The following is a 57,671-nucleotide window of genomic DNA, read 5'->3' on the forward strand; positions in this document are numbered from 1 at the left end:
CCCGGCAGCGCCGTCGCCAGGACCTCATGCCGCCTCCAGGGGGTCCGCCGGCCGGCCTCAGAACTTGACGTTGACGGTGGCGTAGGCGGCCCGGCCGTCGCCCCGGGAATGCAGGTCGCGCACCGTGTTGTCGTACCACCAGACGTACTCGTAGTAGCGGTCGGCCAGGTTCTTGATCTGGAATTCCAGGGTGGTATCGCGCCGCAGCTGGTAGGCGGCGGAAACGTTGAGCAGGTTGTAGCCGCCGAACTTGGCGGTGCTGTTGGTGCGCTCCAGGTAGTAGCTGCTCTGGCCGTTGGCCCACAGGGACAGCTTCAGGTCCGGCGTCGCCTGGTAATCCGCCCCCAGGGAGTAGATGCGGTGCGGCACGTGGTCCACTTCCTTGCCCTGGGAGGCCGGATTGGCGGCCTCGGCCTGGGTGATGATGGCCCGCTGGAAGGCGACGCCGCCCCACAGGCGCCACTGGCTGCCGAGTTTGGCGGACAGTTGCAGGTCCAGGCCGCGGCGGCGGGTGTCGCCGATGTATTCGGAGTCGTTGGAAGCGCCGTTGAGCACCCGGCGGGCCTCGTTGCTGGCCTTCTGCTGCCACAGGGCCACCCGCCCTTCGACCCCAGCGACGGGTGCCAGCTTCAGCCCCAGTTCCCAGCCGTCGTTGAGGGAGGGTTCCATGTTGTCGCTGCGGCCCACCTTGTAGGAGCCGGTGCCGACACCCACCTGGAAGGTGCGACCGGCGTTGCCGTAGAGGCTGTAGCGGGGGTCCGGGGTATAGACGACGCTGAACTTGGGCTGGTTGATGAGACCGTAGTCGTTGATGTCGTAGGTGCGGCCGTTCAGGTTATTGGTGTAGCTGCCGCGGATGGCGTCCACCCGGTAGCCGGGAATCAGCTTCCACTGGGGCGTCGGCTGAATCACCGCCTGCACATAGGCGCCATAGATGTCGAAATCGAAGGCCTGGTTCCAGCGGGTGGTGGTGCGTACCCGGTTGGCGGTCAGGTAGCGTTCGCTGTGGTTCTCCTGCCACTGGGCGTCGACGCCGCCTTCGATGGCCACCGCATGGGCCCAGCTGACCTCGGGACGATAGGTGAGGTTGGAGAGGAAGCCGTAGTGGTTTTCCTCGGTCAGGCGTTCCTGCTGGGAGGCCGCGGCGGAGAAGCGCACCCAGCGCTTGTCCGTGTATTCGTTGGCATAGACCCGGGTGGTCCAGTAGAGGCGGTCGTTGATGGCCGTCTCCAGGTGGCCGCTGACCTGGTTCATGCGGCGAATGCCACCGTCAGTGGCATTGCGGGCCAGGGACTGGTCCGGGTTGTTGCTGTTCTCTCCCGCCGTCAGATAGCCCGGCTCCTGGGCCTCGCTCTCGTAGTGGCGGGCAATCAGGCCGACCCGGGTGGAACCGCTGTCGGGGGTGTAGAACCACTTGCCGGCGAAGGTGGAGCGGTCGGCCTGGCTGTGGTCCCGCTGGCCGTTGCTGTGCTGGGTGGCGACGAAGTAGTTCTGGGACAGGCCGTCCTGCTCGATGGCCTTGGACAGCTGCAGCTCGTTGCTGCCGAAGCTGCCGGCCCCCAGGCGCAGGCGGGTGTCGTTGCCGCCGATGCGGGTGATCACGTTGGCGTTGCCGGCAATGCTGTGCAGGCCGTTGCGCGAGTCGTTGGTGCCGCGCACCACTTCGATGGCGTCGATGTCCTGGGCGAAGACCATGTCCAGGTAGGGCATGTTGCCGTCGTTGCTGTTGCTGGGGATGCCGTCGATGAGCAGCTTCACCGCGTTGATCTCGCCCTCGCCGTTGAAGCCGCGGATGGAGAACTTGCCGCCCCAGTTGCCCTGGCCGAAGCTGGTGACCTGGGCCCCAGGCACCAGATTGAACAGTTCCCAGGCGAACTTGGCGTTGCGCGATTCCAGGTTCTCGCCCGCCAGCACGTCCACCGAACTGAGGATGCGGCGGGTCGGCAGGGGACCTTCTTCCTGGCCCCGCACCGTCACCTCGCCCAGGACCAGGGAAGCATCGCCGGATTGGGCCAGGGCGGTCAGGGTGAAGGAACCGAGGCAGCAGAGGGAAACGGCGCGGGCGATCTGGGTCAGCATGGGGCCACCGGGGCAAAAAAGGAGGGGCGATTATAGGAGCCGCCCCTGCCCTGGCCCTGCGACAAAAAGTCGCATTTCCGTACGGTGTTGTACGGGGTTATGCCTCCTTCATTGAGGCTGCCGGCGGCCCCGCCTCCTGCAGACGGGGTTCGGCGTCGATCAGGGCCTGCAGGGTATGCAGGGCCTCTTCCAGGTTGAAGTCGTCGATCTGGGCGGCCAGGGTGCGCACCTCCGCCCCCAGGGCGGCCTCCAGCGTGGGGCGCAGACTCTGGAAGGTGCGGGAGGCGTCCAGGTCGTCCACCGCCAGCTGGCGCTGCAGGACCTCCACCTCCCGGCCCAGCTGTGCCCAGTCGATGCCCGGGGCCGCTGCCTCAACCGCTCCCTCCAGACCTGCGAGGGCCGCATTGAATTCGGCCAGGGCCCCTTCCAGCCGGGCCAGGCGCGCATCCACCTCGGCCTGGGGCAGGCTGCCGCGCAGGGCCTCTTCCAGGGCCAGGGTGTGGGCCTGGATGGCAGCGAGTCCGAGGGAGCCGGCCAGGCCCTTGAGGGTATGCACCACCCGGGCGGCCTCGGCCGTTTCGCCGAAACCGAGACAGGCTTCGATGCGGCGGCCGTCGCCGCCGTGGTCGACGGAAAACTTGCGCAGGAACTGGGCCAGCCGGGTCCGGTTGCCCCGCACCACCCGCAGGGCCTGGGCCAGCTCCAGGCCGGGAACGGCCTCCAGGGCGGCTGCCAGGGCATCGGCCGTCGCCGCCGGCGCCTCGGCGGCAGGCAGCGGCGGCCGCACCACCACGTCCCGGCCGGGTTCGGGCAGCCAGCGCAGCAGGGTGCCGTAGAGCTGGTCCGGGTCCACCGGCTTGGCCACATGGTCGTTCATGCCGGCGGCGATGCACAGGTCCCGGTCTTCGCTGAAGGCGTTGGCGGTCATGGCCAGGATCGGGGTGCCGGCATAGCCCGGCAGGGCCCGGATCTGGCGGGAGGCCTCCAGGCCGTCCATCACCGGCATCTGGATGTCCATCAGGATCAGGGCGTAGGCCTTGCCCCGGGCCAGTTCCAGGGCCTCCTTGCCGTTCTCCGCCAGGTCCACCGCCAGGCCCACGTGGCGCAGCAGTTCCAGGGCCACCTCCTGGTTGAGGGGATTGTCCTCCGCCAGGAGGATGCGCTGGTTGCGGTAGCGGGCCAGGCTGCGCTCCATCTCGTCCCCCGGGCTGCGGGACAGGGGCGGGGTGTCGCCGAAGGCCCCTTCCAGGGCCACCAGGACGCTGGCCGGCGTCACCGGCTTGGCGATGAAGGCGGCAAAGCCTGCTTCACTCAGGGCCGTGGCGGGGATGTCCTTGGCGGCGCTGACCAGCAGCTGCTGGGGCTGCACGTTGAGGGGCAGGGTCCGGATGCACCGCCCTGTCTCCAGCCCGTCGGGCGGCGGCATCAGCCAGTCCAGCAGCACCAGCTGGTAGGGGTCCCCCAGCCGGTCCGCGGCCAGGACCGCATCCAGGGCCGCCTCGCCGGAAGCCGCCGTATCCACCCGGGTGCCCAGGGCCGCCAGGGTGTGGGCCAGGGATTCCCGCGCGTCCTCGCTGTCGTCCACCGCCAGGGCCCGCAGATTGCGGGGCAGGCAGGGCGGCAGCTCCAGATGGTCGTGGGCGGCGACGCTGCCGAAGGGGGCCTCGATCCAGAAGGTGCTGCCCTTGCCCGATTCGCTGTCCACCCCGACCCGGCCGCCCATCATCTCCGCCAGACGCCGGGAAATGGCCAGGCCCAGGCCGGTGCCGCCGTACTGCCGGGTGGTGGAGACGTCGGCCTGGGTAAAGGCCTGGAACAGGCATTGCTGCTGCTCCCGGCTGAGGCCGATGCCCGTGTCCGCCACCTCCAGTCGCACCCACAGGCTGTCGGCCTCCTGGCGGGCGACGTAGCCGCGCACGACGACGCTGCCCCGCTCGGTGAACTTCACCGCATTGCCGACGAAGTTGAGCAGCACCTGGCCCAGGCGCAGGCCGTCGCCGTGCAGGGCGGGAGGCAGGCGGGCGATGTCCACCACCACCTCCAGGCCCTTGGCCTCGGCCTTCTCGGCCACCAGGGTGCACACGTTGTGGATGACCCGGTCCACCTCGAAATCCGTCGGCTCCAGGCTCATCTTGCCGGCCTCGATCTTGGAGAAGTCCAGGATGTCGTTGATGATGCCCAGCAGGTGGTGGGCGGCGTTGCTGACCTTGTCCAGCTGCTGGCGCTGGCGCTCGGTGGCGATGTCGCGGCGGATCAGGTGGGTGAGGCCGATGATGGCGTTCATCGGGGTGCGGATCTCGTGGCTCATGTTGGCCAGGAAGGAACTCTTGGAACGGTTGGCCGCCTCCGCCGCCTCCTTGGCCGCCGCCAGCTCGGCGGTGCGGGCCGCCACCAGTTCCTCCAGCTGGTTCTGGTAGCGCAGCAGGGCCCGCTCGTTTTCCTTGGCCTCGGTGATGTCGGTCCACACCGAGGAGAGATAGTCCCGCCCGTTCAGGCGCAGCACCTTCACCGTCACCCAGAAATCCCGCAGGCTGCCGTCCTTGTGGCGGCGCTGGTTCTCGAAGGCCGCCTCGCGCTGGGCCAGGATCTGGGCCCGGCGCGCATCCACCCCGGCCCGGTCGTGCACGCCCTGGATGTCGTAGACGCTGAGCTTGGCGAACTCCTCCCGGGTGTAGCCGAGACACTCGCAGGCGGCATCGTTGAACTCGGCGAAGGTCATGGTTTCGGCGTCGATCAGCACGATGCCGATGGCGGCCTGGTTGGTGATGGAGCGGAAGATCTTCTCCCGCTGCTTGAGGGTCTCCGAGGCGTCCTTGATGGCGGTGATGTCCTGCACCATGCCGATGCCGCGCAGGGGCTTGCCCGCCTCGTCGAATTCCAGTTCGGCCCGCTGCCGCACCCACTTAACCGTACCGTCCACCACCATGCGGTGCTCGATGTCGAACTCGGCCCCCTCCAGGGCTGCCAGCCAGGCGGAGCGCACCCAGGCCCGGTCGTCCCCATGCACCTGGGCGAGGAATTCATCGAAGCCGACGCCGTGGTCCCAGGGCACGCCCAGCAGGTGGTGGGCCTCTTCGGACCAGTGCAGCAGGTTGGCGGGAATGTCGATTTTCCAGCTGCCGATGCGGGCCACCGTCTGGGTCCGCTTCAGGGCCGCCTCGCTCTGCCGCAGGGTTTCCTGGGACTGGTGCAGGGGAGTGATGTCCCGGGCCACCCCGAGCACCCCCAGCACCACCCCGTCCCGGTCATAGATGGGCGTCTTGATGGTTTCCACCAGCTCCCGGTGTCCGTCGGCGGCGAACACCAGCCATTCCTCGTTGCGGCTGGCATGGCCGAGGGCCATGGCGCGGCGGTCGTTGTCGCGGAAGAAGTCCGCCAGCTCCCGGCCGACGAAGTCATAGTCGGTGCGGCCGACGATTTCCGCCTCCCGGTGCCCGAAGAGGCTCTCGAAACGGGAGTTGCAGGCCAGATAGATGCCGGCGGGGTCCTTCAGCCAGACCAGGTCGGGCATGCCCTGGATGAGGGACTTGAGATGCTGGCGCTCGGCCTCCAGGGCGGCCTGCATGTGGCCCCGGGCCACCACCGCCTCGCGGAAGGCCAGCACGGCCTTGGCCATGTCGGTCAACAGGCCGCCGCCGGGCATCCGGCTCAGGTGCTCCACCTCCCGCAGGCTGAGCCCCCCGTCCTCGCTCAGGCTCAGCTGTTGCAGGGAATCGACGATAAGGGACATCTGGCGGGTGACGAAATAGGTGACGAAGAACCACAGCAGCCCCATCACCGTGATGCCGAGCACGCCGATGAGCAGGGTGCGCTGGACGTAGTCGTCCATGTTGCGCTCGGCGGCGTCGATGCGGGCGTGGGTGCGCTGGGTCAGCAGGGCCGATACGTTCTGCGCATGTTCGGCAAAGGCCAGGTAACGGGCCGTGGCCTGGGCCACGTGGCTGTCCGCCACCCGCAGATCCACGGCGATGATGTCCGTGGCCATGATGCTGTAGTGCTGGTAGTCCTTGAAATCCACCAGGATCTGCTTCAGTTCCCCATCCACCTCCGGCCCCAGGCCGGGGACGTTGGATAGCCGCTGCAGCAGGGATTCCATGTCCTTCAGGCGGTCTACCACCTGCACGTGCACCTGGTAGGCGGCAGCCTCCTCCACGGTGCCGGCCTTGGCCTGGCGCAGGGTGGCGTTGATCAGCTGCTGCACCGCCAGCATGTCGTGCCCCAGGCGGGAGGCATCCGCCACCATCTGCAGGTCGTTGACCTGCTGCAGGTTGGACAGCTGCTGCTCGTCCCGCAGGGAGGAAAGGGACCAGTAACTGTAGGCCGCCGCCATGACCACCACCAGGATCACCGGCAGGAAGAAGATGAGGAAGAAGGTGAAACGACGTTTCATGGCTTGTGCAGCAGTTCAGGCCAGCGCCGGGGGGGGATGCTGGCAACGTAGATGAAACCCTTGTCTCCCAGGGGCCGGATGATGACTGCCGTGCCTTCCGGCTTGACGAAATAGCCCATGAGGTCCGCCAGGTTCGGCGCATGGGCCAGCACCACCCGGTTGGTGCCGGCCGGCACCGGCAGGGAGAGCAGGCGGCGGGTGTTTTCCAGGATCGGCCGCTTTTCCTCCGTCGTCAGGTTGGCGGTATACATGAGCAGGGGATCCACCGTGTAGCGCTTGCCGAAGGCCGCCTCGGCCGACTCCTTGGCCCGGCACAGGGGGCTGACAAAAATGTCGCCCAGCGGAATGCGGGCCTCCCGCATGGCCTGCCCCACCTCCGTCATCAGCTGGCGCCCGGCTTCGGTCAAAGGCCGCTGGGTGGCACAGTCGTTGAGGTCCACGGCCGGCACCCGGTCGGGCCGGGTGCTGTCGGTGATGCCATGGCGCAGGTAGATGACGTAGCCGCCCTCGCGCAGTTGCTGCAACTGCTCCCGGGTGGCCAGCTTCTCGACAAAGGCCGGCAGGGGCTCGGCCAGGGCACGGCCCCAGGGCACGAGCGCAGCCGCCAGGCAGAGCAGCAGGCGCAGCCGGGCAGCCAGGGCGGAATGGGATGAACGGCGCGTCATGAGGCGCCGTCCGCGTAGCGCTGGGCGATGTCGGCAAAGCGGTCCTGGATGGCCAGGAAGGCATCGACCACATCCGGATCGAAATGGGTGCCCCGCCCTTCCACCAGCAGGGCCACGGCCTGTTCCAGGGGAAAGGCCTTCTTGTAGTGGCGCTTGCAGGTGAGGGCGTCGAAGACATCGGCCAGGGCCATGAGGCGGGCCGGGATGGGGATGGCATCGCCCCGCAGACCCTGGGGGTAACCGGAGCCGTCCCACTTCTCGTGATGGCCCAGGGCGATGTGGCGGGCCACCACGAGAAAGTCCAGGGGCGTACTGCCCTGCAGCTCGTCCAGGCGCGCCCGGTCGCCCCCCACCACCCGTTCGATGGCCGCCTCGATGGCTTCGGCGCCGATCAGGCTGTGGGTCTTCATGATCTCGAATTCCTCCGGCGTCAGCCGGGCCGGCTTGAGCAGGATCTGGTCGGGAATGCCCACCTTGCCGATATCGTGCAGGGGGGCCGCCTTGGCGATGAGCTGGCGCTGGGCGGCGGAAAGGGCGTGGCGGAAGCGGGGATGGTCCTGCAGCTGCTGCATCAGGGCCTCCACATAGGCCTGGGTGCGGTAGAGGTGGTTGCCGGTCTCGTTGTCCCGCTTTTCCGCCAGCAGGGCCAGGGCATTCAGGCTGACGTCCTTGATCAGGTCGTTCTCCCGCATGCGGCGGCTGACCTCGCCCTCCAGGTAGCCGTTCTGGTCCCGCAGCCAGTCCCGGGCGTCCTTCAGTTCCAGGTGGGTGCGCACCCGGGCCAGGAGGATGGCGGGGCGGATCGGCTTGGTGATGTAATCCACGGCCCCCAGGGAAAGGCGGTATTCCTCGTCCTGGTCGCCGTCCATGGCGGTGACGAACATCACCGGAATGTCCCGGGTGTAAGGGTCCTGGCGCAGTTCGGCGAGCACGGCGTAGCCGTCCATCTCCGGCATCATCACATCCAGCAGGATCAGGTCCGGACGGGGATCGCTGCGCGCCACCTTGAGGGCCCGCATGCCGGAATTGGCCACGCGCACGCGGAAAAAGGGCTGCAGCAGGCCGCCGATGACCGTCAGGTTCTCCCCGGTATCGTCCACCACCAGGATGGTCTTGTCGCTGCGCCCGGCGGCGCCGTTTTCCCCCATGTCCCTATCCTTGTTCTGGTCTTTTTCGTGACGCCTGCAGCATCTGCCCAGTATGCCGCCAAAACGGCGGGAAGAAACCCGGGGCGATGCCTAGGCCGGCAAAAAAATGCCAGGGCCATGGGGAACATAGCAAACAAAAATGCCGGGCCACAAGGCACCGGCGTTTCCAGGCGGGGTTCGGGGAGCGGCGGCTGCCGTCAGACCACGTGTAAGTGACATCGTTTTCCTGGACAGAATACAAGGGCTACCGCTGTTCTACCATCACTGCAAAAGAACTCCACATCGGATATTCGGATTGGATTAGCATATGACATGGATATTTTGGACAGTCTCAAATGCCAGTCCGGAAAATCAAGAAAAACTATCGCAACGTCACCGGGGTTTCCTCAGCGACTAAGGCCATCGGTGACGCACAGTTCGAATCAACCCTGGAACGGGACTTCATCCGGCTAGCAGAGTTCTCGCCGGATATCGCGAAGTTCGAAGTCCAGCCAGTCAAGATCAGTTGGGTGCATGCAACCGGTACTGAGCGTACCTACACCCCTGATGTCCTGGTTACCTTCAGTGACCCCGAAATATCCAAACCATGGCTCTGTGAAGTTAAATATAGAGCAGATTTGAAAAAGTACTGGCCTGATCTGCACCCTAAATTCATTCAGGGGATCAGGTATGCAAAGCAACGTGGTTGGCGGTTCCGCCTCATCACGGAAGTTGAGATTCGTGGCCCAGAACTAGAAGCGGCCAAGTTTCTTCTCCCATTCCGTCACAAGAACATTCCCCCTAACAAAGTCCATCAGGTCCTCAACCTAGTTGAAGAACTGAAAGTCACCACACCCGCGGCTCTTCTGGCCAACATTTCGCCAGACCCTTATACCCAGGCGGAGTGGATCCCAGCCCTTTGGCTCCTTGTCGCTCAGTTTCGAGTTGGAATCAATTTGCAGGAGCCTCTTTCCATGACATCCAGAATCTGGAGTCTCGAATGAAAGACCTCTCCCCTCGATTGATCTTGGAGTACGGATCCGACGTGGCATATCGGGGACGTCGGTATGTCATCTGCCAACAACCTTCTGACTTCAGCGCCATATCGATCAAAGATCCGGAGTCAGGCGCTATCTTTCAGGCGGCAGTAGCGGAGCTGTCTCCCTATGTCGAAAAGTCCAAAGCATCCCCTGGGGACTTAGCCACGATCTCGGAAAGGCGAGCAGCTGAGGCCAACTATAAGTACGAGGTGATCAAGCCACTACTCAATATGGCCAAGCGCACCTCTGCCGACGTCGTTGCTCAAGCTACCAAGTACGGTCTAAGCCGATCAGCAGTGTACCAGTGGCTCCAGGAATTTGACCGGATTGGGAAGGTCTCCGTCTTTGTGCGCAAAACCCGTAAGGATGCCGGCAAGAAGAAAATTCCCAAGCAGCTTGAAGACATCATCTCCGACGCAATCAAGACCCAATACCTGACCAAACAGAAGAAGAAACCTTCTGCCGTCATTATTGAGATAGAGCGCATCTGCAAGAAGCTTGAGATTGATCCCCCTCATCCAAATACGGTCAGAAGCCGCATCCGGCAAATAAATGCCTACGAGAAGAAGAAAAGCCGCGAGGGGAACAAGGCGGCACGCGATGCCTATGCGCCGCATAAAAGTGAATTTCCGGGAGCCGACTTCCCTCTTTCGGTTGTGCAGGTCGATCACACTCCTCTCGACATCATTTTGGTTGATGATGCCCACAGACAGCCAATAGGCCGGCCATGGCTCACGCTATTGATCGATGTCTATTCAAGGATGATCCTCGGCTTCTATATCTCATTTGACCCGCCTGGAAACCTCTCCCTTGGCCTGTGTCTTACACACGCATTCCTTCCCAAGGAAAACTGGCTGGCCAAACACAATATCAATACGCCATGGCCTTGCTGGGGCACCCCTCGAACAGTCCATGCCGACAATGCCAAGGAGTTCCGCGGCAACATGCTCCAGCAGGCCTGCAAGGAATATGGAATCGACCTGGAATGGCGTCCGGTGGCTACTCCCCACTACGGGGCTCATATCGAACGCCTTCTAGGCACGCTGAACCGCGAGATTCACAACGCCCCTGGGACCACCTTTTCTAATCCGAAGCAGAGAGGTGAGTACGACTCTGACAAAGAGTCGGCAATGACTCTGACGGAGTTTGAACGGTGGTTCGCCATCCTATGTGTTGAGGTGTACCACCAACGGCCTCACTCCCAACTCGGGATGCCACCTATCGCCAAGTGGCAAGAAGGAATCCTGGGGACTAAGACCTCACCAGGAACCGGTCTTCCTCCGCGGATTACCGACGAGCTTCGACTCAAGCTTGATCTGATGCCGTTCGACACGAGGACCGTACAACATTACGGAATAGTCTGGGACCATATTCAATATCAACACGATGTTCTCAGACGTTGGGTGAACGCAAAGGACCCCAATAGCCCCAAGAACAAGCGGCAGTTTCTTTGCCGTAGGGATCCTCGAGACATCAGTGTTATCTGGTTCTACGACCCGGAGCTTGAAGACTATTTTGCGATTCCATATCGCAATACGTCGCGCCCAGCAATCAGCCTATGGGAGTTAAGAGCGGCCGAACATCGGGCCAAACAAGAGCGTCCTGATTTTCCAATCGAAGAGGACTTGATCTTCCAGGCCTACGACAAGTTGCGAGAAATCGAAGACAACGCCAAAACAATAACCAAGAAGGTCCGTAGAAGCCGGGAGCGTTCACGTGTCGGTATTACCAACGCCCGCGCTCACATACCCCCAGTCTCTCCTAAATCAGCACCTCCCCCTTCCCGAGACAAGGCGCCACCAACCAGAGTCATCAAGCCCTTCGAAGACATAGACGACATGCAGGGGGAAGATGACGATGACTGAGCCTCGCTCCCATCTTCTGAAGAAGGCGGCTGCTTATCTGGATCGCCCCGATGATGAGCGGATTGCCTACATTCGTTCCCCACGGTGGATCGGCTACCCCAGAGCCCAGGAGGCCCTGAACAAGCTGGAAGAGCTCCTCAATTACCCGCAATCCCACCGAATGCCCAATCTGCTGATTATTGGCGACACCAATAACGGCAAGACCATGTTGGTCCAGCGCTTCTGCAAACAGCACAAGCCGTCGGACAACCCAGAGGGCGAAGCCGCCATCGTTCCTGTCCTCTATGTACAGGCTCCGCCAGTTCCCGATGAGGGCAGGTTCTATAACGCGATCCTGGAACTCCTGTTCGCCCCTTACAAACCCGGTGACCGGGCCGACCGGAAGCAGTTCCAGGCCATCAAGGTGATGAAGGCAGTAGGCCTGAAGATGCTGCTCATTGATGAAATCCACCACATCCTAGCGGGATCAATGACCAAGCAGAAGGCTTTCCTTAACGTGATCAAATATCTCGGCAATGAGCTGGAGATACCGATTGTGGGAATCGGCACCAAGGATGCCTTTCGGGCGATTCAGACTGACCTTCAGCTATCCAACCGGTTCGATCACATCAACATTCCCCGATGGCACAACGACGATGACTTTCTCCGGCTGTTAGCCTCGTTTGAGCAAGCCATTCCGCTCCGGCATCCATCCAGCCTGATAAATGGCCCTCTGGCCGATAAGATCTACTCCATGACTGAAGGCTATCTGGGAGAGCTATCGCGTCTCCTGGTTAAGGCAGCGGTTCAAGCAGTCGGAAACGGAAAGGAGCTTATCGACAAGCGGATTCTGGATGGACTGGGTTGGACACCGCCCTCAGAGCGTCGCAAGGAACCCAGGGGCTGAGATGGCCTACGGCAAGGTGTGGCCAGCCCATCCCAAGCCGTTTCCGGACGAACTGTTGTCCTCCTGGATCGTTCGCGTTGCCCAGGCCAATGCGATCAAGCTGCAAACCCTCTCCTGGATGCTTTTTGGGAATGAACGCTCCCCCTGGAATCGGGACATAGACCGTTCTGCCCCACCCTGGCTCATCAAAGAGCTAGCTCACCACACCGGTGCTAACTACTGGGATGTGTTCCACACCACGCTGGCCACTTACCGTCAGCGTCTTTATCCCCGGCGGCGCCTATCTGGCCAGTTGCCCTGGATTTTGACGATACATAGCTATGGGATGCGGCGGCGGGGACATGGGCAACTGTTATGCCCTCAATGCCTGGCAACAGACCAGGTTCCCTACTTCCGGAAACAGTGGAGACTGGCTCTATTCACTTACTGCCCAATCCATCAGGTCAGGATGGTGGATTCGTGCCCGAATTGCGGTGCTTCAGTGATGCACTACCGAGGAGATTTTGGGCGAACGATTCAGGAGGCTAAGCCCATGCATGTCTGTCATGGTTGTGGCTATGACTACGCTGGAATGGAGGGTGAAAAGGCCGAGTTCTTTTCGGAAGAGATTCACCAGCTGTTTGACGACATGGTGATCTCACTATCAGGTCCGATGAACCGGGCAGAGAAGTTCGATCTAGGGTTTTTCTCGGTACTGCATCAGCTGTGCTCAATTCTGGTCAGTCTGAACAATAGGGGGCGGCTTGAGCAATTCATCTGCCGTCGCCTGGGGACACAGTTCGAGCCTAGGCTGCGAGTACGACTGCCAATTGAGGGATATGCCCTCGATGACCGTCATCACCTTCTCCAGTATGGGCTCTGGTTGATGGGAAGCCTCGCATCCCGTATAGGCGAAGCTTGGGCTAGCAAGGCTGTTCGGTATCACCATCTGCTGAAGGACTTTGAGGGGGCGCCTACTGATTATCGGACCCTAGTACAAAAATTTTCAAACTGGCGAAAGGCGTGTGCTCACTGAGTATTCTCATCAAAACTACCTCCCAGTGGCGTACTTGGCTGCCAACTTACTCCCCCAGGCAATAGGTGGTATGGATTCGTCTGCTCTCAGCCAGAAGCGGGAGTTCCCGTAGTCTCCCCAATAGCGGACGGCTTCCAATAACGGGGCTACATATGGGCGGGCGTGGAGCCCAGTCAGAGGTACTGAGGCAGCTGAGCGTTTGTCAGATAATCAATCATGTCCGGGTTGTCGCAAACCGCAGAATAAAACACATAATCCCATGCATTCAGCGAAGGCTCGACAGCCGCTTGCCTGATCGTCATTAACATCTGCGGGACATCTTGGCTCGCTGCTCTCATCGCACCGACGAGGCGCAGCAGCCGGCGATGTTGGTTGCGGAAGAAACTTGCATACCTCCGTTCGATCGCGAGTTCCCGCATATGGCTTCGAATCAACCGGGCGTGCGACGGATCTAGCCCGTTTACGATCCCGAGGGTAAATGCCGGGGCGTCGAATGGGGCATTAATCTCAAGACATAGCACCTGTTCGCCGACAAAAGTATCGAAGTACGGGTGGATGAAAAAGCGTGGGGACTGAGCATCGCCGACCTTTGTACCTTTTGCAAGTTGGCACGCGTCGCACATCGGGAAGAGGTTGACTGGCGTGATACAGAAGTGTGGATAAAGGTTCTTAGGTAGATAGTGGTCTAGAGTGTTTGGACGCCCTAATTCGCCACACGCGGGACATATAGTCAATTCGTGTTGCCGCATGGTTTCAAGCATTTGCCCCTGAGCGGAGTTTTCTGCGGGCGACAAGTAGAGGTTTAGGAACGTATTCGTTCTGGGCTGGATGGCGGTCCAATTGGTAACTAGGGGTGGAGAGCCACCATGGTCAATATATTGCTGGACACGCTGGGACCATTCCTGCTGGATACCGTTAAAGAAAGCAGCATTCCTGCCATTGGTCCGTTCTGCAACCACGTCCACAACAAGCTGAACGCTGTCGACTGTTGGCATTGGGAGGCTCATAACCACTGGTTCCGATCTCCTATTGCCTTAATCTGAACAAGCAGTTCTTCATTTAGGCTGTCGCCGAGCGCCTCAATCAAAGCGTTTGCGGAGCCGAATTCCTCGAGCTTTTGTACCAGCCATTTTTCAAACGGCTTGGACACAACGTTGTCTCCGAAAACATAGGAGGAAATCCTCTGGATATCGCCACCAAATGTTTGGAAGGGCGGATGAGAGATTATGAGCCCGTCTTCGGTGCGTTGAAAAACGTGAACGCAGTCCGCTGGGACCTCTCGGACGACGACCTCAGAATGGGTGGCCAGCAAGGCCTTCGAGTTGAAGCTGACTAAAATTTCCTTGAGCATCTCAACGAACTGAATCTCCAGCGTCGGGTGAAGAAACAACTCTGGCTCGTCAATGAGTACTAGGCTGTTGCGGCGAATGACCCCAAGTAGATTGATAACGATATAGGCGAAGAGGCGTTGCCCAGAACTCAGTTCTATTGGGAGACCATCTCGGAAGAAAGTTACGCCCGACTTGGTGATACAGGAATCAAGCAGGCGCGCCGAATCCAAGTGATTAATGTTGTGCGACGCGACCGGGACGTAACGGCTATCACCTATGTCAACGGATGTAGGCCCCTCAACCTCGTTGAAGTCCGAGTACAAATTCCGCACCCGCCTATTAGACTTTATCTCGACGGCCGCGAAGTCAAACTGGAATGCATTACGGAGCACCTCCTCCATTGTGCTGACTTTCCTCGCCCAGTCGGTAATGACTCTGAACTTTTGATCGTCCGCCATGCAAGCGATCAGTGACTGCGCAGCATTTGCCTTTGGGAATTCGTGCGAAAGCCGTATCCTCCGTGGCCTACCATCCGTGCCATCGCCCGTGCGGCCTCTGAAACCAAAGTATTGATAGACGTCCTTGTCTTGAACCATCACGCCTTCCATGTCGACTGGGAAGCGCTCGAAGGGGCTGTAAGAAACAACCACGACCTGGCTTAGATTGGGTTGTTCAGCGAAACCACATTCTCCATCCCGTGGCTTGATCCAAGCGTCCACCATTTGGTGCAGAACACGGGACTTTCCTGCGCCATTGGGGCCAATCAAAACGTTAATGTCATGCGGAAGAAGGCTGTCGGACGCGAAATTAAGCGCGAGCGTGGATGTCTCCCGAAAGACGTTTTGAAAACGAAACTCGAAGTTCTGAACGGCAATCGCGAGGTTTTCAAGAATCTTCCAACCGTCCAGGTAGGCCGCTACACTCCCGCGCTCGCGTTGTAGTGAGTCTCTGAAACCCTCAGTATCTACGAGACCCAAGGCCACCTGATCCAGATTGCGTACCAGGAAGCTGGCATCTCGAAGCTCCCTAGCGATCTCGATAGCTCGCTCTCCACCTAGATGCGCCGTCAGCTGTTGGTAGAAGGTAATTTCCGACGGTACCGAAATGTAGTCAATACCTGGCGGAGGAAAGGTGCCATCCCAGCCAGAAGCACGTAATTGGTCCAGTGCGCTTTGTGATCTGGAGTGATTTGCAATCAGAAGTCGTATCGCACCGAGGTCCACGAGTCGACCATCAATCCGACAGGAGACTGCAAAAATGGTCTTGTAGCCGTAGTCATCCCAGTTGTCCCATAGCAGTTCCAGAACGTCATCAGTGCCCTGGGGCGCTGAATTTCTGCGTGCGCTACGCCGACCCAAATAGCAAACCTTCACCGCTCACTCCCTAATGCATTTGTAATGAAAACTTATTTTTCGGATGTTATACGGAGTTGGAATTCTCAGCGAGACTGACGATACCCGGATACGTTGTATGTTTGCCTTCTTACCTTTAAGGCGAATGACAGTTCAAGGTGGGAAGCTGACATAGCCAGGTAGTTACCTTGCTCGAAATGCAAATGGCCGGTCTGCAATCAGTGGCCTGCCATTTGTGCGGAACTCTGTAGAGAGTCCTAGTCACTACCTTCATGCCATTGGGTGGCAACGTTGGGATGACCGCCTTTCGATGCGATTGAGAGGCAACATTCGTGCGAATACTCATGCTCACGCAGATAAATTGACCGAGCACCTTTATAAAGACCGTTATTGATAGACGCTTTCTGCATCTAACGCAGACCCAGCATTCAAAACATTTAGTGCCACCACCAAATCAATCTTTTTCACTCGATAAATCTCTGGGTGTTCAGAGTTGCTAACAGGCTCGGCAACAAGGAATCTCTTTAGAGGTTGGTCACATCGATAGATTTCGATAAAGCAAACTTGCCGTGTACGCGTCCTCCCATCAGGCATTTCGTGCAGGCAAGCGTCCACCACTCCATCTTCATCAACCACCATTGGTAGTTGGATTACCGGGCTGTGTTCTCCGGGAGGCAGGAGAAACCTATGGGTTAATCTCTCAGGACCCTTCTGTACTTTTATACATAGTAGCTCGACCCCTGCTCTTACCCATCTGGGAAGTTGAAGGAAATCACCGGCTTCCTCGCACGGTTTCTCCCCTCTCTCTACGTCACATCCTCTAGCTCCTAATGAGTCCTGTGCTTCTCCCAAAGCAACCTGTTCAAGTCCACCATCTTTGTAACGAATAACCACACTAGGCGAGCTACAGGAGGCAATCTGTTCTCGCCATACCTGCTTCCTCTTTAAATCAGGAAACCGGATGGAGCCATCAAAAATCGACGACCTCGATGACTTTGTCTTTCCAGGGTCACCATCTGATAGCACAGCCCTCTTCTCCCGATCTACAACCCTGCTTCCATTTTGTGAATTGGATTGCACTCCTCTCTGAGGCGCCCTTACTTTCCGATCCTCCGCCTCATAGGTCAGAGAGCGAAATGGAAATGGATGGGAGCAGCTATCGATATGGAATGCCAAGAAGATCGACTTCTCCTGCCCATTGAACGATAGCCACATTCCTGAAGCAGTCAGAGTTGTTGATCCATGGAATGGGAAGCCCATGTATGGAAAGGCAGGCTGTCGCTGGGAGAAGGCAGAAGCACAGTGCTGATAGACATAGCTTGCAGCCCTGTACGCCGTATCAGACAGTGCAATCCTTCCAATATCCGGCGCAGACACACCCGAAAGACGATCCGCAAGCTTTAAGTGAAGGTGGCCCGTCTCGTGGTTGTAGTGCTTGGCCTGCCATAGGCGCTCTGGCGACATGGCTCCAGTGAATAGCCGCAAAATAAACTGGCTAGTTGACCCATAGTAGAAGCGGATCATCTCTGTCCCTGGAACCACGAGGCTCACATCACCCGCATCAATCAGAACACAGTAGGAGTGGGTATGGCGGTGGTGCCATGGATGCTCACCGAACGGGAGCAGGAAATGCTCATCCACTGATACTCCGGCCTTGAGATAGGTAACGGTCTGAGGATGAATATGTAGCTCATCAAAGGTGTAGCTCTCATACACCGGCTTTACCGAGACAACCCCTTCTTTCCAAATATCCCCAATCCTCAACAGCGGAAGCAAACCAACCGGTATCCAAACATCTCTCTGCTGCTCCACAGCAGTCTCAATCCGGCTAAACAGATTTAGGGAATGCTCAGGATCCTTCAGAGGGGATATCGCCACCTTAATACTTGGCTGGCGAAAGCGCTGAACTACGACTGGATAGGCTACCTCTCCGAACCAATCAATCCGCCACGGCCTTTCATCTGGCGTCAGTTGGGGAATGAGAGGCGGCTGGTACATCGAGGCTATTGTGCTTGGGCTCTGGCCGCTAACCAATCCGCCCGAAGCTCCCGGGCATCATGAAGGGCATGGTGCGCATCAGGAGACTCAATCAGACCTGCCCTGGCCCAACTGAAGGGATTGACCTTATCAGCCACATTGGCCCCCTCTATCCAGGGGGATATCGGGTCTGTCAGCGCCTGGCGAAATAGCTCGAAGTCTGTGTCGTAGTCGTACAGCACAAGAACAGGGCTTTGGTTATCGACGGCATGTATGCCCTCAAGCCAGGTTCTTAGCGTCCTGGCCAAGGTAGTGCGATCCACGCCACTTTGGCTCTGCCCCAGCTTAGGAAGCACCGTTGATTGGACAAAGTCACTGCACCGAGCTAGATCGAAGTCGTTCCGCTCAGCGTAAAATTCGTGGCAGCCGCACTCACTCACCAGTCCAAGAGATATCAGATCAGGCTGCTGAAAGTCAGTGAATTCTGTATCTAGAAACAGGATCATGGCTAAGCTTGGAATAGCAACGTTTCTATCTGGAACTGCCCTTATCTCATGATGACGCAGAAGGCCGCACTCAAGTGCGGTGAACTCTCTGACACAAGCTTCACGGCTGCGATCTCATCAACCTGCATGTCCGCGATGTCACGCATGGAAATGAGGCTATCCTCGAACCATGGTTGTCCAGAGGAAGACGCAGTGGCCAGTGCGGTTGAACTGACGGAGCCAACCAGGGGCACCGTCACCGCGAGGCTCGACAAGTTGCAGCGACGAAGTGACCAGTTCCACTTCCCGAGCAAGGTGACCCGCTTATCACATGTCTTAACCCGGCAGTACGCAAGGAATCGTCCATCACATTGCTTCCCCGCGTGCTATCTGCGTTGTTATTATGACACCGACGATCCATGTACCTTAGCAGCTTTCAGAGCCCATGCCGGCAGCGCCTGTCGGTGCTGGCTTGAGCCATTGAATATCAGCTGTTTCTGAGGGGCTGTTACAGCAAGGATGTAGCGCGGACACCCCGTTTCTTTGAACAGGGAATGCAACGTAAAGTAGCTTCAAGACTACAACAATGACACGCTTATTTGACGAGTGGCAGCAATTTCAGGAACGGGAACGTGAATGTTCTGACCTGATGGGGAAATTGGACTTGTACGCAGCTAGGCTTTTTGGCGACTACGAGCCACTGATTACTCCTTTGGAGGAGATTCCCAGAGATTTTTTCGAGCGCCTTGACCGTTGGCTTCGGAATTTCAAAGGAGATACTGACCGCTGGAATGCATTCAAGCTTGTCGACGATATTTTCTTTGTCGGCAGACATGAACTAAACGAACTATATCGGCTGGCATTCGATCACATTGCCTGTGACTGGCTAGTGGCTCAGAAAAATTTACACTTGGACGATCCTAAATTTGAAGAAAAACTGGAAACGGCTCGAAATAGAACTTGGTTTTGCCCTATCACTGATAGCTTGAGAATAAATGCATTCCGGCATATTAACCATATTTCGTCACCGGATTATTTTCCAGACTGGCGATCACTCGCACTTTTCGGCGATATAAAAAAGATCAATAATTACATAGAAAATAGGATTGATCATCTCGTTTTAATTGAGGACTTTATTGGGACGGGCACGCAGGTTGAGCCGGCTATTAAGTTTGTAAAAGATCACTTGAAGATACCAACCCTAGTCGTGCCTTTAATAATCTGCCCGACAGGCGACTTAATGCTTCGGAAAGTCGCAACCCAAGAGTCTCGCATTCACTATCGTCCAGTGCTGCAGTTGCCTCCGGCGTGCGTGATTGCGGAGACCCCTGCACAAAATGAACCTGATAACGTTGTCAGGAATCGAAACACAGTTGAATCGTATCGGGCCATAACTGCTGACGCAGATCCTTACGGATTCGAGTCAGGCTATGGCAGCCTTGTGGTAATGCATACCAACTGTCCCAACAATACCATTCGCCCCATACATTCACAAAAACGTGGCTGGCTACCTCTGTTCCCGCGTTCTACGCGGAGGAAGGCCAAATAGTATGGAAAAGATATTAAATCCATTCGCTGAATCAAACCTAACGGAACATATTGCCGCAGATGATTTCGTCAATATATTTAGTCCAACAATAATTGAACAAGCCACATCGCTGTTCAGGCACGGTAACGTTGTACTGACAGGAAGCCCCGGATCAGGGAAAAGCATGTTGCTCGCCTTGCTTAAGCCGGAAACTCGAATTGCCTACTTTAGAGCAGACCAAGACTTTCCCGTCGAAGAGGAATTCAGAAAATTCATTTCTGCTGGCATCAACCTCACGAGGGTCGGGGCACAAGACTTTGGTCATCGGTTAGCCGTCGGTGAGATTGCAGGTGAAAAGACGATTGATTTGGCTCTCTTTTTTGCCGATTTCTTCAATTACTACGTTGTTTATGATCTTCTAAAAACGCTTGAAACTTTTCTGGCCAACGACCTTGCTCCTCTCCAAAAAGAAAAGGGCTTGCGTGTCACGGAAGCAACTTTGGAGAAAGCTGCTTCCGAAATAAGAAATGCGTCTTGCTGGTTTGGGTACTTGGCAAAGACAAACGACTACCGGTCACTGGTCCAAGCACTAGAGGATCGGATGACGGCCTATAGAAGTTACTTCAATTTCAATACTGACGAATTGCCAGAAGAAATTCGAAGTAGCAAGACTGCAGTTGGCGAGCCAGTGGCCCAAGTGGCGGCAATCCTCCGCTCTACGGGAGTGCTATCGGCTGCTACATCGGTCTTCATACGTATCGACCAAGTGGAAGAGCTATATCACTTGGAATCACGTTATGGCTTGGGCTCAAGTTATCGGCAGATGATCAATAAGGCCTTGGCCATGCGCGATCACCGTGTCTCGTACCGTCTCGGAATGAGACGATATGCGTTAGAACATGAGATGGCAGTCTTTGGAACTGGGTCAAAGCTCGAAGAAGAGCGTGACTTTTCGATAGTTGACCTAGACTTTGCCCTAAAGAAGCGAGAATACGAAAAGCACTGGCGCTTTCAAGCTTTTGCCATTGATGTTTTTGAGCGGCGACTTAAATCCGCAGGGTATGTTATCCCCAAGCGTAAGACCACGACTTCCATAGTTCGCGAGGTTTTCGGTGCCCCCATCGACAGGCGAGAGTTAGCCAAGCTGTACGCCGGGAAATCTCCCGAAAGAGTATTGGACTTTGACGCAGAATGGCCGGAGGAATGGAACAACTACTTGTCAGAGCTTGCCCGTAATGACGTACTGTCTGCAAAATTCGGCGAAGCATGGGCAAGGCAACGTGGCAAGGAAGAGGTAACTAGACAAATTCCTGTTGGGCTCCCTCCATGGGAGGCTGCTGACAAGCGGTGGTGGAGAAAGGAGCGTAATGAGCATGCGCTCATGTTAATTGCCTCTAAAGCCGGACAGCGCTTCGTTTGGTCAGGCGATATGGACTTGATTGAACTGAGCGGCAACAACATCTTGGTCTTTATCACCATTTGCAGGCATATCTGGCAGGCATGGTTACGCTCAGACACAAAATCTACAGGTACAAAGCAGCTGCCTAGCATTGACTGGATACAGCAAGCATCTGGGGTATATGACGCTAGTCGATCTTGGTTCGAGAAGGTTTTGCCACAGGGCTTCAACGGCAACTCCCGGCAAAAAATTGTTAGGGAACTCGGAAACTGGTTTGGAAGAAAGATGGTGGCCGACAAAGCCATGTCAAACCCAGGGCATAACGGTTTCTCTCTTGCTGATGACGAGTTGGCCAATGACAAAGAACTTGGCAGCTGGCTCCGGCTTGCAACGGGGTTTGGTGACTTGGTATCGATGCCACATACCACGAAGCTACAAAACCGGAAAATCCGCCAGAAGTGGTATCTAGCACCTGTCCTGTCGGCCTATTTCAGAATCCCACATGTCCATACAAAGGAACCCATCTATACGTCTCTAGAGGAAATTCGAAAGCTCCTTCTATTGGGACCACCGCCTGGAGATGTTGGGACACAGCGGGAATCATTGATGAGCGGCACTAAACCGAGGCGCAAGGCTAACGACGCGCAGCTATCGCTGTTTTCCGACGAAGAAAACTGAGAATGGAGTCATTGTGAAACGCCCATGGGGTTTATTACATAACGTTGTTGCCAGAATTAACGGGGCGGAGTTGTGGGACTTAATTGGGGCTATCTCTTTCGAGGAGCGTTGTACCGGTGCCCTTGAGACCCTACATTCTGAGGGCAAACTACGATACAAAAAGCTGTTCAAAATTAATGACCCTGAGTCTGGCTATAGCAATCTAGTGCGTCAGAAGACTAAACAACATCTACTTGTTAGCCAAACCTTCGGTGTTACAACCGAAGATATTGTTGAGGTAGAGCTATTCTCCCCAGCAAACATCATTGTGTCGTCTATTCATGATTTTCTTACCAAGACCAACGGGAACGTTATTCTCGACATATCGAGCCTCCCGAAACGGATATTCTTTCCGTGTCTAAAGCTCATACTCAATAGCGACCGCGTCCGTAATTTGATCGTCACATACTCCATCCCCGAGGACTATACGAGGGAACCGCTTGGGGCCGATACCGATCCCCTAGGTTATTTTCCTCTTTTCTCCCCGCAGCAAGTTAAGCCACATGAGCCTGAGGTAATCATTATTGGGGTCGGATATCTGCCATTCGACCTTGGTGATCTTTACCAGCACTTTGCCGAAGATGTTCCAGTTAAAGTGCTATTCCCCTTCCCACCAGGTCCTCCGTCATTTCAACGGAATTGGCAGTTCCTACTGGATATATTTGGCGAAGCAGAATCTGACAGTATCCCGGAACCGATCAGGGCTGATGCACGAGATGTTTCTTATGTCTTTGACGTCATTGGGGACTTGACCTCTGACGGTACTAAAACCGCATGTTTATTGCCGTTTGGACCAAAGCCACATTCACTAGCAATGGCGTTGCATAGCCTTAAGGGAAAAAGTAAGGATATCGTGCTCTATACACAACCGAAGGCTTACCACTTCGACTACTCCATCGGCTTGCGCCGGTCCGAGGGCATCCCAGAAGCTTACGGATATTGCATTAAGCTATCGGGGAATAATCTCTACTTCTAAGTACGATCATTGGTAGTTGGTAGCGCCGTTACCCGGAAATTCCTTCGCCCTCCCTTCCAATCCCAACGACAATCATAAATTTGGCTTAGTAAGCGGAAGTTTGGTTCTCGGCATCAAGAGGAATTGTTTGCTCGTATGCATGGATTTAAGCCAGCAAGCCATCCTTTATCACTTGAGCCAACCCGCGAGCGACTAATGGGGAAACAGCATTACCAATCATCTGGAAATTTTGCTGCTCACTGCCCAGAAACTTGAAATCATCGGGAAACCCTTGGATTCTGGCAGCCTCACGTACAGAAAACCCCCTATGCTCGGTGGGGTGAAGGAAATATCTCGGATTCCCAAAGTAGGTATCAACGGTGTAACTCGGCCGTTCCCATGCGAGACGCCGATATTTACCATTGAATGTATTTCTCAAATCTACACAGTCGTCGACTTGCTTCAAATATCCCTTTTGCAGCAGACTGAAAACCAAGTGGTCAACTCGAGGACCAAACTCCTTATGCAACGTAGTAAGTGGTACTGGGTCTGCATCTCCAACTTCACGCACCCTAATTTGTCTCCGCAATTTAATCATGCGTGTCAGTAAAGCGCGTTCCGGTAGAGTGGTATGGCCAAAGACTTCTGGTATCTCCCACGTATGAACAGCCCGCTCACCATCCCTTACGTTGCTTAGTTTCATCCCTACTCCGATCTTTCGTGAGATCAGGTAGTCAGCTGACTTTTTTTTCAGGGGTGCAATATCATGGTTGTGCGCGGTAGCACTTAGGTTACCAATCGCATCGAAGAGTGAGCGATGTGGAGCCTTAGTGAAAGTAAGGTCAATCGGGGCCTTTGACTTCCAACCGATCATAAATATACGGTTTCTCTGCTGCGCAGCGCCAAAATCTAGTGCGCTTACCTTGATGGTAGTTGTGCTATAGCCGTCGCCACGCAACAGCTCTTCAAGTGCTGTCCAGTAGGTTTTGTGCCCTCCACTTAGGACCCCTGGAACATTTTCTGCCAAGAAAATCTTTGGCTGGAGTTGCAATGCATATCTTCCCGCCCGTAGAAGAAGGGAGTTGCGGGGATCTTCCAAATCCCGCTTTCCCGCCACGGAGAAACCTTGGCACGGAGAACCCGCAAGCAGCACATCAACCTTTCCCTTGTAAGGTAACGGCTCCTCGCTACTCAGATCGTGAATCCTAGCTGTCGGCTCAATATTGTGGTTGTAACTAGTTACGGCGGCCGGATTTATGTCAAAAGCTGCCTCAATCGTGAAACCAACTTGGTGAAACCCGAGGTCAAGGCCCCCGCAGCCACTGAATAGGCTGATAGCTCTCAGCTTCCGTTGTTTTGTCATCATCTCTTCAAATAGTTGCTGTTCCGGAGAAAACAAAGAGCCAAAAGTCCTCGATTCTATCGTATTGCTCGGATTTTGAGCTCTCACCATGCCGTCAGAGCCAACCGCCATGCCGTTTGGGTTGGCAGGGAGGTGGGCTTATCTGTAGCCCCATTCCCTGATATGGCGAGGAAAAAAGTTGCACCGTCCTACCCAGACAGCTTTCAGGGTCACCATTAGCTACAGGCATGACCTCATTCAATTAGCCCCTCACTTTCTTACTTTACGGGTACGTTTCCTGAAATTTACAAAAAAAGGCCACTCCCCTCGGAGTGGCCTTGTCAGAAATGGCTTCTGTAGTCGGTAACGTTTGACTGCGCAGTCCTAAATATCTCAAGAGAATCCAGATTATCAATATTCAGTCCATAATATTGATGGAATTTACACCACGCCGGCAGTGTGGGCCTGCTGGTCCGCCCAGTAGGAGCTGCGCACCATGGCGCCGCAGGCGGCCCCGGAAAAGCCCATTTCCTTGGCTTTTTCCTCGTACATCTTGAACACGTCGGGGTGGACGTAGCGCTGCACCGGCAGGTGGTGGTTGGAGGGGGCCAGATACTGGCCGATGGTCAGCAGTTCCACGTCGTGGGCCCGCAGGTCGCGCATGACTTCGAGGATTTCCTCATCGGTCTCGCCCAGGCCCACCATCAGGCCGGACTTGGTCGGCACCTGGGGATAGCGGGCCTTGAACTGCTTGAGGAACTGCAGGGAGTGTTCGTAATCGGCGCCGGGACGGGCCTGCTTGTAGAGGCGGGGCACGGTTTCCAGGTTGTGGTTGAGCACGTCGGGCAGGCCCTGGCCGAGCACGTCCACCGCCACTTCCAGGCGGCCGCGGAAGTCGGGCACCAGGGTCTCGATGGTGGTCTTGGGGGAGGATTCTCGCACCGCCTTGATGACATCCACGAAGTGCTGGGCGCCGCCGTCCCGCAGGTCGTCCCGGTCCACACTGGTGATGACCACGTACTTGAGCTTGAGCTTGGAGACGGATTCGGCCAGGTGGGCCGGCTCCAGGGGATCGGGGGGCAGGGGCTTGCCGTGGCCCACGTCGCAGAAGGGGCAACGGCGGGTGCAGATGTCGCCCAGGATCATGAAGGTGGCGGTGCCGCGGCCGAAGCATTCGCCGATGTTGGGGCAGGCGGCCTCTTCGCACACGGTGTGCAGCTTCTGTTCCCGCAGCAGCTGCTTGATCTCGCCGAAGCGGCCGGCGTCGTTGCCGGCCTTGACGCGGATCCAGCTGGGCTTTTTCAGCGTCTCTTCGACCGGCACGATCTTGATGGGAATCCGGGCGGTCTTCAGTTCGCCTTTTTGCTTGACGCCGCGTTCGCTGCTCATTGAGTCTTCTCCAGTTGTGCCACGAGATGCCGGGTAAGGTCCGCCGTTGCTTGTGGCAGGGTCCGGGCCACGCCCAGGTCCTTCAGTTGGGTCACCGGCATGCCGGCATACCCGCAGGGGTTGATGGCCTGGAAGGGCGACAGGTCCATGTCCACATTGAGGCTGACGCCGTGGTAGCTGCGGCCGTTGCGGATGCGCAGGCCCAGGGCCGCCACCTTGGCCGGGCCCACGTACACGCCGGGGGCACCGTCGTGGCGCTCGGCATTGACGCCGTATTCGCCCAGCAGGTCGATCACCGCCTGCTCGATGCGGCTCACCAGCTCCCGCACCTTGAGGTTGCGCCGGGGCAGGTCCAGCAGCAGGTACACCACCGCCTGGCCGGGGCCGTGGTAGGTGACCTGGCCGCCCCGGTCGATCTTCACCAGGGGAATGCCGATGTCCCGCAGCACGTGTTCCGGCTTGCCCGCCTGACCCAGGGTGTAGACCGGCGGATGTTCCACCTGCCACAGCTCGTCCGGGGTTTCCGGGGTGCGGGCGGCGGTGAAGGCCTGCATCGCCTCCCAGGTGGGCACGTAGTCTGCCCGACCCAGTTCGCGGATGACCAGCGGGGAAATCACTTAGGTCCGTCCGCCGCCGCTTACAGCACCACCTTCACCAGGGGGTGGCCGGACAATTCCCGATACAGGTTGTCCAGCTGCTCCTTGGAGGTGGCGGTGACGGTGCAGGTCAGGGAGATGTAGGTGCCCTTGCTGGAGGGACGCATTTCCATGGAGGCGCCGTCGAATTCCGGATCGTGCTTCTGCACCACGGTGAGGATGGTCTGGGCGAAATCCACTTCCATCTTGCCCATGATCTTGAGGGGGAAGGCGCAGGGGAATTCGAGCAGGGTTTCCTGCCGGCTTTGGGGATTGTCGGGATTGGCTGGGGTCTGGCTCATGGTGTTCTCTTGCTCGATTCGGCTCAGGCGTCGGCGCGGCGCATCACCTGATTCTTGAAGTCCTGGTACAGCGCATTCATGCGGGCGGCCAGGGGGCCGGGCCTGCCGTCGGCCACGGGGGCGTCGTCGATGCGGGTGATGGGCAGCACTTCCTTGGTGGAGGATGTGACCCAGACCTCGTCGGCGCTGCGGAGTTCCGCTTCTGCCACCGGACGTACCTGGGTTGGAATGCCGTTGGCCGCCGCCAGTTCCAGCACCACGTCGTAGGTGACGCCGGGCAGGATCAGATTGCTCTTGGGCGGCGCCAGGATCACCCCGTCCTGCACCACCAGCACGTTGGAGGCGGAGCCTTCCATGACCAGGCCGTCCCGCAGCAGGATGGTCTCCGTGCAGCCGGCGGCGGCGGAAAGCTGGCGCAGCAGCACGTTGGCCACCAGGGAGACGGTCTTCAGGTCGCAGCGCAGCCAGCGGAAATCCTCGGCGGTGAGGGCGGTGCCCCCTACGGCCAGCAGTTCGGCGGATGGCGTCGGCAGGCGGTCGGCGTAGGCGAAAACGGTGGGGGTCACGGCCGGCCTGGGGAAGGCCTGGTCCCGCACCGGAGCGGCACCCCGGGTCACCTGCAGGTAGACGCCCTGGTCCTCGCTGCCGTGGTCATCGACCAGACGCTGCACCACCTCCGCCCATTGCTCCTTGGAGAGGGGATTAGCCAGCTGCAGGGCAGCCAGAGTGCGCTCCAGGCGCTCCAGGTGCTGCTGCAGGCGGAAGGGACGGCGGGAATAGACCGGGATCACCTCGTAGGCGCCGTCGCCGAAGAGGAAGCCCCGGTCCATGGGGGAAATGCGGGCCTCGTCCAGAGGCAGGTAGTTACCGTTGAGGTAGGCCAGCATGTTCCCTCCGTCAGCTAGGGGAGCGGTTTATTTGAACCACAGCTTGATGCTGTCGATGCCGCGCCCCAGGATGCCGGCCACGGGCACGGCGTCCAGGGCCACCACCGGGTATTCGCCGTAGGGCTTGCCGTCCAGGCTGACCTTCATGGTGCCGATGACCTGGCCCTGGCTCACCGGGGCCACCAGGGGCTGCTTCGATTCCAGCTGGGCCTGGATCCGGCTCGAGTAGCCCTTGGGCACGGCCAGGATGAAGTCGTTCTGGAAGCCGGCGCGGACGGTGTTGTCCTTGCCCTTGAACACCTTCAGCTCGGACACGGTCTGGTTCTTGGTGTACAGGGAGACGGCGTCGTAATACTGGAAGCCGTGGTTGAGCAGCTTGAGGGATTCCTGGGCGCGCATGCCGTCGCTCTCGGCGCCGAGCAGGACGGAGAGCAGGCGCCGGGGCCCGCGCTTGGAGGAGGAGATGAGGCAGTAGCCGGCGGATTCGGTGTGGCCGGTCTTCACCCCGTCCACCGTGGGATCGGCCCACAGCAGGCGGTTGCGGTTGGGCTGGGTGATGTTGTTGTAGCGGAATTCCTTCATGGAGTAGTACTTGGCGTACTCCGTGGGGAAGTCGCGGATGATGGCGGTGGTCAGGGTGGCCAGGTCCCGGGCGGTGGCGTAGTGCTCCGGATCGGGCAGGCCGGTGGCGTTCATGTAGTGGGTGTTCTTCATCCCCAGGCGGGCCGCCTCCTGGTTCATCATCTGGGCGAAGCGCTCCTCGGAGCCGGCGATGGCCTCGGCCAGGGCGACGCAGGCGTCGTTGCCGGACTGCACGATCATGCCCTTGATCAGGTCTTCCACCGGCACCTGGGTGCCCACCTTGATGAACATCTTGGAGCCGCCGGTGCGCCAGGCCTTCTCGGTGACGGGCACGCCCTGGTCCAGCTTCAGCACGCCCTGCTTGAGGGCGGAGAAGGTCAGGTAGGCCGTCATCAGCTTGGTCAGGGAGGCGGGATCGACGCGCTGGTCGGCGTTTTCGGCCACCAGGGTCTGGCCGGAGCCGAATTCCACCAACAGCCAGGCCTTGGCGGCGATGCCGGGGGCCGGAGGCATCTGCTGGGCGCCGGCGGGGCCGGCCAGCAGCAGGGAAGCGCAGCCGGCAAGGACGGATGCACGGAAAACGGAAGAGAAGCGGCGGGAAATTCGGTCAGACATGCCGGTCAGGCTCCAGCGGGAGAAAAGCGCTTGATTATAGCGCAGCCGGGCTGGCCCTTCCGGCCGGGACCGGCCGTAACCTGCCGATCTTAGGGACTTGCCGCAGTAAGTGAACTCACTGACACGATGCACCTGGGCGGTGCGTTATACTCGCCCGTGTCAGTTTTCGGTCAGGTTTCTGACCCTGGCGTGACACCCCGGCGGATTCGCCCCCCATCGCCGCATCCTGACGGCATTCCCTGAGAAGTCCTGGATCGGTTACGCTCCTCATGGAGCGCGCCCGGGGCATGGTTGTGCCCTGTGGCATGGCCTTTGCTGAGACAACCCCATGAAAACCAAGATCGCTCTCCTCTCCCTGCTGGGACTGCTGCTGTGCGGCAGCGCGCTGGCCGATGTCTATTCCCTCGACCAGTTGCTGGAACTGGCCCGCTCCGGCAACCGGGGCCTGCAGGCCTCCCGCGACGCGGTGGAGGCGGCCCGCTCCGGCGTCACCACCGCCGGCGCCTTCCCCAACCCGGAGATCGAATACCAGAGCGGCGACGCCAAGGCCCGGGTAGCGGGCGCCAATCCCGGCAACGTCAAGACCATGACCTTCACCCAGCGCCTGGACCTGCCCTGGGTGCGTTCGGCCCGCATCGACGCCGCCAGCGCCAATCTGGAAGCCACCAGCGCCGCCGGCCGGGGCTACGAGCATGAAGTGCTGGCCAGCGTGAAGCTGGGCTACTACGAGGTGCTGCGGCGCCAGGCCGAGCTGAAGGCGGCCCAGGAAGACCAGGCCCTCATGGAAGCCATCCGCACCCGGGTCAGCGTACGGGTCGGCGTCGGCGAGGCGCCCCGCTACGAGCTGATCAAGGCCGATGCGGAACTGCTCAATGCCCAGAAGGTGACCCAGAGCACCCTGCTGCGCCTGACCCAGGCCAAGGCCGCCCTGCGCCGCAATGTTGGCACCGGCCTGCCGGCGGACTTCGAAGTACCGGCCACCACCCAGCTGCCCCTCAACGTGGGCAGCCTGCCCGAACTGCGCCAGACCCTGCTGCAGCGCAGCCCGGACCTGGCCCAGGCCCGGGCCCAGCTGACCCAGGCCGAACACCAGCTGGACCTGCAGCGCCGCATGCGCACCCCGGAAGTGGCGCTCAAGGCCAGCAGCGACGAAGAGCCGGACCTGAAGACCTCCCGCGTCGGCATCGCCGTCACCATTCCCCTGTGGGACCGCCGCTCCGGCCCCGTGGGCGAGGCCAGCGCCAATCTTTCCCGGGCCCGCAACCTGCTCGAGCAGATGGAATTCGGTCTCGGCCAGGCCCTGGAAAACGCCTACCAGCAGCACCAGATCGCCGCCGCCCAGGTCAATGCCCTGGAGCAGGGCATCGTGCGCCAGGCCGAAGCCGCCCTCAAGGTGGCCGAATCGGCCTACCGCTTCGGCGAGCGCGGCATTCTCGACTACCTGGACGCCCAGCGGGTGTACCGGGCCGCCCGCAACGAACTGATCGCCGCCCGCTATGAACTGCGGGCCGCCGCCGTGGACATCGAACGTCTCACCGGCGCCCTGACCGCTCCCGCCCAAGAGGAAAAGCACTGATGTCCGCCCCCGCCCCCCAGTCCCCGCGTAGCGCGCGCCGCCTCGCCCCCGCCTTCACCGCCCTGCTCCTGGCCGCCGGCGTCAGCCTGCTGACGGCCTGCGGCAAGGAGCCGGCCCCGGTCGCCGCCGCCCCCACCGACCCCAATCTGGTGACCGCGCCGGAAGCCCTGCAGGCCCAGCTGAAGCTGGCGCCGGTGGGCAGCGTGCCGGTCAGCGAGACCCTGCGCGTGGCCGGCCGCCTGGACTTCGACGAGCAGCGTATCGCCCGCATCGGCGCCACCGTCACCGGCCGCGTCACCCAGATCAGCGGCCAGCTCGGCCATGAGGTGAAGGCCGGCGAGCCCCTGGCCATCATCAACTCCACCGTCCTCGGCGAAGCCCAGCTGACCTTCCTCAAGGCCAACGCCCGGGCCAGCCTGGAACGGAACAACGTGGAGCGGGCCCAGCACCTCTTCGCCGCCGACGTCATCGGCAAGGCCGAACTGCAGCGCCGGGAAAGCGAAGCCGCCGTGACCCAGGCCGAACGCCAGGCGGCGGAAGACCAGCTGCGGGTGCTGGGCATGGCGCCCCGGGACATCGCCTCCCTCGCCAGCCGCGGCACCATCAACTCCCTCACCCCGGTGGTGGCCAGCATTCCCGGCACCCTGGTGGAACGCAAGGTGACCCAGGGCCAGGTGGTGGAACCGGCCGACGCCCTGTTCACCGTGGCCGACCTTTCCCGCCTGTGGGCCGTGGCCGACGTGCCGGAACAGCAGGCCGCCCTGGTGCGCACCGGCCAGTCGGTGGAACTGGACATTCCCTCCCTGGCCGGCGAAAAGCTCACCGGCCGGCTGATCTACATCAGCGACACCCTAAACCCGGAAACCCGCACCGTTCTGGTGCGCACCGAAGTGGAAAACCCGGACCGCCGCCTCAAGCCGGCCATGCTGGCCACCATGCTCATCGCCGGCAAGGCCATGCCCAAGCTGGCCGTGCCCGCCGCCGCCGTGGTGCGGGAGGACAACAACGAGCACGTCTTCGTCCAGGTCGCTCCCGGCCAGTACCGCCTGACCCCGGTCATCCTCGGCGCCGAAGCCGGCGGCGTGCGGCCGGTGCAGTCCGGCCTCAAGGAAGGCGAAGTGGTGGTGGTGGAAGGCGCCTTCCACCTCAACAACGAACGCAAGCGCAAGGAGCTGGAGGGCAGCTGAGCCCCGGCCCCGGTTTTCACAGGCTGCATCGCCACAACGCAGTAAAGACGCCACTCTTCACATACACATGCTGGAGAGTGGCTTGCTGATTGCCTTTCCGGGCATCGAAGGAATGTCATGATCGAATCCCTGATTCGCGCCGCCCTCAAACAACGCCTGATCGTCGTCGTCATCGCCGTCGCCCTGCTGGTGTTCGGCCTCAACGCTGCGCGCAAGCTGTCGGTGGATGCCTTCCCCGACGTCACCAACATCCAGGTGCAGATCGCCACCGAGGCCCCCGGCCGCTCGCCGGAGGAGGTGGAGCGCTTCGCCACGGTGCCCCTGGAAATCGCCATGACCGGCCTGCCCGGCCTGACGGAGATGCGTTCCCTGAACAAGCCGGGCCTCTCCCTCATCACCCTGGTGTTCACCGACAGCACCAACGTCTACTTCGCCCGCCAGCTGGTCATGGAACGCCTGCTGGAAGTGGGTTCGCGCCTGCCCGAGGGCATCACCCCGGTGCTCGGCCCCGTCTCCACCGGCCTCGGCGAGATCTACCAGTACACCCTGGAGCGGGGCGACGACGGCGAGCGGGCCCTGACGCCGGAGGAGCTGACCCAGCGCCGCGTCGCCCAGGACTGGGTGGTGCGCCCCCTGCTGCGCTCCATTTCCGGCGTCGCCGAAATCAACTCCCAGGGCGGCTTCGTCAAGCAGTACCAGGTGCTGGTGAACCCGGACAAGCTGCGGCACTTCAAGCTCACCGTGGCCGACGTGTACCAGGCCGTGGGCCGCAACAACGCCAACTCCGGCGGCGGCGTGCTGCCCCACTACGCCGAGCAGTACCTGATCCGCGGCGTGGGCCTGGTGCGGGACCTGGACGACATCCGCTCCATCGTGCTGAAGGAGCGGGACGGGGTGCCGGTGTACATCCGCGACGTGGCCACGGTGGACCTGGGCCACGCGGTGCGCGAGGGCGCCCTGGTGAAGAACGGCGTCACCGAATCCGTGGGCGGCGTGGTGATGATGCTGGCCGGCGGCAACGCCAAGCAGATCGTCGGCCGCATCCAGGAGCGGGTGAAGGAGATCAACGACAAGGACATGCTGCCCGGCGGCCTCAAGATCGTGCCCTACTACGACCGCTCCGAGCTGGTGGATGCGGCCCTGTGGACCGTGACCAAGGTGCTGATCGAAGGCGTCTTCCTGGTGGTGGTGGTGCTACTGCTGTTCCTCGGCGACCTGCGCTCCTCCATCATCGTCGTCGCCACCCTGGTGCTGACGCCCCTGCTCACCTTCATGGCCATGAACCAGATCAACCTCTCGGCCAACCTGATGTCCCTGGGAGGCCTGGCCATCGCCATCGGCCTCATGGTGGACGGCTCGGTGGTGGTGGTGGAAAACGCCTTCGCCTACCTGGGGCGCAAGGCGGAGACGGGGGAATCGCGTATCCGCATCATCTTCAACGCGGTCAAGGAAGTGGCGACGCCGGTGATCTTCGGCGTCGGCATCATCATCCTGGTGTTCCTGCCCCTGATGACCCTGCAGGGCATGGAGGGCAAGATGTTCGCCCCCCTCGCCTACACCATCGCCATCGCCCTGGCCGTCTCCCTGGTGCTGTCCCTGACCCTGTCGCCGGTGCTCTGCTCCTACCTCTTGAAGGTGCCGCCGGGCCAGGGCGACCACGACACCCGGGCCATCGCCGCCATGAAGAAGCCCTACCTGAAGATGCTCAACTGGTCCCTGGCCAACGGCAGGAAGACGGTGACCCTGTGCGTCGGCGTCTTCGTCGCCACCCTGGCCATCCTGCCCTTCCTTGGCACCGCCTTCATCCCGGAGATGAAGGAAGGCTCCGTGGTGCCGGGCATCAACCGGGTGCCCAACATTTCCCTGGATGAATCCATCAAGATGGAAATGCAGGCCATGAAGCTGGTGATGGAAGTGCCGGGGGTCAAATCCGCCGTCTCCGGCGTCGGCCGCGGCGAATCCCCGGCCGACCCCCAGGGCCCCAACGAATCCACCCCCATCGTCAGCCTCAAGCCCCGCAGCGAATGGCCCTCCGGCTGGAACCAGGACGACATCGCCGAGGCCATGCGCGACAAGCTGAAGGCCCTGCCCGGGGTGCAGATCGTCATGGCCCAGCCCATCTCCGACCGGGTGGACGAAATGGTCACCGGGGTCCGTTCCGACATCGCCGTCAAGGTTTTCGGCGACGATCTGGACACCCTGAAGAAGAAGGCCGAGGAAATCGCCAAGGTGGCCCAGTCCATCCAGGGCGCCCAGGACATGCGGGTGGAGCGCATCTCCGGCCAGCAGTACCTGATCATCGAGATCGACCGCCAGGCCATCGCCCGCCTCGGCCTCAACGCCGCCGACGTGCACGACGTGATCGAGACCGCCATCGGCGGCAAGGTGGCCACCGACGTCTATGAGGGCGAACGCCGCTTCTCCGCCACCGTGCGCCTGCCCAAGGAATTCCGCAACGACGTGGAGGCCATCCGCCACATCCTGGTCAGCGCCCCCGGCGGCGCCCAGGTGCCCCTGGAAGCCCTGGCGGAGATCCGCCTGGCCGACGGTCCGGCCCAGATCAGCCGGGAGACGGCCAAGCGCCGCATCGTGGTCGGCGTGAACGTGAAGGACCGGGACCTGGGCAGCTTCGTCGCCGAACTGCAGCAGAAGGTGGCGGAGAAGATCAAGCTGCCGGAAGGCTACTACCTGGAGTGGGGGGGCCAGTTCCAGAACATGGAGCGGGCCCTGGGGCACCTCACCATCATCATCCCCATCACCATCGGCGCCATCTTCTTCCTGCTGTTCCTGCTCTTCAATTCGCTGCGCATGGCCAGCCTCATCATCCTGGTGCTGCCCTTCGCCTCCATCGGCGGCATCATCGGCCTGGCGGTGACCGGCGAGTACCTCTCGGTGCCGGCCTCGGTGGGCTTCATCGCCCTGTGGGGCATCGCCGTGCTCAACGGGGTGGTGCTGGTATCCTATATCCGCAGCCTGCGCCAGGAAGGCGCCAGCCTGGACGAAGCGGTGACCAAGGGCGCCATCCTGCGCTTCCGCCCGGTGATGATGACGGCGACGGTGGCCATGCTCGGCCTCATTCCCTTCCTCTTCGCCACCGGCCCCGGTTCCGAAGTGCAGCGCCCCCTGGCCATCGTGGTCATCGGCGGCCTCATCACCTGCACCCTGCTGACCCTGGTGGTGTTGCCCACCCTCTACCGCTGGTTCGACGAAGAACCGGTGGAAGCCTAACTGTAAGGAGACGCACCGATGAAGGAAATCAAGGCCGTAGTGCGCCCCAACAAGCTGCCCGCCCTGCGCGAGGCCCTGCGGGACATCCCGGGCTTTCCCGGCATGACGGTGAGCAAAGCGGAGGGCTGCAGCGCGCCCTCCCGCCACGTGCCGCACAACATCAAGGAAGAGCTGACCGACTACACCCCCAAGGTGCGCATCGAGATCATCGCCGACGACGACCTGGCCACGGTGATCGTGGACCGCATCATCGCCGTCTCCCAGACCGGCCAGATCGGCGACGGCCTGGTATGGGTGACGCCGGTGGACCGGGCCGCCTTCATCTTCAAGACCATGCCGGGCAAGGATTCCATCTGAACCCGGCGCCGGGTTGATTTGATCCAGCGCAAGGCAGATTTCACGATGCGGCAGGCATCATGGGGCGATGGAGGTAGTCGCCGATGCCGTTTCCCCCCCATCCCCCCTGGCCAGCTTTTCCCGAGACAGAGCAGTGCGCCGCCGGCCCCCGGCCGGGCGCACCGTCCCGGGCTGCTTGGCTGGAGCGCCTGAGCCGGGCCGAGTTTCTGGCCCAGGCCGGGCTGGAGGAGATTTACCCCTACCTCACCGAAACCGCCACCCGGCTGCTCGGCGTGGACCGGGTCGGCATCTGGCTGTTCGACGACAGCCAGCGCACCATCCGCTGCGCCGATCTCTTTGAACGGGCTGGCGGCTGCCACAGCAGCGGCCAGCGCCTGCAGGAAGCCGACTGCCCGGCCTACTTCGCCGCCCTGGAAAGCGGCGAGCCCATCGTCGCCGACGACGCCCTGCACCACCCGGCCACCCGGGACCTCAACGACGCCTACCTGACGCCCCATGGCATCGGCGCCCTGCTCGACTACCCGGTGCGCCAGCAGGGGCGCCTGGCCGGCGTTCTCTGCCACGAGCAGGCGGAGCCGGCCCGGCCCTGGAACGAGGAACAGCGCCTGCTGGGCGTGGCCCTGGCCAACCTGGTAAGCCTGGCCCTGGAGCACGCGGCCCTGCGCCAGAGCCAGGCCCAGTTGCACTCCCTGGAGGAGCGCTACCTGCGCCTGCTGGAGTTCTGTCCCACGGGCATCATCCATTACGACACCGAGCTGCACATCACCTACAGCAACCAGCAGTTCGCCAACATCATCGGCGTCCCCCTGGAGCGGCTACATGACCTGGACATGGCCAAGCTGCAGGACCAGCGCCCCCTGCCGGCCCTGGCGGCAGTGCTGGAGGGCCGCACCGGGCGCTTCGAGGGCGAATACCGCGCCAGCCTCAGCGGCCGCCAGCTGTGGGTTTCCCTGGTGGCGGCGCCGGTGCTGGACCAGAGCGGCCAGCTGCTGGGGGGCATCGCCATCGTCGAGGACGCCACCGAGCGCAAGCGCGCCGAACTGCAACTGCGCCAGCTCTCCCGGGCGGTGGAGCAGAGCCCGGCCACCATCGTCATCACCGACACCAACGGCGTCATCGAGTACGTCAATCCCAAGTTCACCCGCACCACCGGCTACAGCGCCGAGGAGGCGGTGGGCCTCAAGCCCAGCGTGCTCAAGTCCGGCGAGACGCCCCTGGAGGTATACCAGGAGCTGTGGTCCACCATCGCCAGCGGCGGCCAGTGGGAAGGGGTGTTCCACAACCGGCGGCGCAACGGCGAGCTGTACTGGGAACACGCCACCATCTCCCCCATCACCGACGACAACCAGCGCATCACCCATTTCGTCGCGGTGAAGGAGGACATCACGGAAAAGCGCCGGCAGGAGGACCGCATCCACCAGCTGGCCTATTTCGACGAACTCACCGGCCTGCCCAACCGCACCCTGCTGCACGACCGGGTCAGCCAGTGCCTGGCCGCCGCCGAGCGGGAACAGGAGACCCTGGCCCTGCTTTTCATCGACCTGGACAATTTCAAGACGGTGAACGATTCCCTCGGCCACTTCACCGGCGACCGCCTGCTGCAGTCCGTGGCCCAGCGCCTCAAGGGCTGCGTGCGGGATTCGGACACGGTGTCGCGCCTGGGCGGCGACGAATTCGTGGTGGTGCTGGCCGACGCCCAGCTGGACGGGGCCTCCCAGGTGGCGCGCAAGATCATCGACCGGGTGGCCCAGCCCTTCGTCATCGACGGCCACCAGCTCACCGTCACCCCCTCCATCGGCATCAGCCTCTTTCCCCACGACGCCCGGGACTTCCAGAGCCTGCTGAAGAACGCCGACACGGCCATGTACCAGGCCAAGGAATCGGGGCGCAACGCCTACCAGTTTTTCACCGCCGAAATGAACGTGCTGGCCTTCGAGCGCCTGGTGCTGGAGAACGCCCTGCGCCAGGCGGTGGAGCGGCAGGAATTCGTGCTGCACTACCAGCCCCAGGTGGACATGGGCAGCGGCCGGGTCATCGGCGCCGAGGCCCTGGTGCGCTGGCTGCACCCGGAGCTGGGCATGGTGCCACCGGCCCGTTTCATTCCCGTGGCCGAGGATTCGGGCCTCATCGGCGCCATCGGCGACTGGGTGCTGTACGAGGCCTGCCGTCAGAACCGGGCCTGGCAGGAGGCCGGCCTGCCGGCCATCCCCGTGGCGGTGAACCTCTCGGCGGTGCAGCTGCGCCAGAGCGAGCTGCACGAGAGCGTGGCCGAGCTGCTGCGCCGCACCGGCCTGGAATCGCGCTATCTGGAGCTGGAACTGACGGAACGCACGGTGATGGAGGATGCGGAAGCCACGGTGCGCTGCCTGCGCCGCCTGGACGAAATGGGGGTGATGCTGTCCATCGACGACTTCGGCACGGGCTATTCCAGCCTCTCCTACCTGAAGCGTTTTCCCATCGACAAACTGAAGATCGACCAGAGTTTTGTCCGCGACATCGTTGCCGATGCGGACGACCAGGCCATCGCCGTGGCCATCATCAGCATGGGCCACAGCCTGCGCCTGCGGGTCATCGCCGAGGGGGTGGAAACCGCGGAGCAGCTGGAGATCCTGCACCGCCACGGCTGCGACGAGGCCCAGGGCTTTCACTTCGGCCGCCCCATGCCGGCGGACGAGTTCGCCGCCTACCTGGCCAGGCGCAACGCCTGATCAGCGAGTGACGAAAGTGGGCTTGAAGCCCAGGGCCAGGCGGATGCGCTCGGCCACCTTGTCCGCCTCCATGCGGTCCCGGTAGGGGCCGACGTGGATGCGGTGCATGCCGCCCTTGCTCTGGATCTGGATGGCGTCGGTGAGCCAGTCCAGTTCCCGGGCCAGCTTGGCCTTCAGGCTTTCCGCATTGTCCTGGCTGGAGAAGGCGCCAAGCTGCAGGAAGACATTGCCGACGCCGGCGACGGCTGCCGGGGCGGGTGCCGCCGCCGGCGCGGCGGCCGGCTCGTCCTGGGCCTGGGCCGCCATGGCCATTTCGGCGATGGGGTCCCGCTCCTCCCGCGTCGGTGCCGGGCGGGCTTCCTGGCGTGCCGTCTGGCGCTTGATGGCAGCCACTTCCAGGGCCGGCGCAGCGGCATAGGTGGCGCCGGGTTCGAGGACGATGGATTCCACTTCCACCGCGGTGCTGCCGTTGGCCACGTAGCCGAGGCGGTAGGCGGCGGTGAAGGAGAGGTCGATCACCCGGTCGGCATGGAAGGGGCCCCGGTCGGTGATGCGCACGATGACCGACTTGCCGGTGGCCACGTTGGTGACCCGGGCGTAGGAGGGAATGGCCAGGGTCGGGTGGGCCGCGGTCATGGCGAACATGTCGTAGGGCTCGCCGATGGAGGTCTTCTGGCCGTGGAATTTCTTGCCATACCAGCTGCCGATGCCGCGCACCTTGTAGGGCTGGAGCCGGGTCATGGGCACGTATTCCTTGCCCAGCACCACGTAGGGCCTGTTGGCGAAGCGGTGCAGGGGCTCCCAGCGGGGTTCGGCATCGGGAATGTCGTCGATGTTCTCGGGAATTTCCTCGGGCAGGCCGTCGTCCTTGTAGAAGCCGCCGCCCCGGCGGGCCAGGGGATTGGGCTTCATGCCGCTCTTGGCCGGCGGCCGGGCACCGGCCTCCGGCGCCCGCTCGAGGCGCGGCGCCGGGCCGCCACAGGCCGCCAGCAGGGTCAGCAGGAAGGCGCCGCACAGGCCCGGCAGGAGAGAACGCTTCATTTCTTCACCAGCATGCGATGGGTGTGGATGCTCATCAGGATACCGAGGCCGAGGAACAGGGTCACCAGGGCCGTGCCGCCGTAGCTGACGAAGGGCAGGGGCACCCCCACCACCGGCAGGATGCCGCTCACCATGCCCATGTTGACGAAGGCGTAGGTGAAGAAGTTGAGGGAGATGGCGCCGGCCAGGAGACGCGACGACAGGGTCGGGGCGTTGGCGGCGATCATCATGCAACGGCCAATGAGCAGCAGGTAGAGGAGCAGCAGTACCAGGTTGCCGATCAGGCCCCATTCCTCGGAGAAGACCGCGAAAATGAAGTCGGTGTGCTTTTCCGGGATGAACTCCAGGTGGGTCTGGGTGCCATTGAGCCAGCCCTTGCCGATAATGCCGCCGGAGCCGATGGCGATGGTGGACTGGATGATGTGGTAGCCCGTCCCCAAAGGATCGGAGGTGGGGTCGATGAGGGTCAGGATGCGCTTGCGCTGGTAGTCGTGCAGCATGGTCCAGGCGAAGGGCGCGGCAGCGGCGCCGGCGGCGATGAGGCCGACGATGACCTTCCACGACAGGCCGGCGAAGAAGATGACATAGAAGCCGGCGGCCAGCACCAGGATGGCGGTGCCCAGGTCCGGCTGCTTGATGATGAAGGCCACCGGCACCAGCAGCAGCATGGAGGCCGTGGCGTAATGACGCCAGCGCAGGGCAGCCTCGTGTTTGTGGAAGTACCAGGCCAGCATCAGGGGCATGGCGATCTTCATGATCTCGGAGGGCTGGATGCGGGTGACGCCGACATGCAGCCAGCGTCGGGCCCCGTTCACCTTGATGCCGAACAGCCACACCGCCAGCAGCAGGATCACCCCCAGCACGTAGAGGGGCACGGCGAAGCGCAGCAGCTTCTGGGGCGGCACCTGGGCCACCATCCACATCACGGAAAAGGCGATCAGCAGGTTCACCGCCTGGGGCCCCATGCGGCTCAGGCCGATGTAGGTGGCGGAATAGACGGTGGCGGTGCCGATGCCCAGGATCACCAGGGCAATGGTCAGCAGGGGGCCGTCCAGGTGCTCAACGGCCTTGTACCAGTAGCGCCTAATGGCCTCCATCGTCGCCCTCCTCGTCCTCGTTGGCCGGGCCCTTGGGCACCTTGCCGAGGATGTAGTAGTCCAGCACCATACGCGCGATGGGGGCGGCGGCGGCGGCGCCGAAACCGCCGTTCTCCACGATCACCGCCAGGGCGATCTTGGGCTGCTCCGCCGGGGCGTAGGCGATGAACAGGGAGTGGTCGCGCAGGTGGTGCTTGGTGGCGCCCTCCACGTACTTCTCGCCCTTCAGGCTGAACACCTGGGCGGTGCCGGTCTTGCCGGCGGATTCGTAGCCGGCGCCGGCGAAGGCCCGGGCCCCGGTACCGGCCTTGTTCACGCCGACCATGGCGTTCTTGATCACCGCCAGGTGTTCCGGCTTGAGCTTGAGGTCGCGGATGGGCTGGGGCTCCACCATGGTCTTCTCGCCGCTGCGGCTGTTGGTGATGTACTTCACCAGATGGGGCCGGTACATGACCCCGTCGTTGGCGATGGTAGCCACCGCCTGGGCCAGCTGGATCGGCGTGTAGGCGTTGTAGCCCTGGCCGATGCCGATGGAGATGGTTTCCCCGGCATACCATTTCTGGTGCTCCGGCTTCTTGAAGCGGCGCTTCTTCCAGGCCTGGGAGGGCAGCACGCCCTCGCTCTCGCCCTGGATGTCCACCCCGGTGCGCTGGCCCAGGCCCAGCTGGCCCATGAAGGCGGCGATATTGTCGATGCCCATGTCGTTGGCCAGGATGTAGTAGTAGGTATCGCAGGATTCGACGATGGACTTGTACATGTCCACCATGCCGTGGCCGCCCTTCTTGTCGTCCCGGAACTGATGGCCGCCGAAGTTGAAATAGCCCGGATCGGCGATGGCCTGGGAGGGGGTGCGCTTGCCCTGGACCAGGGCCGCCAGGGCCATGAAGGGCTTGAAGGTGGAGCCAGGCGGATAGGCCGAGTAGATGGCCCGGTTGAGCAGGGGCTTGTCCGGGTCGGTGTTGAGGCCGTCCCAGTCGTCGCCGCGAATGCCGTCCACGAACAGGTTGGGGTCGTAGGTGGGCTTGGAGACCAGGGCCAGGATGCCGCCGGTGGACGGTTCGATGGCCACCAGGGCGCCGCGGCGGCTGCCGAAAGCCTGCTCGGTGATCTCCTGCAGCTTGGAGTCCAGGGTCAGGGACAGGTTGTTGCCGGACACCGGTGCGGTGCGCGACAGCACCCGCACCGCCCGGCCACCCGCATCCACTTCCACTTCCTCGTAGCCCGTCTCGCCGTGCAGTTGGAACTCGTAGTTCTGCTCCAGGCCGGCCTTGCCGATGTGCTCGGTGCCCTTGTAGTTGGGCGTCTGCTCGGCGTTGTCGATGGTCTCCAGATCCTTGTCGTTGATCCGGCCCATGTAGCCCAGGGCATGGGAAGCCACGTCCCCCAGGGGATACTGGCGGAACAGGCGGGCCTTCACCTCGACGCCGGGGAAACGGTAACGGTTGGCGGCAAAGCGGGCCACCTCGTCGTCGGAAAGGCGGGTGCGGATGGGGATGGACTCGAAGTTTTTCGACTCCTCCATCAGTTTCTTGAAGCGCTTCCTGTCCTTGGGCGTGATGGGGATCAGGGTGCCGATCTGCTCGATCACCGTCTCCAGGTCTTCCTGCAGGCGGGAGGGGGTGATTTCCAGGGTGAAGGCGGAATAGTTGCGGGCCATCACCACCCCGTTGCGGTCCACGATCAGGCCCCGGTTGGGGATGATGGGCACCAGGGAAATGCGGTTCTCTTCGGCCCGGGTGGAGTAGTAGTCGTGCTTCACCACCTGCAGCCAGAAGAAACGGGCGAAGAGGATGACGAAGCACAGCAGCACCATGCCGGCGGCGAAGCCAAGGCGGAAGCGGAACTGCTCCTGTTCCCGGTCCGAACTGCTGAGGTCGGTATAGCGCATGGCCTGCTGCTTAGATGGGTCGGTTCTCGTCCCGCTCCACGGGCTGGTACTGGGGCAGGAGCAGGACGTAGGTGGCGGGAACCCAGAGCAGGGCCGCCACCAGGGGGCCGATCAGGTAGCCGAAGCCGGGGAAGGCAGCACCGGTGGCCATGCGGGCGGCAAGCTGCAGGACCTGCACCATGAACAACAGGGGAAAGACCTGCAGCGCCTGCTGCAGCAGGGGAAACCACAGGATGCGGCGGGACAGGCTGGAGGCGATGTAGCTCATCAGCACGTAGGCCAGGGCGTGCTGGCCCATGAGGCTGCCGTCGGCCACGTCCATGGCCAGGCCCAGGATGAAGGACCAGCCCATGCTTACCTTGCGGAATTCGCGCACGCTCCAGAAGCACAGCACCAGGGCCACCCAGTCGGGCACCCCGGGCCAGTGGGCGGTGGGCATCAGATTGAGCAGCAGGGCCAGCACCAGGGTCAGGGTGATGAACCAGGGACGAACCGGCAGCAGGATGCGGGAGGAGGTAAAGGTCGGCTGCATGGCTTAGTTCCCGACGCTGCGCTTGATGCGGCGCACCTTGGAGGAGGCAGGCTTGTCGCCTTCGGCCGGGGTGGCGGAGGCCTCGGCCGGCCGGGGCGGCAGGGCCTCCCGCGGGTTGAGGATCATCACTTCGCCGAAATGCTCGACCCCGGCCACCGGGACGCAGATGATGCGGGCGAAGGAGTAGGTGGTGTCCCGCTCCATGTGCACCACCTTGGCCACCGGGAAGCCGGCGGGGAAGATGCCGTCCAGGCCCGAGGTCACCAGCACGTCGCCGTTCTGCACGTCGGCGTTGGCCGGCATGTAGCGCAGCTCCAGCTGGCCGTTGCCGAGGCCGAAGACGACGGAGCGCAGGCCGCTGCGCACCACCTGCACGGGCACGGCCTGGTCCTTGTCGGTGATCAGGGTGATTTCGGAAAGCAGGGGATAGACCCGGGTCACCTGGCCGATGACGCCCAGGTGGTCCACCACCGGCTGGCCGGCCAGCACGTTGTCCTGCATGCCCTTGTCCACGATGACGCGGCGGGAGAAGGGGTCCCGGGCGGCATAGAGGATCTGGGCCAGCTGGCCGCCGGTGGGCAGGCGCTCCTTGACCCCCAGCAGCTCGCGCAGGTGGCGGTTCTCCGCCTCCAGGTGCTGGTGCCGCTGCAGGATGGTGGCCGCCTCCAGCTGGGTATGCTTGAGCTGGTCGTTTTCCTTCTGCAGGGAGATCAGGCTGGCGAAGTACTCGTCCACCTGGGAGAAGCCCTTGGAGGGCGCATGGGCCAGCATCTGCAGGGGAGTGGTGAACACCGCCACGCCCTGGCGCACCCATTCCAGGTAATGGAACTTGTGGTCCAGCACCATCAGGGAGATGGAGAGGCCCAGATAGAGGGAGAGCAGGGCCAGGGGAGCCGGGCCGCGCTTGAAGAATGGCGGTGGAGAGTGGTCGATGCCGGCCACGTCAGACTTTCCGGGGGGTTACATGACCGCGCCGCGAAGGCTGCGGAAAAAACCAAGCCCCGGCACTGGCCGGGGCGGTGGTGGGAAGGGAGGAGAGCGGGGTGTCGGGGATCGGCTGGCGTTCCCGTTCCATGCTCATCCTCACCCGGTGCGGCCTTACTCGGAGGCGAAGATGCTGCCGAGCTTGTCCATCTTTTCCAGCGCCATGCCGGAGCCGCGCACCACGCAGGTCAGCGGGTCCTCGGCGACGATCACGGGCAGGCCGGTCTCTTCCATCAGCAGACGGTCCAGATCCCGCAGCAGGGCGCCGCCGCCGGTCAGGACCATGCCCTTCTCGGCGATGTCCGCGCCCAGTTCGGGCGGGGTCTGTTCCAGGGCGCTCTTCACGGCGGAGACGATCTGGTTCAGGGGATCGGTCAGGGCTTCCAGGATTTCGTTGGAGGAAATGGTGAAGCTGCGGGGAATGCCCTCGGCCAGGTTGCGGCCCTTCACTTCCATTTCCTTCACTTCGGAGCCGGGGAAGGCGGAGCCGATTTCCTTCTTGATGTTCTCGGCGGTGGTCTCGCCGATCAGCATGCCGTAGTTGCGGCGGATGTAGTTGATGATGGCTTCGTCGAACTTGTCGCCGCCCACCCGCACGGAACCGGCATAGACCATGCCGCCCAGGGAGATGACGCCCACTTCGGTGGTGCCGCCGCCGATGTCCACCACCATGGAGCCGGTGGCGTCGGCCACGGGCAGGCCGGCACCGATGGCCGCGGCCATGGGTTCCTCGATCAGGTACACCTGGGAGGCGCCGGCACCGATGGCGGATTCGCGGATGGCGCGACGTTCCACCTGGGTGGAGCCGCAGGGCACGCAGATGATGATGCGCGGCGAGGGGGAGAACATGCGGGAATCGTGGACCTTCTTGATGAACTGCTTGAGCATCTGCTCGGTCACGGTGAAGTCCGCGATCACGCCGTCCTTCATGGGGCGGATGGCGGTGATGGAGCCGGGGGTCTTGCCGAGCATCTGCTTGGCTTCCTTGCCGACTGCCTGAATGGTTTTCTTGGCGTTGGGTCCGCCTTCGAGGCGGATGGCGACCACGGAGGGTTCGTCGAGAACGATGCCCTGACCGCGCACGTAGATCAGCGTGTTGGCGGTGCCCAGGTCGATGGCCAGGTCGTTGGAGAAGTAGCTGCGGAGAAAGCCGAACATGGGGTATTGAATCCGTAAAACAGCGGGGAGAAGGGGATTTATGATACCTTATATCGCTTTGCAGCATAAGTTTTTGCCTAGAATTTAATCACCCGGCGCTTCGCCGGCTTTCACCCCCAGCCAGCCCATGTCCCTTACTCCCGATCAGGTCCGGCGCATCGCCCATCTTGCCCGCATCGAAACCTCCGAAGCGGAAGTCCAGACCACCCTCGAGCACCTCAACGGCATTTTCTCCCTGATCGAGGAAATGCAGGCCGTGAACACCCAGGGGGTCGAGCCCATGGCCCACGCCCAGGACCTGGCCCAGCGCCTGCGGGACGACGTGGTCAGCGAAAGCGACCGCCGCGCCGCCTTCCAGGCCGTGGCGCCGGAAACCGAAGCCGGGCTCTACCTGGTGCCCAAGGTCATCGAATAGGCGGGAGCGCTGCCGCGCCCTTGCTTCGCGCCCTCCCCTGCCCCCGACTCGCTCCCTACCGACCATGCTCAATTCCAGCCTTAAAGAACTCGCCCAGGCCCTGGCCGGCAAGAAGATCTCCAGCGTCGAGCTGACCCAGCTGTATCTGGACCGCATCAACCGGCTCAACCCGGCCATCAACGCCTACGTCTCCACCCAGCCGGAGCGCTCCCTGGCCCAGGCCAAGGCGGCCGACGCCCGCCTCGCCGCCGGCGACGCCGGCCCCCTGACCGGCATCCCCCTGGCCCAGAAGGACATCTTCTGCGCCGAGGGCTGGCTCACCACCTGCGGCTCCAAGATGCTGGCCAACTTCGTCAGCCCCTACGACGCCACGGTGATCCAGAAATTCGACGCCGCCGGCGCCGTGAATCTGGGCAAGACCAATATGGACGAGTTCGCCATGGGCTCCTCCAACGAAACCTCCTTCTTCGGCCCGGTGAAGAACCCCTGGGACCAGAGCCGCGTTCCCGGCGGCTCCTCCGGCGGTTCCGCCGCCGCCGTGGCGGCCCGTCTGGCGCCGGCCGCCACCGGCACCGACACCGGCGGCTCCATCCGCCAGCCCGCCGCCCTGTGCAACCTCACCGGCCTGAAGCCCACCTACGGCGTGGTTTCCCGCTGGGGCATGATCGCCTTCGCCTCCTCCCTCGACCAGGCCGGCCCCATGGCCCGCTCCGCCGAGGATTGCGGCCTGCTGCTCAACGCCATGGCCGGCTTCGACCCCAAGGATTCCACCAGCCTGGAACGCCCGGTGGAGGACTACACCCGGGAACTGAACGCCCCGGCTGCCGCCAAGCCCCTGGCCGGCCTCAAGATCGGCCTGCCCAAGGAGTTCTTCGGCGAAGGCTGCGACTCCGCCGTGATGGCCGCCATCCAGGCCGCCATCGAGCAGTACAAGGCCCTCGGTGCCGAGATGGTGGAAGTGAGCCTGCCCAACATGAAGCTGTCGGTGCCGGCCTACTACGTCATCGCCCCGGCCGAGGCCAGCTCCAACCTCTCCCGCTTCGACGGCGTGCGCTACGGCTATCGCGCCCCCGAGTACGACAGCCTGGACGACATGTACGCCAAGAGCCGGGCCCAGGGCTTCGGCGCCGAGGTGAAGCGCCGCATCCTGATCGGCACCTACGTGCTCTCCCACGGCTACTACGACGCCTACTACCTGCAGGCCCAGCGCATCCGCCGGCTCATTGCCGAGGATTTCGTCGCCGCCTTCAAGCAGTGCGATGTGATCCTGGGGCCCACCAGCCCCTCCACCGCCTTCAAGCTCGGCGACAAGGCCGGCGACCCGGTGCAGATGTACCTTTCCGACATTTACACCATCGCCGTGAACCTGGCCGGCCTGCCCGGCATGTCCCTGCCCTGCGGCTTTGCCGAGGGCCTGCCGGTGGGTCTGCAGCTGATCGGCAACTACTTCGACGAAGCCCGCCTGCTCAACGTCGCCCACCGCTACCAGCAGGTCACCGACTGGCACGGGCGCGCGCCCGCCGGCCTGGAGTAAGGCGGATGGGGCTGCCTGGTCGCCGCGGCGCATGGGTACTGGTTCTTGGCGGCATCATCGCCACGATCCTTGCCGGATGCGCCACGCCGCCCCCCCCTGCCGAGCCTCTGCCGGACAACGTGGCCAGCGAACCGCCGCCGGCGGACAAGTACGATTTCAGCCGGCCCCTTAAGCACCTCAACGGCCGCAACCTGAAGCCCATTCCCACCCGGCCCCTCAACGTCGCCGGCAACTGCGCCTTCCGCGATCCCACCGGCTACCGGGGCAACATCCAGCTGCAGGTGAAGGAAGCCGAAGTGAAACGCTTCACCGCCAAGGTGGATGTGCCGAAGAAGGGCTCCTGCCAGTTCGCCCTGAAGGACTTCCGCCAGGTGGAAACCCTGCCCCAGGTGCGCCTGGCCGCCGCCGACGGCTGCTCGGTGCGCATGTGGGAGCAGGACAAGAAAGTGACGGTGGCCTTCAACGGCTGCCAGGCCCAATGCAGCGGTGAGGCCGTGGATTACCTGTGGCCCATCCAGCTGGAACGCCGCAGCTGTTTTTAACGCTTGAATTTTTGCTTTCGAGAACGACATGAGCGCACGCAACTGGGAAGTGGTCATCGGCATCGAGACCCACGCACAGCTCTCCACCCAATCCAAGATTTTCTCAGGCTCCTCCACCGCCTTCGGCGCCCAGCCCAACGTCCAGGCCAGCGCCGTGGACCTGGCCCTGCCCGGCGTGCTGCCGGTGCTGAACCGGGGCGCCGTGGAATGCGCCATCAAGTTCGGCCTCTCCATCGGCGCCGAGGTGGCGGCAAAGTCCGTCTTCGCCCGCAAGAACTACTTCTACCCGGACCTGCCCAAGGGCTACCAGATCAGCCAGTTCGAGCTGCCGGTGGTGGTGGGCGGCGGTGTGCGCATCCAGGTCGGCCAGGGTGACAAGGCTTACGAGAAGGTGGTGCGCCTGACCCGGGCCCACCTAGAAGAGGATGCCGGCAAGTCCCTGCACGAGGACTTCCACGGCAAGTCCGGCATCGACCTCAACCGGGCCGGCACCCCCCTGCTGGAGATCGTCACCGAGCCCGACATGTGCTCCTCCGCCGAGGCCGTGGCCTACGCCAAGGCCCTGCACGCCCTGGTGCGCTGGATCGGCATCTGCGACGGCAACATGCAGGAAGGCTCCTTCCGCTGCGACGCCAACGTCTCCGTGCGCCGCCCCGGCGAGCCCCTGGGCACCCGTCGCGAAATCAAGAACCTCAACTCCTTCCGCTTCCTGCAGCAGGCCATCGACTACGAAATCCAGTGGCAGATCGACACCCTGGAAGACGGCGGCAAGATCCAGCAGGCCACCGTGCTGTTCGACCCGGATTCCGGCGAGACCCGGGTCATGCGCACCAAGGAAGACGCCCACGACTACCGCTACTTCCCCGATCCCGACCTGCTGCCCCTGGTCATCTCCCGGGAGTGGGTGGAGCGCACCAAGGCCACCCTGCCGGAGCTGCCCGAGGCCAAGCGCCAGCGCTTCATGGAGCAGCTGGGCCTCTCCGCCTACGATGCCACCGCCCTCACCGCTTCCCTCGAAGTGGCCGACTACTTCGACGCCGTGGTGACCGCCGCCGGTGCGGCCAACGCCAAGAGCGCCGCCAACTGGGTCATGGGCGAACTGTCCGCCCGCCTCAACAAGGAGGACAAGGACATCGCCGCCTCTCCGGTGAGCGCCGCCCAGCTGGCCGGCCTCATCGCCCGCATCGCCGACAACACCATCTCCAACAACATCGCCAAGAAGGTGTTCGAGGCCCTGTGGAACGGCGACGGCGCCAGCGCCGACGAAGTGATCGAGAAGCAGGGCCTGAAGCAGATCACCGACACGGGCGCCATCGAGAAACTGGTGGACGAGGTGCTGGCTGCCAACGCCGCCAACGTGGCCGAGTACAAGGCCGGCAAGGAAAAGGCCTTCAACGCCCTGGTGGGCCAGGTGATGAAGGCGGCCAAGGGCAAGGCCAATCCCCAGCAGGTGAACGACCTGCTCAAGGCCAAGCTGGGCGGCTGATTGCCAAACCTTGGCCAGACTCCTGAAAAGGGCAGCAGCAGCTGCCCTTTTTCTTTGCCGGCCCCGCTTTTTCCCGGATTTGATTCACCTCTTTCCGGAACGGGGGGCGCTTCATTACCATGGCCGCCATGAGCCGCTACCAGACCCTCGCCCTGCAAACGGAAAAGCTGATCAGCGACGGCCTGCTGCGGGCCGGCGACCGGCTGCCCTCGGTGCGCCAGGCCTGCCGCATCCACGACGTCAGTCCGGTGACGGTGTTGCAGGCCTACTACCTGCTCGAAGGCCGGGGGCTGATCGAGGCCCGGCCCAAGTCCGGCTACTTCGTCCGGGCCCGCCTGGGCCAGGCCCTGCCCGAACCGGAAATGACCCGGCCCCAGGGCCAATCCACCGCCCTCGACGTCAGCGACTTCATTTTCGAGATTCTGGAAAGCGTCAAGAATCCGGCGGTGGTGCCCTTCGGTTCCAGCTTCGCCAGCCCGGAGCTGTACCCCCTGGACAAGCTGGGCCGCTGCCTCGCCGCCGCCGCCCGCCACCTGGACCCGCGGGCCACAGTCACCGACCTGCCGCCGGGTAACGAGGAACTGCGCCGCCAGATCGCCCTGCGCTACCTTTCCCGGGGCGCCAACGTCTCGCCCCAGGAAATCGTCGTCACCTCCGGCGCCATGGAAGGCCTCAACCTCTGCCTGCAGGCCGTGACCCGGCCCGGGGACCTGGTGGCCATCGAATCCCCCACCTTCTACGCCAATCTCCAGGCCATCGAGCGCCTCGGCCTGAAGGTCATCGAAATCCCCACCCATCCCCGGGAAGGCATCAGCCTGGCAGCCCTGGAGGATGCCCTGCGGCAGCATCCGATCAAGGCCTGCCTGTGCATGCTGAACTTCTCCAACCCCATCACCGGCAGCCTCAGCGACGCCCGCAAGGCCGAGCTGGTGGCCCTGCTGGCCCGCTACCAGGTGCCCCTGATCGAGGACGACGTCTACGCCGAACTGTACTTCGGCGACCAGGCGCCGGCCCACGCCAAGGCCGAGGACCGGCACGGCCTGGTGCTGCACGTCTCCTCCTTCTCCAAGTCCCTGGCGCCGGGTTACCGCATCGGCTGGGTGGCCGGCGGACGCTTCACCCAGAAGATCCAGCGCCTCAAGCTGACCACCAGCCTGGCCACCACGGTGCCGGTGCAGATCGCCCTGGCCGAATACCTCAAGCACGGCGGCTACGACAACCACCTGCGCCGCCTGCGCCGCACCTTCTCCCTGCAGGAGATCGCCATGGTCGGTGCCGTGGAGCGGCATTTCCCCGCCGGCACCCGGCTGGCCCGGCCCAGCGGCGGCTACTTCCTCTGGGTGGAGTTGCCCCCGGGCGTGGACACCCTGGCGCTGCACCGGCTGGCCCTGGACCAGGGCATCAGCATCGCCCCCGGCCCCATCTTCTCCGCCAAGCGGGAATACGGTCACTGCCTGCGCCTCAACTACGGCCACCCGTGGACGCCGGCAACGGAAAAGGCCATCGCCGTCCTCGGCCAGATCATCGACAGCCTGCTGCCCCGCTAAGGGCACAGAAGCGGGGCGCCCCGCCGCACTTTTTCCCCTCCTGATTTCCCCCTCCCGCCGAATCCGCATAAAGGACGCTTGCCGGGTCCGTGACGAAACGTTCGTCGCGACGGCACGGGCAGCCGCCGCCGCCCCCACCTCAAAAAAAAGAGGAACGACCCGAAGGCCGTTCCCCGTAGTGCTGCTGCCGTGTAGCTCTTTGGCGGGCGCCGCCTACTTGCCTTTGCGGGCGCCGTTCTGTTCCAGATAGGTCTTGGCGCGCAGGCCGAGGTCGGCTGCCTTCACCTGGTACTGCCAGACTTGCTCGGCCCACAGGGTGGCCTGGTTCCAGTCCTTCTTCTTGGCGGCGTCTTCATGCTTGGCCTTGGCGTCCTTGATCTTGTTCAGCTGATCGACGGCGTCGTCCATCATGTTCACCACATCCGGGAAGTCCTTGTAATTCACGGAGGTGATGTAGCCGACCACCTGATCGATGACGGCCTGGGTATCGGCCACCTTCTTCAGCTGCTTCTTGTAGTCGTCTTCGCTGTAGATCGCCTTCTCGGCACCAGCGGTCTTGGTCGCCTTCCAGCCCTTCGGCTTGACCAGGAGGTAGCCCTGCATTTCCAGGTGCAGCGCGGAGCAGAACTCGGTGCAGTAGTAGGGATAGACGCCTTCCTTGTCGGCCTTCAGTTTCACCGTGACGGTCTTGCCCGGCTCGACGGAAGCGTGGACGTTGTAGGTGGAGACGGTGAAGCCGTGGGTCTCGTCCTGGGCCCGTTCCAAGTTGGTCAGGTGGATGGTGATTTCGTCGCCCACCTCGGCCTCGATGGTTTCCGGGGTGATGTGGGAGCGGATCAGGGTGCCGAAGACCTCGATCTTGTTGCCCTTTCTCACCGTCTTCTCTTCACCGGCCCGCACGGCACCGGCACTGGGCGCATCGGTGCGGCTGTTGGTGCCCACCTTGTAGCGCACGCCGGGCTTCAGCTTGGCGGCATCGATGGCGACGACGTAGTGGGGCTCGCCCAGGGGGATGGGCATGTCGTACAGGAGCTGCATCTTGTCGTTGCTGATGTCGATCAGCTGGTGATTCTGCGGATGCAGCGGGCCCACCGGGGTGAAGCGGTCGATGGAGAGCTTGTTCATGGCCACCAGGTAGCGGCCCTTGGGGTCCATGGAGTCGCCTTCCATGGTCATCAGGTGGCCCACGTTGTAATGCACCGCGATCTTGTCCAGCACCCGGCCCTCGCAGTAGTCCCACTTGGCGATCTGGCTGTCCACGTAGAGGGAGGTATAGGCGACGCAGGACTTGGAGTCGTACTGGGTATGCAACGGGCCCAGGCCCACCTGCACGGTCTTGTGCAGGGTCTCTTTCATGCCCAGCACCGGGATGCCGTAGGCGTCCTTGGCCTCGAAGTTGCCGGCCTTGATGGCGGCCTGGATCTTCTCCCAGGAATAGACGATGACGTGGGTGTCCAGCTTGCCGGAGACGGTGATGAATTTTCCATCCGGCGAGACCATGACGCCGTGGGGCGACTTGGGTTCGGGAATGAGGAAGAGGATGCCTTCCTTCACCGCCGTCTCGATGGAGAGCACGTTGTGGCCGTTGATCTTCTTGGCCATGCCCTTGGCCACCAGTTCGGCGGCCTTCTTCCAGTTCACCACGTGCATGTAGTCGGTGTCCTTGGCGGAACAGCCGGCTTCATAGGGCGGACGGCCCTTCTCGATGCCGCCCACATAGCGCTCGGAACAGAAAGAGTTGGTGAAGGACCAGCCGTCGGAGGGGCCCTTGCCGGCGTCGGACAAATCCTGGCTGTAGGGCGGCAGTTCGACGGAGAAGGAATCCTTGGTCTGGATGCGGCCTTCCTTGCGGTCGAACTTCCAGTAGGTAACGCCGCCCCGGTACTTCTCGTTGAACTCTTCCAGGGGTACGAACTTCTTGTTGTCCAGGGGCGCCGCGTACTGGGCCGCCTCGATGATGTACTCGGTATTGGGGGTGACGAAGGCGCCGCCGTGCTCGGAGCGGAAGATGGGATTGGCGACGATCTGCTTGGTCTCGAAGTCCCGCAGGTCGATCACCGCCAGGCGCGGATTGGCCTTGTCGTTGATGAAGAGGAACTGGCCGTCGTACTTGCCCTGGGTCTCGGACATGGCCGGGTGGTGGGTGTCGCCCCAGGTGATGTCGCGACCGTCGATCCTGCCCTGGGCCAGCACCGCCTTGGATTCCTCGTCGTAGCCGTAGCCCTGCCAGGGCTCGGGGGTGAACACGCCGATGTACTTGAGGATGCGCATGGAGGGAATGCCATACACGATCACCTGGCCGGACTGACCGCCGGAGGAGAAGGCGACGAACTCGTCGCGCTTGCCCGTCGGCACATAGGTCTTGGCCGCCGCCAGCAGGTCCTGCTGGGACAGGTTGCGGCGCTTCATCACGTCCTGCAAGGACTCGGCCCCGGCGGCAGATCCGGCCCACAGGGCGCCGATGCCCAGGGCTGCGGCGAGAAAGGCCGCAATGGGTTTTTGAGGTTTCATTGAACGCTCCCCTTTTGAAATATGGACCCGCCTCCCTGACGGAGGCGGACGCCACGGCAGCAAACGGGCTGCCATGACTGCCGCGTCAGTAAACCACCGGGACTCTCCGGGGAACGGGGGCAGAACACCGGATTTCCGATAGCTACAGATCGGCACCGATATCAAAACCGTAGCCGGCCGCGGGGCACTTCAGGCCGAGCGACGCAGGGCATGGCGCAGCTCGCCGCCTTCCGGCACGACGCTGCAGGGACAGGGCGAGAAGTTTTCCATGCGGTCAATGCGGGGCAGGTGATTGACCCGCTGCACCACGCCCTGCTGGGCCAGCTTGCGCACGGCCCGGGAAAGATAGGCCGGGCTGCAGCCGATGCGTCGCGCCAGGATGGCCATGGGCAAGGGCCCTGCCGGCTCCGGCGGCGCCGGCGACAGATGGGCACAGGTTTCGCCGCAGCGCAGGTAGCAGACCAGCCGTTCGGCCACGGAAAAGGCCATGGTCTTTTCCCGCTCCTGCTCCAGACGGGCAATGTCGGCAGCGATGCGGGCCGCCAGCCGGTGCCGGAATTCGGGCACGGTGGCCAACCACCGGTCCAGCAGTTCCAGGTCCACGTGAACGACGGAAGAATAGGTGATGGCCCGCACCTGGTAGCCCGGGTCAGGCAACTCGGCATAGAGGCATTCCAGACCGAACAGGTCGGATTCGGAAAGGATGCGCATGCAGCGTTCGTTGCCATCCGCCGTGGTGATCAGCAGCTCCATGCGGCCATGCTGGATGTAGAACAGGCCCGGCCGGTCGTAGCCTTCCAGCACCAGGCGGCCGGGACCGTAGCGCCGCAGGCAGACATGACGGTCGGCCAGTCCCTGCTCCGTATTGGCAATCAGACCTGGCAGCAGGTTGCGCATCGGCTCGCCTCCAATTCGCGACTAGGAGCCGCGGGCCAGTTTGCGCTGCAGGGTGCGACGGTGCATCTTCAGGGACTTGGCCGCCGCGCTCTTGTTGCCCTTGTATTCCGCCAGGACCCGCTCCAGGAATTCCCGCTCCAGCTCTCTCAGGCTCTTGCCCGGTGCCCCCGGAGCAGCGGCCGGCAATGGGGTCCAGCTGAGGGACAGGGCGTCCGGGACTTGCCCCGGGGCAACGGACTCCAGGGGAATCAGGCCCGGCAGGCGGGCTGCCATTTCCGCCATGTCCGCCATATCCCACTCCACACCGCTGGGCTGAACCAACAGGGCAACGACTTTCATCACCGGCTCCAAGAACTGTATGGGAGCCGAGTAGACCATTCCCCTGCCGGCAATAACAGCGTCAGAACTTCGCTAATTCGCTAGGAACAGTTGCCCCGGACGACAAAAAGCCCCGGCGCCTGCGACAGGCGGACCGGGGCTGGTGGGAGTACGCGATTACAGGGAGAAGAAGCGGGCCACCGGCCGGCCGAAAAAGGCGGTGAGCAACAGCAGCAGGGGTGTCAGCAGGATGAAGGCCCGCAACAGCCAGGCGATGAAGGGGTGGGCCCGGTGGGATTCGATGAAGTGGCGGGCCACCAGGGTGCCCTTGCCCCACAGGATGGCGGCCACCAGCAGGGGCAGCCAGGCCGCCCCGTGGAACCATTCCCCCAGGAACAGGCTGAGGAAGGTCAGGACCACCAGGGCCAGCCAGGGCAGAACCGGCGCGCCGGGCGGCAGCAGGGAAGACGGGGAGGACGGATGCATGGCGTCGGTCTCCTTCAGGCCAGGACGTAGAACAGGGGATAGAGGATCAGCCAGATGATGTCCGTGGCGTGCCAGTAACTGGCCAGGGCCTCCAGACCGCTGTGGTCCTCCCGGGAATAGCCGCCCAGGACCAGCCGCACCAGCACCCAGAGCATGCCCAGGATGCCCCAGGAGGCGTGCACCAGATGGTTGAAGGTCAGGTAGTAATAGACCGTGTAGAAAATGCCGGCGCTGCCGTCGATGCCCTGGGCCAGGTTGCCGGTGATCTCGTAGACCTTCACCACCGGGTAGCCGAGGGCCACCACCAGGGCCGCCACCAGCCACAGCACCGCCTGCCGCCGGGGCCGGCCGGCGCGCAGGGCCGCCACGGCGCAGGCGACGAAGAAGCTGCTGGTGACCATGAGCACGGTGATGGTGGTGCCCGCCGTCTTGTTGAGCAGCTCCGAACCGTTGGCAAAGGCCTCGGGGTAATGGGCCCGGGCGATGAAATAGACGGCGAACATCAGGGCGAATTCGACGAATTCGCAGGTGATGCCGACCCAGATTCCCTTGTTGCCGGGAATCCAGCCCCTGCCCTGGGCGAGGCTATGCCCCGGCCCGGACTGCCCCAGGCCGCCGATGTCGATTTCCGGCTTGATGACCGCCTCCATCCTGCTTCTCCTCATGACCCCACGGTCCGGACTGTCCGGACATGGGCCCCATTGTTCCCCGTCCCGCCGCCCGGCAGCGGGTACAGCCGGTGAGCTTTTCCATGGGAACAGCCGGGACTCCCAGTCTGGCACTTCGGATCGGGGCAATAATTTGATGGGAATCAAGGCCATGTGCAGGTCTGGGAGTGCCCTGGATGAAGGTCGGCCGGCAATCTGTTCCTATCGAAAACACGACTTACTGAATCTGTGTCCAAATCCTGGCCGGTGTTCTACTCGCAGCAACGGAAATCCCCCTATTCCCATTGCCAGCGAAAGACCGAGCATGAGCCACAAGACCGTCAACAAGGTACAGAGCGCCCGCATCGCCCTGTACCGCAACAAGCGCCAGATCCATCCCCGGGCCGTCAGCGGCCGCTTCAACAGCCTGCGCTGGCTCATGGTGTGGGCCACCCAGATCGTCTTCTACGGCGCCTGCTGGCTGGAGTGGGATGGCCGCCAGGCCCTGCTGTTCGACATCGTGCACGAGAAGCTGTACCTCTTCGGCCTGGTGCTGTGGCCCCAGGATGCCCTGCTGCTGGCCCTGGTGCTGATCCTCTCGGCCACCGGCCTGTTCCTCGTCACCGCCGTGGCCGGCCGCCTCTTCTGCGGCTTCGCCTGTCCCCAGACGGTGTACACCAGCATCTTCATGTGGGTGGAGGCCAAGGTGGAAGGGGACCACCTGGCCCGCCTGAAGCTGGCCGAGCGGCCCCTGGACGCTGACAAGCTGCTGCGCAAGGGCGCCAAGCACGGCCTGTGGCTGGCCATCGCCCTGTGGACCGGCATCACCTTCGTCGGCTACTTCACCCCCATCCGGCAGCTGCTGCCCCACCTGGCCGCCTTCACCCTGGGCCCCTGGGAAGCCTTCTGGCTGATCTTCTACACCCTGTTCACCTATGTGCAGGCCGGCTTCACCCGGGAGATGGTGTGCCAGCACATGTGCCCCTATTCCCGCTTCCAGGGTGTCATGTTCGATCCGGAAACCCGCAACGTGGCCTATGACGCGGCCCGGGGCGAACCCCGCGGCGCCAGGCGGCAGAGCGGCCAGGGCGACTGCATCGACTGCGGCATCTGCGTCCAGGTCTGTCCTACCGGCATCGACATCCGGGACGGTCTGCAATACCAGTGCATCAACTGCGGCCTGTGCATCGACGCCTGCGATACGGTCATGGACAAGGTGGGCAGCCCCCGGGGCCTGATCCGCTTCGCCTCGGAAACCGAACTGGCCAGCGACCGGCAGAGTTCCCGCCACTGGAAGCGGCCCCGCCTGGCGGTCTACGCCACGGTGCTGGGCTGCTTCACCCTGCTCGGTGCCTGGACCCTGTCCGAGCGCTCCCTGCTGCTGGTGGACGTGCTGCGGGACCGGGGCTCCCTGGTGCGGGAAACGGCGGAGGGCGACTTCGAGAACGCCTACACCCTGAAGCTGATGAACCTGGCGGAGCGGGAGCGGGAATTCGAAGTGCGGGCAGAAGGCCTGCCGGGCATCCGGATCCAGGGAGCACAGCGCTTCGCCGCCCCCGCCGGCGCCACGGCCCCGGTCCATGTCACCGTGGCCGTCCCGGGGCCGGCGGAGCGGCAAGGCATCCAGCCCATCCGCTTCCACATTGTCGCCGTGGACGATCTGCGTACCCGGCGGGAGGAACGCAGCACCTTCGTCCTGCCCTGAGGGCTCAGGAGAACAGCCACAGGGCCAGGAAGCCGCTGCCGATGGTGAACAGGGTATTGCGCCGCCAGGCCGCCACCGCGATGGCCACCAGGCCGGCCCAGAAGCGGGGCCCCAGGCGCAATTCCCCGGCCGCCAGGAACAGTTCCGGCGCCACCAGGGCGCTAAGGGCGGCGATGGGCACGAACGGCAGGGCGGCCACGAACCAGGCGGGCGCCCGGTAACGCCCCTCGGCGGCAATGAAGGAGAGGCGGATGAGGAAGGTCAGCAGCCCCGCCGCCCCGAACAACAGCCACAGTTCGCCGTTCATGGCCGCGGCTCCCCTATGCCCCGCCGGGGCAGGAGCAGGACGCCGGCCGCCAGACCGGCCAGGGCGGCGCAGAACAGGCCCAGCTTGTAGGGCAGCGCCGCGGCAACCACGGCCACGGCCGCCGCCACCAGGGCTGCCGCCAGCCGGCTGCGGCTGTCGATGAGGGGCACCACGATGGCGATGAAGGTCAGGGGCAGGGCGAAGTCCAGGGGCAGATCCGCCGGCAGCCCCCGTCCCAGCAGCACCCCGGCCAGGGTGGCCAGCTGCCAGCTGCTCCACAGGGCCAGGCCGCTGCCCAGCAGCAGCCAGTGGCGCACCGCCTTGTGGGCCGGGTCGAGCAGGTAGGGAATGGCGGCGGCGTAGGCCTCGTCGGTCAGCAGATAGGCCAGGGCCAGCTTCCAGCGCCAGGGCAGATGTCCCAGCAGGGGCGCCACCGAGGCGCTGTACAGGGCATGGCGCAGGTTGAGCACCGCGGCGGCGCCGACCATGAGCAGAAGGGGAGCGCCCACGCCGATCAGCTGGGCCAGGAGAAACTGGGCCGAACCGGCGAAGACCACGGAAGACATGAGCACCGCCGCCAGGGGCGGGATGCCCGACTGCAGCGCCACCACGCCATAAATGACGCCAAAGGGCGCCACCCCCACCAGCAGGGGCAGCAGGGCCCGCAATCCCAGGAGGAAAGCCCCCCGGGGCGTCAGCCCGGCCCCAGTCGGGCCGGAAGTCTCAGCGGGGGCGTTCAACAGCCGGTGGCGGTGCGGGGTGTACCAGGGCGGGATGCAGGCCGGCAGGATTGGCAGCCCGGGCCCGGGTCAGTTCGATGTAGCGGCGCTTGTCCTGGTCGTACTTGCTGCGGATCTGCTGCAACTCCTGATTCTTGCGCTCGAGCAGCTCCTTTTGCAGACGCAGGTCGTATTCCGCATCCCGGATGTTCTTGCCCAGTTCGGAGGGCGCCGGGCG

At 62.6% G+C, this 57,671-nt stretch carries 46 protein-coding genes and 1 pseudogene (2 of these 47 cut by a window edge); 18 read left to right on the forward strand and 29 right to left on the reverse strand.

The features are described from left to right. The 5 genes from ACLSSQ_RS17580 to ACLSSQ_RS17600 all read right to left on the reverse strand — a co-directional run. A protein-coding gene (locus ACLSSQ_RS17580) for a PepSY-associated TM helix domain-containing protein (RefSeq protein WP_416243377.1) crosses the window boundary here: on the reverse strand, positions 1–28 show its 5' portion. It extends 1,121 nt beyond the left edge of the window; 28 of the gene's 1,149 nt are visible here — the first part of the coding sequence; its start codon is at positions 26–28; its stop codon lies off the left edge, out of view. A gap of 29 nt (positions 29–57) precedes the next feature. Then, the gene (locus ACLSSQ_RS17585; RefSeq protein WP_014236029.1) at positions 58–2,079 is read right to left on the reverse strand and encodes a TonB-dependent receptor; all 2,022 of its coding nucleotides are present in this window, start codon (positions 2,077–2,079) and stop codon (positions 58–60) included. 97 nt (positions 2,080–2,176) lie between these two features. Further along, a complete protein-coding gene (locus ACLSSQ_RS17590; protein ID WP_416243378.1) occupies positions 2,177–6,469 on the reverse strand; it encodes a PAS domain S-box protein in 4,293 nt (1,430 codons plus the stop codon). Further along, entirely contained in the window at positions 6,466–7,134 is a 669-nt protein-coding gene (locus tag ACLSSQ_RS17595) for a histidine phosphatase family protein (protein WP_416243379.1), read from the reverse strand. Before ACLSSQ_RS17595 ends, ACLSSQ_RS17590 begins: the two co-directional genes overlap by 4 nt. After that, a complete protein-coding gene (locus tag ACLSSQ_RS17600) occupies positions 7,131–8,282 on the reverse strand; it encodes an HD-GYP domain-containing protein (protein ID WP_416243380.1) in 1,152 nt (383 codons plus the stop codon). Before ACLSSQ_RS17600 ends, ACLSSQ_RS17595 begins: the two co-directional genes overlap by 4 nt. Positions 8,283–8,617: 335 nt before the next feature. Here ACLSSQ_RS17600 and ACLSSQ_RS17605 point away from each other — a divergent pair, with 335 nt between their 5' ends. The 4 genes from ACLSSQ_RS17605 to ACLSSQ_RS17620 are packed head-to-tail and all read left to right on the forward strand — an operon-like array spanning position 8,618 to position 13,067. Next, positions 8,618–9,265: a TnsA endonuclease N-terminal domain-containing protein gene (locus ACLSSQ_RS17605; RefSeq protein ID WP_416243381.1), complete on the forward strand. Its 648-nt coding sequence runs from the start codon at positions 8,618–8,620 to the stop codon at positions 9,263–9,265. Then, on the forward strand, positions 9,262–11,166 hold the full coding sequence (locus tag ACLSSQ_RS17610) for a Mu transposase C-terminal domain-containing protein (RefSeq protein ID WP_416243382.1): 1,905 nt from the start codon (positions 9,262–9,264) through the stop codon (positions 11,164–11,166). Before ACLSSQ_RS17605 ends, ACLSSQ_RS17610 begins: the two co-directional genes overlap by 4 nt. Further along, positions 11,159–12,052, forward strand: a complete 894-nt coding sequence (locus ACLSSQ_RS17615; RefSeq protein ID WP_416243383.1) for a TniB family NTP-binding protein — start codon at positions 11,159–11,161, stop codon at positions 12,050–12,052. The genes ACLSSQ_RS17610 and ACLSSQ_RS17615 overlap by 8 nt, the downstream gene beginning before the upstream one ends. 1 nt (position 12,053) lies before the next feature. Further along, the gene (locus ACLSSQ_RS17620) at positions 12,054–13,067 is read left to right on the forward strand and encodes a TniQ family protein (RefSeq protein WP_416243384.1); all 1,014 of its coding nucleotides are present in this window, start codon (positions 12,054–12,056) and stop codon (positions 13,065–13,067) included. Between the two features lie 173 nt (positions 13,068–13,240). Here the strand turns inward: ACLSSQ_RS17620 and ACLSSQ_RS17625 are convergent, their stop codons facing one another. The 4 genes from ACLSSQ_RS17625 to ACLSSQ_RS17640 all read right to left on the reverse strand — a co-directional run bounded on the left by ACLSSQ_RS17625 (position 13,241) and on the right by ACLSSQ_RS17640 (position 18,233). Further along, the gene (locus ACLSSQ_RS17625; protein ID WP_416243385.1) at positions 13,241–14,062 is read right to left on the reverse strand and encodes a hypothetical protein; all 822 of its coding nucleotides are present in this window, start codon (positions 14,060–14,062) and stop codon (positions 13,241–13,243) included. A gap of 8 nt (positions 14,063–14,070) precedes the next feature. Then, on the reverse strand, positions 14,071–15,771 hold the full coding sequence (locus ACLSSQ_RS17630) for an AAA family ATPase (protein WP_416243386.1): 1,701 nt from the start codon (positions 15,769–15,771) through the stop codon (positions 14,071–14,073). A 366-nt stretch (positions 15,772–16,137) separates the two neighbouring features. Further along, positions 16,138–17,748, reverse strand: coding sequence for a hypothetical protein (locus ACLSSQ_RS17635; RefSeq protein WP_416243387.1), 1,611 nt, complete (start codon positions 17,746–17,748; stop codon positions 16,138–16,140). A 5-nt stretch (positions 17,749–17,753) separates the two neighbouring features. Next, entirely contained in the window at positions 17,754–18,233 is a 480-nt protein-coding gene (locus tag ACLSSQ_RS17640; protein WP_416243388.1) for a hypothetical protein, read from the reverse strand. A 565-nt stretch (positions 18,234–18,798) separates the two neighbouring features. Between ACLSSQ_RS17640 and ACLSSQ_RS17645 the strand changes: the two genes are divergently transcribed. From ACLSSQ_RS17645 to ACLSSQ_RS17655, 3 genes are read left to right on the forward strand one after another with little or no spacing between them, the layout of a single operon-like run. Beyond that, on the forward strand, positions 18,799–19,761 hold the full coding sequence (locus ACLSSQ_RS17645; RefSeq protein WP_416243389.1) for a hypothetical protein: 963 nt from the start codon (positions 18,799–18,801) through the stop codon (positions 19,759–19,761). Between the two features lies 1 nt (position 19,762). After that, entirely contained in the window at positions 19,763–21,817 is a 2,055-nt protein-coding gene (locus ACLSSQ_RS17650) for a hypothetical protein (RefSeq protein WP_416243390.1), read from the forward strand. Between the two features lie 13 nt (positions 21,818–21,830). After that, a complete protein-coding gene (locus tag ACLSSQ_RS17655) occupies positions 21,831–22,832 on the forward strand; it encodes a hypothetical protein (protein WP_416243391.1) in 1,002 nt (333 codons plus the stop codon). Positions 22,833–22,977: 145 nt separating this feature from the next. On the opposite strand, the gene ACLSSQ_RS17660 is transcribed toward ACLSSQ_RS17655, so the two are convergent. From ACLSSQ_RS17660 to ACLSSQ_RS17685, 6 genes are all read right to left on the reverse strand, one after another. Further along, on the reverse strand, positions 22,978–24,285 hold the full coding sequence (locus ACLSSQ_RS17660) for a DNA cytosine methyltransferase (RefSeq protein WP_416243392.1): 1,308 nt from the start codon (positions 24,283–24,285) through the stop codon (positions 22,978–22,980). Positions 24,286–24,594: 309 nt separating this feature from the next. Next, entirely contained in the window at positions 24,595–25,542 is a 948-nt protein-coding gene (gene lipA / locus ACLSSQ_RS17665) for a lipoyl synthase (protein ID WP_014236010.1), read from the reverse strand. Next, the gene (gene lipB, locus ACLSSQ_RS17670; RefSeq protein WP_416244304.1) at positions 25,539–26,096 is read right to left on the reverse strand and encodes a lipoyl(octanoyl) transferase LipB; all 558 of its coding nucleotides are present in this window, start codon (positions 26,094–26,096) and stop codon (positions 25,539–25,541) included. The genes lipA and lipB overlap by 4 nt, the downstream gene beginning before the upstream one ends. Before the next feature lie 83 nt (positions 26,097–26,179). After that, the gene (locus ACLSSQ_RS17675; protein ID WP_014236008.1) at positions 26,180–26,479 is read right to left on the reverse strand and encodes a YbeD family protein; all 300 of its coding nucleotides are present in this window, start codon (positions 26,477–26,479) and stop codon (positions 26,180–26,182) included. A gap of 23 nt (positions 26,480–26,502) precedes the next feature. Further along, on the reverse strand, positions 26,503–27,366 hold the full coding sequence (locus tag ACLSSQ_RS17680; RefSeq protein WP_205231455.1) for a D-amino acid aminotransferase: 864 nt from the start codon (positions 27,364–27,366) through the stop codon (positions 26,503–26,505). Between the two features lie 27 nt (positions 27,367–27,393). Beyond that, complete coding sequence (locus tag ACLSSQ_RS17685; protein ID WP_050804342.1) at positions 27,394–28,461, reverse strand: D-alanyl-D-alanine carboxypeptidase family protein; 1,068 nt, start codon at positions 28,459–28,461, stop codon at positions 27,394–27,396. Between the two features lie 430 nt (positions 28,462–28,891). Here ACLSSQ_RS17685 and ACLSSQ_RS17690 point away from each other — a divergent pair, with 430 nt between their 5' ends. From ACLSSQ_RS17690 to ACLSSQ_RS17710, 5 genes are all read left to right on the forward strand, one after another. Then, the gene (locus tag ACLSSQ_RS17690) at positions 28,892–30,139 is read left to right on the forward strand and encodes a TolC family protein (RefSeq protein ID WP_130459582.1); all 1,248 of its coding nucleotides are present in this window, start codon (positions 28,892–28,894) and stop codon (positions 30,137–30,139) included. Next, a complete protein-coding gene (locus ACLSSQ_RS17695) occupies positions 30,139–31,326 on the forward strand; it encodes an efflux RND transporter periplasmic adaptor subunit (RefSeq protein ID WP_130459583.1) in 1,188 nt (395 codons plus the stop codon). The genes ACLSSQ_RS17690 and ACLSSQ_RS17695 overlap by 1 nt, the downstream gene beginning before the upstream one ends. Positions 31,327–31,443: 117 nt before the next feature. Continuing rightward, on the forward strand, positions 31,444–34,554 hold the full coding sequence (locus ACLSSQ_RS17700; protein WP_416243393.1) for an efflux RND transporter permease subunit: 3,111 nt from the start codon (positions 31,444–31,446) through the stop codon (positions 34,552–34,554). A gap of 18 nt (positions 34,555–34,572) precedes the next feature. Beyond that, positions 34,573–34,911, forward strand: coding sequence for a P-II family nitrogen regulator (locus ACLSSQ_RS17705; protein WP_014236002.1), 339 nt, complete (start codon positions 34,573–34,575; stop codon positions 34,909–34,911). A gap of 83 nt (positions 34,912–34,994) precedes the next feature. Then, positions 34,995–37,619, forward strand: a complete 2,625-nt coding sequence (locus tag ACLSSQ_RS17710) for an EAL domain-containing protein (protein ID WP_416243394.1) — start codon at positions 34,995–34,997, stop codon at positions 37,617–37,619. On the opposite strand, the gene ACLSSQ_RS17715 is transcribed toward ACLSSQ_RS17710, so the two are convergent. The 6 genes from ACLSSQ_RS17715 to ACLSSQ_RS17740 form a co-directional block, all read right to left on the reverse strand. Then, complete coding sequence (locus ACLSSQ_RS17715; protein ID WP_416243395.1) at positions 37,620–38,660, reverse strand: septal ring lytic transglycosylase RlpA family protein; 1,041 nt, start codon at positions 38,658–38,660, stop codon at positions 37,620–37,622. Continuing rightward, complete coding sequence (gene rodA, locus ACLSSQ_RS17720) at positions 38,657–39,757, reverse strand: rod shape-determining protein RodA (RefSeq protein WP_416243396.1); 1,101 nt, start codon at positions 39,755–39,757, stop codon at positions 38,657–38,659. Before rodA ends, ACLSSQ_RS17715 begins: the two co-directional genes overlap by 4 nt. Beyond that, complete coding sequence (mrdA, locus tag ACLSSQ_RS17725; RefSeq protein WP_014235998.1) at positions 39,744–41,645, reverse strand: penicillin-binding protein 2; 1,902 nt, start codon at positions 41,643–41,645, stop codon at positions 39,744–39,746. Before mrdA ends, rodA begins: the two co-directional genes overlap by 14 nt. A 10-nt stretch (positions 41,646–41,655) precedes the next feature. After that, positions 41,656–42,177, reverse strand: coding sequence for a rod shape-determining protein MreD (gene mreD / locus ACLSSQ_RS17730; RefSeq protein WP_014235997.1), 522 nt, complete (start codon positions 42,175–42,177; stop codon positions 41,656–41,658). A 3-nt stretch (positions 42,178–42,180) separates the two neighbouring features. Beyond that, positions 42,181–43,119, reverse strand: a complete 939-nt coding sequence (mreC, locus tag ACLSSQ_RS17735) for a rod shape-determining protein MreC (RefSeq protein WP_014235996.1) — start codon at positions 43,117–43,119, stop codon at positions 42,181–42,183. Positions 43,120–43,275: 156 nt separating this feature from the next. Continuing rightward, a complete protein-coding gene (locus ACLSSQ_RS17740) occupies positions 43,276–44,319 on the reverse strand; it encodes a rod shape-determining protein (RefSeq protein ID WP_014235995.1) in 1,044 nt (347 codons plus the stop codon). A 127-nt stretch (positions 44,320–44,446) separates the two neighbouring features. Between ACLSSQ_RS17740 and gatC the strand changes: the two genes are divergently transcribed. The 5 genes from gatC (at position 44,447) to ACLSSQ_RS17765 (ending at position 49,843) form a co-directional block, all read left to right on the forward strand. Then, on the forward strand, positions 44,447–44,734 hold the full coding sequence (gatC, locus tag ACLSSQ_RS17745; RefSeq protein ID WP_014235994.1) for an Asp-tRNA(Asn)/Glu-tRNA(Gln) amidotransferase subunit GatC: 288 nt from the start codon (positions 44,447–44,449) through the stop codon (positions 44,732–44,734). Positions 44,735–44,798: 64 nt separating this feature from the next. After that, positions 44,799–46,268 carry an Asp-tRNA(Asn)/Glu-tRNA(Gln) amidotransferase subunit GatA gene (gene gatA / locus ACLSSQ_RS17750; protein WP_416243397.1) on the forward strand — a complete coding sequence of 490 codons (1,470 nt, stop codon included), beginning with the start codon at positions 44,799–44,801 and terminating at the stop codon, positions 46,266–46,268. 5 nt (positions 46,269–46,273) lie between these two features. Next, a complete protein-coding gene (locus ACLSSQ_RS17755) occupies positions 46,274–46,810 on the forward strand; it encodes a hypothetical protein (protein ID WP_014235992.1) in 537 nt (178 codons plus the stop codon). A gap of 28 nt (positions 46,811–46,838) precedes the next feature. Further along, the gene (gatB, locus tag ACLSSQ_RS17760) at positions 46,839–48,296 is read left to right on the forward strand and encodes an Asp-tRNA(Asn)/Glu-tRNA(Gln) amidotransferase subunit GatB (protein WP_014235991.1); all 1,458 of its coding nucleotides are present in this window, start codon (positions 46,839–46,841) and stop codon (positions 48,294–48,296) included. A 128-nt stretch (positions 48,297–48,424) separates the two neighbouring features. Beyond that, positions 48,425–49,843 carry a PLP-dependent aminotransferase family protein gene (locus ACLSSQ_RS17765; protein ID WP_043798743.1) on the forward strand — a complete coding sequence of 473 codons (1,419 nt, stop codon included), beginning with the start codon at positions 48,425–48,427 and terminating at the stop codon, positions 49,841–49,843. A 213-nt stretch (positions 49,844–50,056) separates the two neighbouring features. On the opposite strand, the gene nosZ is transcribed toward ACLSSQ_RS17765, so the two are convergent. The 5 genes and pseudogenes from nosZ to ACLSSQ_RS17790 form a co-directional block, all read right to left on the reverse strand. Continuing rightward, the gene (gene nosZ / locus ACLSSQ_RS17770) at positions 50,057–52,354 is read right to left on the reverse strand and encodes a Sec-dependent nitrous-oxide reductase (RefSeq protein WP_287874594.1); all 2,298 of its coding nucleotides are present in this window, start codon (positions 52,352–52,354) and stop codon (positions 50,057–50,059) included. Positions 52,355–52,543: 189 nt separating this feature from the next. Then, a complete protein-coding gene (locus ACLSSQ_RS17775; protein ID WP_416243398.1) occupies positions 52,544–53,251 on the reverse strand; it encodes a Crp/Fnr family transcriptional regulator in 708 nt (235 codons plus the stop codon). Positions 53,252–53,272: 21 nt separating this feature from the next. Further along, positions 53,273–53,377 (reverse strand): annotated as a pseudogene (locus ACLSSQ_RS17780) (helix-turn-helix domain-containing protein); the annotation flags it as partial. A gap of 369 nt (positions 53,378–53,746) precedes the next feature. Then, the gene (locus ACLSSQ_RS17785; RefSeq protein ID WP_014235986.1) at positions 53,747–54,055 is read right to left on the reverse strand and encodes a hypothetical protein; all 309 of its coding nucleotides are present in this window, start codon (positions 54,053–54,055) and stop codon (positions 53,747–53,749) included. Between the two features lie 14 nt (positions 54,056–54,069). Further along, positions 54,070–54,705, reverse strand: coding sequence for a cytochrome c oxidase subunit 3 family protein (locus tag ACLSSQ_RS17790; protein ID WP_014235985.1), 636 nt, complete (start codon positions 54,703–54,705; stop codon positions 54,070–54,072). 322 nt (positions 54,706–55,027) lie between these two features. Between ACLSSQ_RS17790 and ccoG the strand changes: the two genes are divergently transcribed. Next, positions 55,028–56,407, forward strand: coding sequence for a cytochrome c oxidase accessory protein CcoG (ccoG, locus tag ACLSSQ_RS17795; RefSeq protein ID WP_416243399.1), 1,380 nt, complete (start codon positions 55,028–55,030; stop codon positions 56,405–56,407). 4 nt (positions 56,408–56,411) lie between these two features. On the opposite strand, the gene ACLSSQ_RS17800 is transcribed toward ccoG, so the two are convergent. The 3 genes in view from ACLSSQ_RS17800 to ACLSSQ_RS17810 are tightly spaced (each overlapping or abutting the next) and all read right to left on the reverse strand, a layout consistent with a single transcriptional unit that may run on beyond the window. Continuing rightward, positions 56,412–56,714 carry an AzlD domain-containing protein gene (locus tag ACLSSQ_RS17800; RefSeq protein WP_416243400.1) on the reverse strand — a complete coding sequence of 101 codons (303 nt, stop codon included), beginning with the start codon at positions 56,712–56,714 and terminating at the stop codon, positions 56,412–56,414. Continuing rightward, complete coding sequence (locus ACLSSQ_RS17805; protein WP_152090203.1) at positions 56,711–57,454, reverse strand: AzlC family ABC transporter permease; 744 nt, start codon at positions 57,452–57,454, stop codon at positions 56,711–56,713. The genes ACLSSQ_RS17800 and ACLSSQ_RS17805 overlap by 4 nt, the downstream gene beginning before the upstream one ends. Next, positions 57,438–57,671 carry the final stretch of a hypothetical protein gene (locus ACLSSQ_RS17810; RefSeq protein WP_014235981.1) on the reverse strand. The gene runs 483 nt beyond the window's last position, so the window shows 234 of its 717 coding nt (coding positions 484–717); the start codon falls outside the window, past its right edge — the gene reads right to left on this strand; it ends in the stop codon at positions 57,438–57,440. Before ACLSSQ_RS17810 ends, ACLSSQ_RS17805 begins: the two co-directional genes overlap by 17 nt.

Source organism: Azospira sp. APE16 (genome assembly GCF_047901315.1).
GTDB lineage: Bacteria > Pseudomonadota > Gammaproteobacteria > Burkholderiales > Rhodocyclaceae > Azospira > Azospira oryzae.

Excerpts from the sequence above, each read along its gene's own strand:
- ACLSSQ_RS17585 (WP_014236029.1), bottom strand. The coding sequence starts at position 2,079 with ATGCTGACCCAGATCGCCCGCGCCGTTTCCCTCTGCTGCCTCGGTTCC.
- ACLSSQ_RS17590 (WP_416243378.1), bottom strand. The coding sequence starts at position 6,469 with ATGAAACGTCGTTTCACCTTCTTCCTCATCTTCTTCCTGCCGGTGATC.
- ACLSSQ_RS17595 (WP_416243379.1), bottom strand. The coding sequence starts at position 7,134 with ATGACGCGCCGTTCATCCCATTCCGCCCTGGCTGCCCGGCTGCGCCTG.
- ACLSSQ_RS17600 (WP_416243380.1), bottom strand. The coding sequence starts at position 8,282 with ATGGGGGAAAACGGCGCCGCCGGGCGCAGCGACAAGACCATCCTGGTG.
- ACLSSQ_RS17605 (WP_416243381.1), top strand. The coding sequence starts at position 8,618 with ATGCCAGTCCGGAAAATCAAGAAAAACTATCGCAACGTCACCGGGGTT.
- ACLSSQ_RS17610 (WP_416243382.1), top strand. The coding sequence starts at position 9,262 with ATGAAAGACCTCTCCCCTCGATTGATCTTGGAGTACGGATCCGACGTG.
- ACLSSQ_RS17615 (WP_416243383.1), top strand. The coding sequence starts at position 11,159 with ATGACTGAGCCTCGCTCCCATCTTCTGAAGAAGGCGGCTGCTTATCTG.
- ACLSSQ_RS17620 (WP_416243384.1), top strand. The coding sequence starts at position 12,054 with ATGGCCTACGGCAAGGTGTGGCCAGCCCATCCCAAGCCGTTTCCGGAC.
- ACLSSQ_RS17625 (WP_416243385.1), bottom strand. The coding sequence starts at position 14,062 with ATGCCAACAGTCGACAGCGTTCAGCTTGTTGTGGACGTGGTTGCAGAA.
- ACLSSQ_RS17635 (WP_416243387.1), bottom strand. The coding sequence starts at position 17,748 with ATGTACCAGCCGCCTCTCATTCCCCAACTGACGCCAGATGAAAGGCCG.
- ACLSSQ_RS17640 (WP_416243388.1), bottom strand. The coding sequence starts at position 18,233 with ATGATCCTGTTTCTAGATACAGAATTCACTGACTTTCAGCAGCCTGAT.
- ACLSSQ_RS17645 (WP_416243389.1), top strand. The coding sequence starts at position 18,799 with ATGACACGCTTATTTGACGAGTGGCAGCAATTTCAGGAACGGGAACGT.
- ACLSSQ_RS17650 (WP_416243390.1), top strand. The coding sequence starts at position 19,763 with ATGGAAAAGATATTAAATCCATTCGCTGAATCAAACCTAACGGAACAT.
- ACLSSQ_RS17660 (WP_416243392.1), bottom strand. The coding sequence starts at position 24,285 with ATGGCGGTTGGCTCTGACGGCATGGTGAGAGCTCAAAATCCGAGCAAT.
- lipA (WP_014236010.1), bottom strand. The coding sequence starts at position 25,542 with ATGAGCAGCGAACGCGGCGTCAAGCAAAAAGGCGAACTGAAGACCGCC.
- lipB (WP_416244304.1), bottom strand. The coding sequence starts at position 26,096 with ATGCAGGCCTTCACCGCCGCCCGCACCCCGGAAACCCCGGACGAGCTG.
- ACLSSQ_RS17675 (WP_014236008.1), bottom strand. The coding sequence starts at position 26,479 with ATGAGCCAGACCCCAGCCAATCCCGACAATCCCCAAAGCCGGCAGGAA.
- ACLSSQ_RS17680 (WP_205231455.1), bottom strand. The coding sequence starts at position 27,366 with ATGCTGGCCTACCTCAACGGTAACTACCTGCCTCTGGACGAGGCCCGC.
- ACLSSQ_RS17685 (WP_050804342.1), bottom strand. The coding sequence starts at position 28,461 with ATGCCTCCGGCCCCCGGCATCGCCGCCAAGGCCTGGCTGTTGGTGGAA.
- ACLSSQ_RS17690 (WP_130459582.1), top strand. The coding sequence starts at position 28,892 with ATGAAAACCAAGATCGCTCTCCTCTCCCTGCTGGGACTGCTGCTGTGC.
- ACLSSQ_RS17695 (WP_130459583.1), top strand. The coding sequence starts at position 30,139 with ATGTCCGCCCCCGCCCCCCAGTCCCCGCGTAGCGCGCGCCGCCTCGCC.
- ACLSSQ_RS17700 (WP_416243393.1), top strand. The coding sequence starts at position 31,444 with ATGATCGAATCCCTGATTCGCGCCGCCCTCAAACAACGCCTGATCGTC.
- ACLSSQ_RS17705 (WP_014236002.1), top strand. The coding sequence starts at position 34,573 with ATGAAGGAAATCAAGGCCGTAGTGCGCCCCAACAAGCTGCCCGCCCTG.
- ACLSSQ_RS17710 (WP_416243394.1), top strand. The coding sequence starts at position 34,995 with ATGCCGTTTCCCCCCCATCCCCCCTGGCCAGCTTTTCCCGAGACAGAG.
- ACLSSQ_RS17715 (WP_416243395.1), bottom strand. The coding sequence starts at position 38,660 with ATGAAGCGTTCTCTCCTGCCGGGCCTGTGCGGCGCCTTCCTGCTGACC.
- rodA (WP_416243396.1), bottom strand. The coding sequence starts at position 39,757 with ATGGAGGCCATTAGGCGCTACTGGTACAAGGCCGTTGAGCACCTGGAC.
- mrdA (WP_014235998.1), bottom strand. The coding sequence starts at position 41,645 with ATGCGCTATACCGACCTCAGCAGTTCGGACCGGGAACAGGAGCAGTTC.
- mreD (WP_014235997.1), bottom strand. The coding sequence starts at position 42,177 with ATGCAGCCGACCTTTACCTCCTCCCGCATCCTGCTGCCGGTTCGTCCC.
- ACLSSQ_RS17740 (WP_014235995.1), bottom strand. The coding sequence starts at position 44,319 with ATGTTCGGCTTTCTCCGCAGCTACTTCTCCAACGACCTGGCCATCGAC.
- gatC (WP_014235994.1), top strand. The coding sequence starts at position 44,447 with ATGTCCCTTACTCCCGATCAGGTCCGGCGCATCGCCCATCTTGCCCGC.
- gatA (WP_416243397.1), top strand. The coding sequence starts at position 44,799 with ATGCTCAATTCCAGCCTTAAAGAACTCGCCCAGGCCCTGGCCGGCAAG.
- ACLSSQ_RS17755 (WP_014235992.1), top strand. The coding sequence starts at position 46,274 with ATGGGGCTGCCTGGTCGCCGCGGCGCATGGGTACTGGTTCTTGGCGGC.
- gatB (WP_014235991.1), top strand. The coding sequence starts at position 46,839 with ATGAGCGCACGCAACTGGGAAGTGGTCATCGGCATCGAGACCCACGCA.
- ACLSSQ_RS17765 (WP_043798743.1), top strand. The coding sequence starts at position 48,425 with ATGAGCCGCTACCAGACCCTCGCCCTGCAAACGGAAAAGCTGATCAGC.
- nosZ (WP_287874594.1), bottom strand. The coding sequence starts at position 52,354 with ATGAAACCTCAAAAACCCATTGCGGCCTTTCTCGCCGCAGCCCTGGGC.
- ACLSSQ_RS17775 (WP_416243398.1), bottom strand. The coding sequence starts at position 53,251 with ATGCGCAACCTGCTGCCAGGTCTGATTGCCAATACGGAGCAGGGACTG.
- ACLSSQ_RS17785 (WP_014235986.1), bottom strand. The coding sequence starts at position 54,055 with ATGCATCCGTCCTCCCCGTCTTCCCTGCTGCCGCCCGGCGCGCCGGTT.
- ACLSSQ_RS17790 (WP_014235985.1), bottom strand. The coding sequence starts at position 54,705 with ATGGAGGCGGTCATCAAGCCGGAAATCGACATCGGCGGCCTGGGGCAG.
- ccoG (WP_416243399.1), top strand. The coding sequence starts at position 55,028 with ATGAGCCACAAGACCGTCAACAAGGTACAGAGCGCCCGCATCGCCCTG.
- ACLSSQ_RS17800 (WP_416243400.1), bottom strand. The coding sequence starts at position 56,714 with ATGAACGGCGAACTGTGGCTGTTGTTCGGGGCGGCGGGGCTGCTGACC.